Annotated in this window: 39 protein-coding genes, 1 tRNA gene, 1 pseudogene and 2 riboswitches (1 of these 43 running past the window's edge); of the genes and pseudogenes, 23 read left to right on the top strand and 18 right to left on the bottom strand. The window is 72.8% G+C overall.

The genetic code is table 11. From position 1 onward, the window contains the following. Positions 1-130 carry the 5' end (the start) of an AAA family ATPase gene (locus BL253_RS26745; RefSeq protein ID WP_076820097.1) on the bottom strand. It extends 836 nt beyond the left edge of the window, so 130 of the gene's 966 nt are visible here — the first part of the coding sequence; the start codon lies at positions 128-130; its stop codon lies beyond the left edge, outside the window. A gap of 703 nt (positions 131-833) precedes the next feature. On the opposite strand from BL253_RS26745, the gene BL253_RS26740 reads away from it, so the two are divergent. Both BL253_RS26740 and BL253_RS26735 read left to right on the top strand, forming a co-directional pair. Continuing rightward, a complete protein-coding gene (locus tag BL253_RS26740; protein ID WP_076820071.1) occupies positions 834-3,680 on the top strand; it encodes a hypothetical protein in 2,847 nt (948 codons plus the stop codon). 194 nt (positions 3,681-3,874) lie between these two features. Continuing rightward, positions 3,875-4,486, top strand: coding sequence for an AMIN-like domain-containing (lipo)protein (locus BL253_RS26735; protein ID WP_241835173.1), 612 nt, complete (start codon positions 3,875-3,877; stop codon positions 4,484-4,486). A gap of 11 nt (positions 4,487-4,497) precedes the next feature. Here BL253_RS26735 and BL253_RS26730 read toward each other — a convergent pair whose 3' ends face one another. Next, complete coding sequence (locus tag BL253_RS26730) at positions 4,498-5,226, bottom strand: enoyl-CoA hydratase/isomerase family protein (protein WP_076820069.1); 729 nt, start codon at positions 5,224-5,226, stop codon at positions 4,498-4,500. A gap of 147 nt (positions 5,227-5,373) precedes the next feature. On the opposite strand from BL253_RS26730, the gene BL253_RS26725 reads away from it, so the two are divergent. The 4 genes from BL253_RS26725 to BL253_RS26710 all read left to right on the top strand — a co-directional run bounded on the left by BL253_RS26725 (position 5,374) and on the right by BL253_RS26710 (position 10,839). Then, the gene (locus BL253_RS26725) at positions 5,374-5,616 is read left to right on the top strand and encodes a hypothetical protein (protein WP_076820068.1); all 243 of its coding nucleotides are present in this window, start codon (positions 5,374-5,376) and stop codon (positions 5,614-5,616) included. A 238-nt stretch (positions 5,617-5,854) separates the two neighbouring features. Continuing rightward, positions 5,855-6,406, top strand: coding sequence for a ChaB family protein (locus BL253_RS26720; protein WP_338013752.1), 552 nt, complete (start codon positions 5,855-5,857; stop codon positions 6,404-6,406). Between the two features lie 389 nt (positions 6,407-6,795). Beyond that, positions 6,796-6,891, top strand: a riboswitch (glycine riboswitch). Beyond that, positions 6,892-6,988, top strand: a riboswitch (glycine riboswitch). Between the two features lie 129 nt (positions 6,989-7,117). Next, a complete protein-coding gene (gene gcvP, locus BL253_RS26715) occupies positions 7,118-10,240 on the top strand; it encodes an aminomethyl-transferring glycine dehydrogenase (RefSeq protein ID WP_081438720.1) in 3,123 nt (1,040 codons plus the stop codon). 143 nt (positions 10,241-10,383) lie between these two features. Then, positions 10,384-10,839: a MaoC family dehydratase gene (locus BL253_RS26710; RefSeq protein ID WP_076820066.1), complete on the top strand. Its 456-nt coding sequence runs from the start codon at positions 10,384-10,386 to the stop codon at positions 10,837-10,839. An 87-nt stretch (positions 10,840-10,926) separates the two neighbouring features. Here BL253_RS26710 and BL253_RS26705 read toward each other — a convergent pair whose 3' ends face one another. Continuing rightward, positions 10,927-13,206 (bottom strand): MMPL family transporter, encoded by a 2,280-nt coding sequence (locus tag BL253_RS26705; protein ID WP_076820096.1) that lies wholly within the window; start codon positions 13,204-13,206, stop codon positions 10,927-10,929. Between the two features lie 569 nt (positions 13,207-13,775). Between BL253_RS26705 and BL253_RS26700 the strand changes: the two genes are divergently transcribed. Both BL253_RS26700 and BL253_RS26695 read left to right on the top strand, forming a co-directional pair. After that, positions 13,776-15,506, top strand: coding sequence for a GGDEF domain-containing protein (locus BL253_RS26700; RefSeq protein WP_076820065.1), 1,731 nt, complete (start codon positions 13,776-13,778; stop codon positions 15,504-15,506). Positions 15,507-16,272: 766 nt separating this feature from the next. Further along, on the top strand, positions 16,273-17,343 hold the full coding sequence (locus BL253_RS26695; protein ID WP_076820064.1) for a glycosyltransferase family protein: 1,071 nt from the start codon (positions 16,273-16,275) through the stop codon (positions 17,341-17,343). Positions 17,344-17,402: 59 nt separating this feature from the next. Here BL253_RS26695 and BL253_RS26690 read toward each other — a convergent pair whose 3' ends face one another. Continuing rightward, on the bottom strand, positions 17,403-18,203 hold the full coding sequence (locus BL253_RS26690) for a TetR/AcrR family transcriptional regulator (protein ID WP_076820063.1): 801 nt from the start codon (positions 18,201-18,203) through the stop codon (positions 17,403-17,405). Between the two features lie 182 nt (positions 18,204-18,385). On the opposite strand from BL253_RS26690, the gene BL253_RS26685 reads away from it, so the two are divergent. Then, positions 18,386-20,707, top strand: coding sequence for an MMPL family transporter (locus tag BL253_RS26685; protein ID WP_076820062.1), 2,322 nt, complete (start codon positions 18,386-18,388; stop codon positions 20,705-20,707). Between the two features lie 83 nt (positions 20,708-20,790). On the opposite strand, the gene BL253_RS26680 is transcribed toward BL253_RS26685, so the two are convergent. Both BL253_RS26680 and BL253_RS26675 read right to left on the bottom strand, forming a co-directional pair. Then, positions 20,791-21,366 carry an ATP-binding protein gene (locus BL253_RS26680; RefSeq protein WP_241835171.1) on the bottom strand — a complete coding sequence of 192 codons (576 nt, stop codon included), beginning with the start codon at positions 21,364-21,366 and terminating at the stop codon, positions 20,791-20,793. Positions 21,367-21,874: 508 nt separating this feature from the next. Next, on the bottom strand, positions 21,875-24,220 hold the full coding sequence (locus BL253_RS26675) for a SpoIIE family protein phosphatase (RefSeq protein ID WP_076820061.1): 2,346 nt from the start codon (positions 24,218-24,220) through the stop codon (positions 21,875-21,877). Positions 24,221-24,334: 114 nt separating this feature from the next. On the opposite strand from BL253_RS26675, the gene BL253_RS26670 reads away from it, so the two are divergent. The 3 genes from BL253_RS26670 (at position 24,335) to BL253_RS26660 (ending at position 32,847) form a co-directional block, all read left to right on the top strand. Continuing rightward, positions 24,335-28,642, top strand: a complete 4,308-nt coding sequence (locus BL253_RS26670; RefSeq protein WP_076820060.1) for a HAMP domain-containing protein — start codon at positions 24,335-24,337, stop codon at positions 28,640-28,642. Positions 28,643-28,847: 205 nt separating this feature from the next. Then, positions 28,848-29,489: a response regulator gene (locus BL253_RS26665; protein WP_071054284.1), complete on the top strand. Its 642-nt coding sequence runs from the start codon at positions 28,848-28,850 to the stop codon at positions 29,487-29,489. Positions 29,490-29,841: 352 nt separating this feature from the next. Continuing rightward, entirely contained in the window at positions 29,842-32,847 is a 3,006-nt protein-coding gene (locus BL253_RS26660) for a serine/threonine-protein kinase (RefSeq protein WP_076820059.1), read from the top strand. Between the two features lie 20 nt (positions 32,848-32,867). Here the strand turns inward: BL253_RS26660 and BL253_RS44870 are convergent, their stop codons facing one another. The 8 genes from BL253_RS44870 to BL253_RS26620 form a co-directional block, all read right to left on the bottom strand. Beyond that, a complete protein-coding gene (locus BL253_RS44870) occupies positions 32,868-33,245 on the bottom strand; it encodes a metal-sensitive transcriptional regulator (protein ID WP_076820094.1) in 378 nt (125 codons plus the stop codon). A 167-nt stretch (positions 33,246-33,412) separates the two neighbouring features. After that, positions 33,413-34,993 carry an allophanate hydrolase gene (atzF, locus tag BL253_RS26650; RefSeq protein ID WP_076820058.1) on the bottom strand — a complete coding sequence of 527 codons (1,581 nt, stop codon included), beginning with the start codon at positions 34,991-34,993 and terminating at the stop codon, positions 33,413-33,415. A gap of 6 nt (positions 34,994-34,999) precedes the next feature. Further along, a complete protein-coding gene (gene biuH, locus BL253_RS26645) occupies positions 35,000-35,713 on the bottom strand; it encodes a biuret amidohydrolase (protein WP_076820057.1) in 714 nt (237 codons plus the stop codon). A 106-nt stretch (positions 35,714-35,819) separates the two neighbouring features. Further along, positions 35,820-36,992 (bottom strand): BMP family ABC transporter substrate-binding protein, encoded by a 1,173-nt coding sequence (locus BL253_RS26640; protein WP_076820056.1) that lies wholly within the window; start codon positions 36,990-36,992, stop codon positions 35,820-35,822. Positions 36,993-37,250: 258 nt separating this feature from the next. Beyond that, positions 37,251-38,168, bottom strand: coding sequence for an ABC transporter permease (locus BL253_RS26635; protein ID WP_076820055.1), 918 nt, complete (start codon positions 38,166-38,168; stop codon positions 37,251-37,253). Next, the gene (locus tag BL253_RS26630; RefSeq protein ID WP_076820054.1) at positions 38,165-39,349 is read right to left on the bottom strand and encodes an ABC transporter permease; all 1,185 of its coding nucleotides are present in this window, start codon (positions 39,347-39,349) and stop codon (positions 38,165-38,167) included. Before BL253_RS26630 ends, BL253_RS26635 begins: the two co-directional genes overlap by 4 nt. Then, positions 39,346-40,980 (bottom strand): ABC transporter ATP-binding protein, encoded by a 1,635-nt coding sequence (locus tag BL253_RS26625; protein WP_076820053.1) that lies wholly within the window; start codon positions 40,978-40,980, stop codon positions 39,346-39,348. The genes BL253_RS26630 and BL253_RS26625 overlap by 4 nt, the downstream gene beginning before the upstream one ends. A gap of 224 nt (positions 40,981-41,204) precedes the next feature. After that, a complete protein-coding gene (locus tag BL253_RS26620; RefSeq protein WP_274535250.1) occupies positions 41,205-42,014 on the bottom strand; it encodes a GntR family transcriptional regulator in 810 nt (269 codons plus the stop codon). A gap of 322 nt (positions 42,015-42,336) precedes the next feature. Between BL253_RS26620 and BL253_RS26615 the strand changes: the two genes are divergently transcribed. Next, the gene (locus tag BL253_RS26615) at positions 42,337-43,068 is read left to right on the top strand and encodes an alpha/beta fold hydrolase (RefSeq protein WP_076820051.1); all 732 of its coding nucleotides are present in this window, start codon (positions 42,337-42,339) and stop codon (positions 43,066-43,068) included. Between the two features lie 3 nt (positions 43,069-43,071). On the opposite strand, the gene BL253_RS41390 is transcribed toward BL253_RS26615, so the two are convergent. Then, entirely contained in the window at positions 43,072-43,338 is a 267-nt protein-coding gene (locus tag BL253_RS41390) for a hypothetical protein (protein ID WP_241835169.1), read from the bottom strand. A 158-nt stretch (positions 43,339-43,496) separates the two neighbouring features. Here BL253_RS41390 and BL253_RS26610 point away from each other — a divergent pair, with 158 nt between their 5' ends. After that, complete coding sequence (locus tag BL253_RS26610; RefSeq protein ID WP_198946409.1) at positions 43,497-43,727, top strand: hypothetical protein; 231 nt, start codon at positions 43,497-43,499, stop codon at positions 43,725-43,727. A 273-nt stretch (positions 43,728-44,000) separates the two neighbouring features. Here BL253_RS26610 and BL253_RS26605 read toward each other — a convergent pair whose 3' ends face one another. Continuing rightward, on the bottom strand, positions 44,001-44,372 hold the full coding sequence (locus BL253_RS26605; protein WP_076820049.1) for an FmdB family zinc ribbon protein: 372 nt from the start codon (positions 44,370-44,372) through the stop codon (positions 44,001-44,003). 104 nt (positions 44,373-44,476) lie between these two features. Beyond that, complete coding sequence (locus tag BL253_RS26600; protein WP_241835168.1) at positions 44,477-45,151, bottom strand: 5-formyltetrahydrofolate cyclo-ligase; 675 nt, start codon at positions 45,149-45,151, stop codon at positions 44,477-44,479. Positions 45,152-45,239: 88 nt separating this feature from the next. Between BL253_RS26600 and BL253_RS26595 the strand changes: the two genes are divergently transcribed. From BL253_RS26595 to BL253_RS26555, 9 genes and pseudogenes are all read left to right on the top strand, one after another. Then, on the top strand, positions 45,240-46,160 hold the full coding sequence (locus BL253_RS26595; RefSeq protein ID WP_076820048.1) for a UTP--glucose-1-phosphate uridylyltransferase: 921 nt from the start codon (positions 45,240-45,242) through the stop codon (positions 46,158-46,160). A gap of 576 nt (positions 46,161-46,736) precedes the next feature. Next, complete coding sequence (gene glp, locus BL253_RS26590) at positions 46,737-48,008, top strand: molybdotransferase-like divisome protein Glp (protein WP_076820047.1); 1,272 nt, start codon at positions 46,737-46,739, stop codon at positions 48,006-48,008. After that, positions 48,009-48,617, top strand: a complete 609-nt coding sequence (gene moaC, locus BL253_RS26585) for a cyclic pyranopterin monophosphate synthase MoaC (protein WP_076820046.1) — start codon at positions 48,009-48,011, stop codon at positions 48,615-48,617. After that, positions 48,614-49,126, top strand: a pseudogene (locus BL253_RS26580) (MogA/MoaB family molybdenum cofactor biosynthesis protein); the annotation flags it as partial. The gene moaC and the pseudogene BL253_RS26580, both read left to right, overlap by 4 nt. 236 nt (positions 49,127-49,362) lie before the next feature. Continuing rightward, the gene (locus BL253_RS26575; protein WP_076820045.1) at positions 49,363-49,995 is read left to right on the top strand and encodes a GNAT family N-acetyltransferase; all 633 of its coding nucleotides are present in this window, start codon (positions 49,363-49,365) and stop codon (positions 49,993-49,995) included. 301 nt (positions 49,996-50,296) lie between these two features. Beyond that, positions 50,297-51,997 (top strand): gephyrin-like molybdotransferase receptor GlpR, encoded by a 1,701-nt coding sequence (locus BL253_RS26570; protein ID WP_076820044.1) that lies wholly within the window; start codon positions 50,297-50,299, stop codon positions 51,995-51,997. A gap of 1,048 nt (positions 51,998-53,045) precedes the next feature. Further along, the gene (locus BL253_RS26565) at positions 53,046-53,627 is read left to right on the top strand and encodes a hypothetical protein (RefSeq protein WP_076820043.1); all 582 of its coding nucleotides are present in this window, start codon (positions 53,046-53,048) and stop codon (positions 53,625-53,627) included. A gap of 197 nt (positions 53,628-53,824) precedes the next feature. Beyond that, positions 53,825-53,898: transfer RNA gene (locus BL253_RS26560), tRNA-Ala, on the top strand. Positions 53,899-54,721: 823 nt separating this feature from the next. After that, positions 54,722-56,833 (top strand): MMPL family transporter, encoded by a 2,112-nt coding sequence (locus BL253_RS26555; RefSeq protein WP_198946408.1) that lies wholly within the window; start codon positions 54,722-54,724, stop codon positions 56,831-56,833. Positions 56,834-57,199: 366 nt separating this feature from the next. Here the strand turns inward: BL253_RS26555 and BL253_RS41380 are convergent. Continuing rightward, positions 57,200-57,671, bottom strand: a 472-nt coding sequence (locus BL253_RS41380; protein ID WP_131831577.1) for an HNH endonuclease signature motif containing protein, incomplete at its 5' end; no start/stop codon positions are given.

Genomic DNA, 57,671 nt, shown 5'->3' with positions numbered 1-57,671 from the left:
GCAGGTGGCCCTCCGCGAACAGGCTGATCACCGCGAGCTCGATCGCCTCCCGCTTGCCACGGATCACCCGCTCGACGTTCGTGACCACGTCGGCGAACGCGGCGGCGAACGTGTCCAGCTCCTCGCTCACCACCCCTCACCCCCTTGCCTCACATGGCCAGAGGACCCCTTGGGGCCGGCGACGGTCACAGCCACTCCTTCCTGACGGGCACCGAGTTTCTGGATGGGCATGAAGTCGCTGGCGGTGACTGGCATGACGTTCCTGGCGGTCATGGACCTGCCGGGTGCGCGGGTCGGCCGGCGCGCGGGCGACGGCCCTCGTGGCCCGCCTGACCGGCCGGACCCCGCGAGCTGACCCGGTGTTCCGCGGGCTGATGGAGCTTCTGGACCTGTGGGGACCCGGCACGGCGCGAGACAGCGCGGTGAGCCGTGGTGGGGGCGGGCCGCGCCGTCCGAGGGGGACGATGCGGCGCGGCCCGCCCGCGGGCGGCGGGGGGAGCCACCCGGAACCAGTCCGGTGTGCGCGTCCGTGTCCCCACGGCCCGAACCGGTTCGCTCACATACGACGGCGAGCCCTTCGGATTCGTTGCGCCAGCTCGCCCAGAAATTGTGGATCTAGTGGTTTCGGGTGATTTACGGGCGAAGTAGAAGTAACCCCTCGCATCCGGAGAAGATCGGGGCGCAACCCGTCGGGGCATCCACACGTCACACCTGCCGTGACGCGCACAGGCCCTCACGGAACGCCGCCCCGGCCGAATCCGGCCGGGCCGGCCAGTCCGGACGCGCCGGCTGAGCTGGCCGAGCCGGCCGGTCCGGATGCGCCACGGCGTCCCGTGCCGAGGCCGAGGCGCGGCCGCCGGGCCACCTCGGTCGTCGCGGCGCTCGCGCTGGCCGGCGTCGCGGCGACCACCATGCTCGGGCGCGGCTCCCACCCGGTGACGCTCGACCTGAGCGACGGCGGTGGCTGGCTGGTGAGCGAGCGTTTCGGCCTGCTGTTTCACGTCAACGGCCCGTCCGGGGTGGCGGACGCGGCCGTCGCCCTTCCCGGCGCGGCCGGGCACCAACTGGCCGTGCTCACCGACTTCGCCACCCCGGCACCCACTCGTCCCGCCCAGGCGTCCCGTGCCGCCGCGACCGCGCCCGCGGCGGGCCCGGAAGGGGCGGTGAGCTCGGCGGCCCCCGGCGCCGCGGGGCCAGGCCTGCCCGGCCCGGCCGGCGGTTCGGATCGCTCGGATGACGTTGCTGGCTCGGATGACGCGGCCGGGGGCCTGGCGACCGCGCCGTCAGACGAGGCGGTGATCGTCGTCGACGCGGTGGCTGGCACCGTGCTGCGGATCGACCCGGCGCTGCTGGAGGTCGTCGCCACCGTGGCCTACCCACAGGGCACGGTGGTCAGTGCCGCGGGCGGCGACGCCTATGCCGTCGACGCGGCGAGCGGCCTCGTGACCCGGCTCGACTCCCGCACGCTGGCCGAGCTGGGCTCGCCGATCACCTTCCCGCGTGGCCTCGGCGCGGTCGCCCAGACCGGGGACGGGACGCTCTGGGTGCCGGTGCCCGGCGCCGGCACGGTCGTGCCGGTCCGATCGGGAGCGCCGGGAACGCCGGTCCCCGTCGCGCCGCTCGGCGACCGCATCGACGCGGCGGTGGTCGGCGGGTCGCCGGTCATCGTCGACCGCACGGCGGGCACGGTCTCCCGGCTGACGGCGGACGGCGCAGAGGCCGCCCTTCGGCTGCCGGCCGGCGGCGGCGACGCCGGCGGGGCCGCCGCCGACGGTGGCCGCCAGCTGCTGGTCCCGGCGCGGACCGAAGGCCAGGTGCTCGCGCTGGCCGAGCCGTCCACCGGACGGCTGCTGCTGGCCGACCTGGACTCCGGCCGGGTGAGCGCGACGAACCTGCCGACCATCGGCTTTGGCGGGGCGGCCAGCGGGACGGCCGCCGAACCGCGTCGGCTGGGTCCGCCGGTCTGGCACGACGGCCATGTCTACGTGCCGGACTCGGACGCGGGCGTGGTCTGGGCCTACGACCCCACGGCCGGGCGCTTCGCCACGCCGGTGCAGGTCGCGCCGGCGGGCGGTCAGGCCCGGATCACCGCGGACGTCCAGAACGGCCAGCTCTGGATCAACGACGAGGCCGGCCCGAACGTCGTCCTCGTCGACGGCACCACGCCGCGAACCATCGCGAAGTTCGGCGCCGCGTTGCCCGGCGGCGAGCACACCAGCACCCCGAAGCCCCTGCCGCCCGGGCAGACACCGGGCGGCCAGACCTCCCAACCGGCCAGCGGCACGGGGACCGGCGACGTCCGGGGGCAGATCTGGCCGGGCCAGGGCCGCCCCGGCGGCGACGGCCGGGGAGACAACCCCGGCGGCGACGGCCGCGGCGGGAACGGCGACGGCGGCGGGAACGGCAATGGCGGAAACGGCCGGGGCGGTGGCCAGCCCGGCGGCCCCGGTGGCGGCCGGCCGGGCACCACGAGCGGACCGGAACCCGGTCAGCGGCCGCCGCCGTCGCAGCGGCCAACGGACCCGCGCCCGACGCCGAGCCACACCGCCGCGCCGCCCCAGCCGGAGCCCACCGCGACCCAACCGCCGGAGCAGACCACCGGCCCCGGCCAGCCGGGCACCGGCGACACCGCGCAGGCGGACGACCACCGGACCGACCAGGGCGACTCCGGCCAGGGAGGCTCCGGCCAGGGAGGCTCCGGCCAGGGAGGCTCCCGCCCCGCCACCGGCGCGCAGCCGTCCCGGCCGAATGGCCGCGGTGACGGCGGGACCGGGGCCCCGGCGGCCGGCCCGCCGACGGCCCGTCCCTCCACCGCGCCGGCGCCCACGCGGACCACGACCGCGCCGACGCCGGCCGGCTCGCCCGGGCGGACCACCACACCCGCGCGGCCGACCACGGCCCCTGGGCACGCCCCGACCCCGCCGCCGGGTGCCGGTTCCCCGCTGCCGCCGGGTTTCTGGCTGTTGACCGACGCCGGATCGGTGATCGCTCGTGGCACGGCCGGGGCGGTGAGCGCGGATGGCGCCGACCCGGCGGCCGTCGCGATCGTGCCGACCGCCACCGGCCGTGGCTACTGGCTGGTCGGGGCGTCGGGCGCCGGCCACCCGGCGGGGGACGCGGCGGCGCTGGCGGGAAGCGCGGGCGGTGGCGCGGTGGTCGCCGCGGCCGCCGGGCCGACCGGGGGCGGGTACTGGACCGTCACCGCCGCCGGTGCCGTCGCGGCGCACGGCACCCTTGCCGCGTACGGGTCGCTCCTGTCCGCGCCGGCCGCGCCGGTCGTCGGCATCGCCGCCACCCCGACCGGCGGCGGGTACTGGCTGGTGGACGCGGCCGGCGGGGTCTACCCGTTCGGCGACGCCGAGGGCATCGCCGCCGGCGCCGCGCCCGTCACCGCCGCGACCGGGTCCGCGCGCACCGTCGGCATCGCCGCGAGCCCGACCGGCTCGGGTTACTGGACCGTCACGGCGGCCGGCGCGGTGGTGGCCCACGGCGCGGCCGGCCGCTACGGCTCCCCCACCTCACCGTCGGCCGCGGTCGCCGGTCTCGCGGCGACCCCCGGCGGCCGCGGGTACTGGGTGGTGGACGCCGACGGTGGGGTCTATGCCTTCGGCGACGCGGTGGCGCTGTCCGCGTCGGTCCCGGCGGGCACGCGGGTGCTCGCCGTGGCGGCGGTCCCGTGATGAGGCCAGCCCTCCGGGTTTCTGGTGCCCAGTTCGTCGGTAGGAGGACATTTCCCACTCGGGCGCCGCGCTCCCGGCGTACCGTCGTCGCTCCCGGTCGTCGTCGGACGAGCCAGGGAACCAGATCGGAGGCCGTCATGTCGCGGTTCAGGTCGCCGTTTTGGTCTTGGCGGGGGCATGGCGCACGCACCGTCGTGCCCGCGCTGGTACTGCTGGTCGGCGCACTCTCCGCCTGCTCGGGCGACGGTGGCTCGCCGTCGCCGGAACCGGCCACGACGTCCGCCGCGGCCACGTCCACTCCAGCGGGTGAAGGCACGACCGTGGCTCCCAGCGCGGGCGCCGGCGCCTCGCCAACCGGGGCCGCGCCGACGTGGCCGAGCGGCCCGACCTCGCTCACCCGCTCGACGAGCCCCTCGCCGCGGCTGGTCGAGGCGCGCGCGGCGCACAACGTCGCGGGCGGGCTGAGCTTCGACCGGATCGTCCTGGAGTTCACCGGCGGCCTGCCCGGCTACACGGCCCGCTACGTCGACGACGTGGTCAGGCCGGGCGAGGGCTCACCGCTCGCGCTGACCGGTCAGGCGCGGTTCGAGATCGTGCTGCACCCGGCCGACGCCCACGACGACTCGGGCCAGTCGACGCTGCGCTCGCCCGTCAGCGGCGGCGGCCTGCCGGCGGTGCGCCAGATCGTCCTGGCCGGTGACTTCGAGGGCTACGTCCATCTGGGCGTCGGCCTCGACGACGTCGTCGGCTACCGGGTCAGCGAGCTGACCGGCCCCGACCGCCTGATCTTCGACTTCGCCGCGTAGCGGGCCTCAGGTCAGCCGACCGGTGGGAACGGGGCGAGGCCGGCGTTCTCGTCGGCCAGCAGGGCATGGACGGTGTCGGCGTACAGGCCGGACTTGATCCTGCCGAGCACCGGCGAGGCCTTGGTCGCGCGCGGGCGCGCGAGGCCGAGGGCCGCCACGAGCACGGCGCGCTGCGCGGCGGCCAGGTCCGCGGCGTCCGCGAGACTCTCCCCGGCGACGGCGTCGACGATCCCGGCCTCGAACGCGTCGACGCCGCCGTAGCGGCGGCCGGTGACCATCGCCTCGGCGGCCGTCCTGGCGGGCAGGCGCGCGGCGAGCAGCCGCGTCATCCCCGCGGTGAACGGCATGCGCAGATCGACCTCGGGGAGGCACCAGTAGCCGCGGTCGGCGCGCATCACCTGCTGGTCGTGCGCGAGCGCGAGCATGGCGCCCGCCCCGAAGGCGTGTCCCTGCACCGCGGCGACGGTGACGAACGGCAGCGTCAGCACCCGGGCGAGCAGGGCCTGCACGACGTGCAGGTAGGCGTCCAGTTCGCTCGGGTAGGCCAGAATTCTGTCCAGGTCGAGCCCGTTCGACCAGATCTTCCCCCGCGCGGTGGTGACCAGGGCCTTCTGCCCCTCGGCCTCCTCGACCTCGGACAGCAGCGCGTTCACCGCCATCAGCCAGTCGGTCGTGAACCRGTTCTCGCCGTCGCCGAGATCCAGCACGTACACGTCCCCGTCGTGCGCCAGGTGCGGCATCGCTCGGCTCCCTCGGTCATCGGTCTGGCCATCGTCGTACCTGAGGTCACCACCCCGCCAGGCCATTCCCCTGGCGGCGGGTTCCGCCCCGGCCGTCCGGGTACTTGCGCGACGGGACGAGTACGGCGAGGCGAACGGGGAGGGACGATGACGACACGATCCGGCGGGCGAGCCGCCAAGAGAACGGACACCCGTTCGGGGCGGGCGACCGACCCGGCGCGGGGCAGGACCGCTGAGGCTGGCGCGGGCGCCAGCGATGAGGAGATGGCCCGGCAGGTCGCCCGCCAGACCGCGTCCGACCGGGCGGTCGAACCCTTTTTCGAGCGGGAGCGGGGCGGAGCCGCCACCGACGTCGAGGCGGCGAAGGCGCGCGCTGACCAGGTGAAATAACGGACCCGTCGAAGTAGGCGGAAACCGCCGCTGGTCAAACGGGCACAACCAGCGTTGATACGTCGCGCGCCCCTGCGGACCGAGCAATCGTCGTCGAAGGTGGGGTGGGGGGCGCGGTTTGCGCTGCGCCCGCCGGGAACTCACCGACAGACACCGAGCCGAACGCGCGCCCCCGACCGTGGTCGAGGCTGCTCGCCCTCGTCGCGGACGACGAGGCTTTCCAGCGGAGGTGATGCAGATGCCTACCAGGACGACGACCCGTTCCAGTCCTACCAGGACGACGACCCGTTCCAGCCCTGCCAAGACGGCGGTCCGTTCCAGTCCCGCCAAGACGACGACCCGTTCCAGTAAGGCGGAGCAGGCCGACCAGAAGTGTGCCGGAGTGCCGTCGACGATCGAGCGGTCGGACAACAAGGCCGTCCGCACGTGGAAGAAGGCGCACGACTCGGCGGTGGGTAGCTACGGCGAGGGCCAGCGCGCGCACCGCGCCGCGTTCGCCGCGCTGAAGAACACCCACGAGCGGATCGGCGACCGCTGGCGGCCGAAGCCGTCCCCGGGCCCGTCGGACGCGCGGGCGGAGCAGAGCGCGCCGGCGAACGCGCGCCGGCCGCGGCCGACCGCCGAGGGCGTGAACGCGAACGCGCCGCTGACCCGGCTGCGCGAGATGGCCCGCGAGCTGGAGATCCCCGGCCGCACCCGGATGACGAAGGACGAGCTGGTATCCGAGATCAAGAAGGCCAACCGGCGCGTCACCGCCGCCGCCCGCAGGAAGTCCGGCGCCTCGCGATGACGTCGAGGCGGCGCACTGGGTAGCCAGGGCAGCTGAAGGCCGTCGGCGGCGCGACGATTCGCCCATGCCGCGGGCAGGCGTCCCCAACGGTCCGCGTCGGCGGATCGTTGGGGACGCCCTTCGGCCCGCGATGTGATGCTGGCGACGCGGCGGGACGTGACCGGCGCCGCGCGGCGGGGCGCGGCCCGTTGACCGGGTGGGAAGTCCCGGGCGCGGCCGCGCCGGGCGACGTTGCGGGGTGGTTTCGTGGCCGTGGTCGCGGTCGCGCCGTCTGCGTGCCACCGATAGTCTCGGTGCAGACCTGTTCACCTGGTGGAAAGCCGTCCGGTGGTCGGGTCGGCGCCGGTTCGCGGTCCGTGGACCGGGCCACAACCGCATATTGTGCCGCTCACACCCGTGCGGGAGAGTCCCGGGCAAGCCAGCCCGTGGCGCCGAAGGAGCAAGATCTCCCCACAAACTCTCAGGCCCCCAACCGCCGGGTCAGGCAACTCTGGAAAGCGGACGCCGCTGGGCGTCCCGCCGACGGTGAAAACCGGGCACGACGCCGCCCGGTGAAGCTCTCAGGCCCATGACAGAGGGGGAGGCCCAGGCGAGCGACCCCCGCGTGCTGTCCCGTGGGCGAACACTCGCCGTGCCTGCCGGGGGATCATCTCCCGGACCCCGAAGCGGGGCCGGTGTCAGGCCGGTGCCGCCTGACCTTCGGAGCGACACGTGCCCGCCACCACCCCGACCACGGCCACTCCGGCGCTCCCGACCGCCACCCGCCCGACCGCGGCGCTTCCGGCCCCCGCCTATCGGGCGTTCGTCGCCCGGCACATCGGGCCGGACACCGACGCCCAGGCGATCATGCTCGCCGCGCTCGGCTACCCGTCCCTCGACGCGCTGACCGAGGCGGCCGTGCCGGCGGGCATCCGTTCGACCGAGCTGGAGCTGCCGGCGCCGATCCCGGAGAGCGCCGCGCTCGACGAGCTGCGCGCGCTGGCTCGCCGCAACCGGCGGGTGACCTCGATGATCGGCCTCGGTTTCCACCCGACCGTGCTGCCTGGCGTGATCCAGCGCAACGTGCTCGAGAACCCGGCCTGGTACACCGCCTACACGCCGTACCAGCCGGAGATCTCGCAGGGCCGCCTCGAGGCGCTGCTGAACTTCCAGACCATGGTCACCGACCTCACCGGCCTCGCGACCGCGGGCGCGTCGCTGCTCGACGAGTCGACGGCGGCGGCCGAGGCGATGCAGCTCGCCCACCGCGTCGACAAGAAGAAGCGCTCGACCTTCCTCATCGACGCCGACACGCTGCCGCAGACGATCGCCGTCGTGCGGACCCGGGCCGAGGCGCTGGGCCTGGCGGTCCACGTCGCCGACCTGCGCGAGGGCGTCGTCGCCCGCCCGGTGCCGGCCCCGGGCGAGGGGGCCGCCGAGCCGCTGCCCGCCGAGCCGGGCGAGCAGCCCGCCGAGGCGTCGGGCGAGCTCCCGGCCGACGTGCTGGCCGACACGTTCGGCGTGCTGCTGTCCTACCCCGGCGCGAACGGCGAGGTCCGTGACCTGCGCGGCGTCATCGCCCAGGCGCGCGACCACGGCGTGACGGTGACCGTCGCCGCGGACCTGCTCGCGCTCACGCTGCTCGCCTCGCCCGGTGAGCTCGGCGCCGACATCGCCGTCGGCACCACCCAGCGGTTCGGGCTGCCGGTGATGTTCGGGGGCCCGCACGCCGGCTACATGGCGGTACGCGGGGGCCTGGAGCGGATGCTTCCCGGCCGGCTCGTCGGCGTCTCGGTCGACGCCGCTGGCAAGCCGGCCTACCGGCTCACGCTGCAGACCCGCGAGCAGCACATCCGCCGGGAGAAGGCCACCAGCAACATCTGCACCGCCCAGGTGCTGCCGGCTGTGATCGCCTCGATGTACGCCGTCTACCACGGGCCCGGCGGGCTCGCCGGGATCGCGACGACGGTCCATGCCCACGCCGCCCGCCTCGCCGCGGTGCTGCGCGCCGGCGGGGTCGAGGTCGTCCACAGCCACTTCTTCGACACGGTGCTCGCCCGGGTGCCGGGGCGGGCGGCCGGGGTGGTCGCGGCGGCGTTGGAGCACGGGGTGAACCTGCGCCTCGTCGACGACGACCATGTCGGGATCTCCTGCAACGAGGCGACTCTGGACGCCGACCTGCACGCGGCCTGGGCCGCCTTCGGCGTTCCGGCCCCTGTCGACGCGCCGCCGGCCGTCCCGGCGGCCGAGGTGGCGGCCGTCGCGCTGCCGGCGGCGCTCGTCCGTACGTCCGGCTACCTGGAGCACCCGGTCTTCCACGCCCACCGCTCGGAGACGGCGATGCTGCGGTACCTGCGCCGCCTCGCCGACGTCGACTTCGCGCTCGACCGCGGGATGATCCCGCTCGGCTCCTGCACGATGAAGCTGAACGCCACCGCCGAGATGGCCGCCGTCACCTGGCCGGAGTTCGCCGAGATCCACCCGTTCGCGCCGCTGGGCCAGGCCGCCGGCTACCTGGAGATGATCACCGACCTGGAGCGCTGGCTCGTCGAGATCACCGGCTACGCCGGGGTGTCGCTGCAGCCGAACGCCGGCAGCCAGGGCGAGCTCGCCGGGCTGCTGGCCATCCGGGCGTACCACCGCGACCGTGCCCAGGCGGGGGAGGCGGTCCGCGACGTCTGCCTGATCCCGTCGTCGGCGCACGGCACGAACGCCGCGAGCGCGGCGATGGCCGGGATGAAGGTCGTCGTCGTCGCCTGCGACGACGACGGCAACGTCGACCTCGGTGACCTCGCCGCGAAGGCGGCCCAGCACGCCACCCGGCTGGCCGCGCTGATGGTCACCTACCCGTCGACGCACGGCGTCTACGAGGAGGGCATCGGCGAGGCGTGCGCGATCGTGCACGACGCCGGCGGCCTGGTCTACGTCGACGGCGCGAACCTGAACGCGCTCGTCGGCCTCGCCCGCCCCGGCCGGTTCGGCGCTGACGTCAGCCACCTCAACCTGCACAAGACGTTCTGCATCCCGCACGGCGGCGGTGGCCCCGGCGTCGGCCCGGTCGCGGTGGGCGAGAAGCTGCTGCCGTACCTGCCGAACCACCCGCTGTGCCCCGAGGCGGGCCCGGCCACCGGTGTCGGCCCGATCTCCGAGGCGCCATGGGGCTCGGCCGGAATCCTCATGATCCCGTGGGTGTACCTGCGGCTGATGGGAGCCGAGGGCGTGCGCGCGGCGACGTCGGTCGCGGTGCTGAACGCGAACTACATCGCCAGCAGGCTGCGCCACCACTACCCGGTGCTCTACACCGGCCGGGGCGGGCTGGTCGCGCACGAGTGCATCCTCGACCTGCGCCAGCTCACCAAGGAGACGGGCGTGACCGTCGACGACGTCGCCAAGCGGCTCGTCGACTACGGCTTCCACGCGCCGACGATGTCGTTCCCGGTCGCCGGCACGCTGATGGTCGAGCCGACCGAGAGCGAGGACCTCGCCGAGATCGACCGGTTCTGCGACGCGATGATCGCGATCCGGGCCGAGGCGGACAAGGTGGGCGACGGCACCTGGCCGGCGGACGACAACCCGCTGCGCAACGCCCCGCACACCGCCGAGATGGTCACCGGCGACGACTGGGACCACCCGTACCCCCGGTCGGTGGCCGCCTACCCGGTGGTGTCGCTGCGGACGGCGAAGTACTGGTCCCCGGTCCGGCGGATCGACGGCGCGTACGGCGACCGCAACCTGGTCTGCACCTGCCCGCCCCCGGAGGCCTTCGCCGACGACCTGACGGACGGGGACACCGCCACCACCGTTCCGGACGCCCGCTCGGCCGTCTCCCTCACCCCGGTCGGCGCCGCCGGCTAGCGCCGCCCGCTCTGGGCCAGTCCGGGCGGGAACCGCGCATCTGGGTAGTGGGGTTGGGATACTGCTCGCCGCGGCGCGTACGGCGCCGGGTGCGCGGGTGACGCCGGCCGGGCCGGGCGCTCGGTGGAGCTTGGAGGAGTCCGATGGTCACGACGGTCGAGGGGATCGAGGGCGCCAGGGCGCTGGCCGGGCAGGACTGGGGCAGCAGCGGCTGGGTCGAGGTCACCCAGGAGCAGGTCAACACGTTCGCCGACGCCACCGGGGACCACCAGTGGATCCACGTCGACGTCGAGAGGGCGAAGGCCGGGCCGTTCGGCGGGCCGATCGCGCACGGCTTCCTCACGCTGTCGCTGATCCCGACGCTGTTCCACGACAYGGCCCACGTGACCGGCATCTCCATGGCGGTGAACTACGGCCTGAACAAAGTGCGGTTCCCCGCGCCGGTGCCGGTCGGCTCCAAGCTGCGCGCGCACGTAAGGAACCTGACGGTCGAGGACGTGCCGGGCGGTGTCCAGGTCGTCAACCAGATCACCATCGAGCTCGAGGGCCAGACCAAGCCGGTCTGCGTAGCGGAGTTCATCTCCCGCTACTTCGCCTGAACCGCCTTCGCCTGGACCACCAGCGGGCCCGCGACCGGGACAAGGTCGCGGGCCCGCCTGATGCCGTCCGCCGGCCGGGCGTCGTGGTCAGCTGACGGTCGCGGCCTCCTCGTCGGACGCCTCGGCGCGCGGCGCGGGCAGGGCGACGGCCGGTGCCGCGGCCTCCTCGCCGTGCAGGTCGATGTGGGGGAGGACGCGGTCGAGCCAGCCGGGCAGCCACCAGTTGGCGCGGCCGAGCAGGGCCATGGTCGCCGGCACCAGCACCAGCCGGATGACGGTCATGTCGACCAGGACGGCGACCGCCATGCCGACGCCGATCATCTTGACCGTCACGTCCGGGTCCAGCGCGAAGCCGGCGAACACGGCGATCATGATGAGGCCCGCGCTGGTGATGACCCGGCCGGTCCTCGCGAGCCCCCGCACCACGCTGCCGCGCGCGTCGCCGGTGGCCAGCCAGTCCTCCCGGATCCGGGAGAGCAGGAAGACCTCGTAGTCCATGCTGAGCCCGAAGAGCACCGCGAACATCAACAGCGGCAGCCAGCTCGACATCGGCACCGCGTGCGGCAGGCCCAGCGCCTCGACCCCCCAGCCCCACTGGAAGAGGGCGACGATGACGCCGTAGGCGGCGGCGATCGACAGCATGTTCATCACCGCGGCCTTCAGCGCGACCACCGGTGAGCGGAACACCAGCAGCAGGAGCAGCAGCGAGACGCCGACGACGAAGCTGACGACCTCCCACAGCTGGTCGGAAAGCAGCCCGGAGATGTCGGTGAACGAGGCGGTCCAGCCGGTGATCTCGGCGCCGTCGGGCAGCACGTCGGCCCGCAGGTGGCGGACGAGCGCGGAGGCCCTCGGGTCGCTCGGGCCGACCGTCGGCTCGACGACGAGAAGCGCGGTCGACCCGTCCGCCGAGACGATCGGCTCCGCGACGTCGGCGACGTCCGGCGCCCGGCGGATCTTCTCGGTCAGCGGGTCGAGCTCCGTCCTCGGCACCGCGCGCAGATCCGTGGCGATCAGCAGCGGGCCGTTGGTGCCAGGGCCGTACTCGGCCGCGATCAGGTCGTAGGCGCGCCGCTGCGTGAGCGACGTCGACTGGCTGCCGGCGTCCTGCGGCCAGGTGCGCATGTCGAACACCGGGGCCGCCAGGGCGAGCAGCAGCCCGAGCGCGCCCAGCGCCCACGGCAGCGGCCTGCGACCGACCCGGGCGGCCCAGCGCGCGGTGAGCGGCTGCCTGGCGGGCCGACCCGCCGCCGCGGCGGCACCAGCCGCACCGATTCCGACGGCCGCACCGATTCCGACGGCCGCACCGGTTCCGACGGCCGCACCGGCGTCGGCGGCCTCGGAGGGCGCGCGGGTCCCGGCGGCCAGGGCCCGGCGCGCCTTCCGGCCGAGCAGCCGGTGACCGGCCAGGCCGCACAGCGCCGGCACCAGCGTGAGCGAGGTGGCGACGACGGCGACGACGACCAGGGCCGTGGTGAAACCGGTCGTGGAGTAGGTCTGGAGCCTGACGAGGCGCAGGCCCATCAGCGCCAGCACCACGGTGGCGCCGGCGAACAACACCGAGGTCCCGGACGTCGCCGTGGCCCTGGCCGCCGCCTCCCGCACGGGCAGGCCGGCGCGCAGGCCCTCGATGTGCCGGGTCACGAGCAGCAGGGCGTAGTCGATGCCCACGCCGAGCCCCACCATCGTGCCAAGGGTCGGGGCGATGGTGCTGACATCGGTGGCCGCCGCGATCAGCGTGACCCCGGAGGAGCCGATCCCGAGGCCGATCAGCGCGACGGCCAGCGGCACGCCCGCGGCGACGAGCGACCCGAAGGCGAACAGCAGGATGACCAGGGCGGCGGCGATGCCGATCGCCTCGGCCGCGCCGTTGACCTTCTGGATGTTCTCGGACACCTGCCCGCCGATCTCGGCGGTCACGCCCGCGGCCCGGGTCGGGCCGGCCACGGCGCCGATCAGCGTGTCGAGCGCCTTCTCGCCGCCGACCTGGGTGACCGGCCGGTCGTAGTAGATGGTGATCAGCGCCGTGTCGCCGTCGTCCGACAGCCGGGGCGGGGTGACCAGGTCGACGTGCTCGACGCCCGCGAGGTTCTTGGAGACGGCGGCGATGACGGCGTCGTCGAGCCGGCTGTCGCGGTCGTGCAGCACGATGCGCGCGTCGGCACCCGCGACTTCGGGGAATCCGCCGCGCAGGAGGTCGGTCGCCACCTGTGAGGGAAGGCCCGGGGTGTCGTAGTTGTCCTGCGGTGTGCCGCCGAACGCGCTCGCCAGACCAAACGTCAGGACCAGCGCGGCGACCCAGGCGCCGATCACCCGCCAGGGATGGGCGGCGCAGGCCCCGCCCACTCGGTGCAAGAACCCGGACATCGTCTTCCTCGTTCCCTTCGGGGCCGCGGTCCCCGACATGACGAGCCGGGCCTGGGAACTGTGACATCCGTTGTCCTCCGCGGGCAGTCGCGCGCACGACCGGCGAACCGGCGGACATCAGACGAACCGGAGAGCATCTGGCAGGCCGGCGGCGGTATGTGACCAAAGGCTCGTGTTTGACGCTATTAGATCGATCTATCGCGTGGATATGTGCTCTTTACGTGGTTTCTGGGCCTTTGGTAGGGCGGTTGCGCCCCGCAACCGAGAGGAACAAATTCTGGACAAGTAAGGCACATGTTCCATGGCGTGATCTATACGAAGAGCGACGGCTCGATACTGTTGCGTTGGAAGTCACGGTAGGTCGGCTCCCAGCGGCAAACAGGTCCTACCGGTATGTATGCGAAGCGCGTGCTGGTGCCGTCGCGGGTGCCGGTACGGCCAAGATCGCGGGCGCGATCCGTCTCCCTCGCCGTGGACGTCCTCGCGGTGGCGCCCGCGGCCCGTGTCCCGACGTGAGGCGCCGCCCCGACGCGCGGCGCGTCTCCGCGTCCTCTGGCGAAAGGCTGCGCATGGCATCGGCTAACGATCTTTGCCGGGCCGGCTCGCTGTCGACGTCGCCGGCCCGCCTGTCCGCGCGGGAATCCGGCGTGCCCGGCGACTCGCCGCCGAGCCCGGTGGGCCGACCGGGCTCGGCGGGGCCGGCCCGGCTGGCGTCCGCGGGCCGGGTCGCGGTGCGCCTCGCCCGCTCGCCTGCCCCGGCCGCGGAGCGGGCGACCGCTCGCTCGTACCCGCGGGAGGGCCGGCTCTGGCGGGGCTACGTGGCTGTCGGCGCGGCCGCGGTCGCGGGTTGTTACATCGCCGGGTACTGGACGGGCTCCGAGTCCCACGGCTGGCTGGTCGCGCGGCTCGCCGTCTACAGCGCCACCAGCGCGTCGGCCGCCGGCGCGGTGTTCTTCGGGCTCCTGCGGTTTCGCCCCGAGCCCCGGTCGCCCTGGCTGCTCATCGGGATCTCGCAGCTGGTCTACGCCGGCGCGGGCGTCGCCTTCTGCGTCGATCATTACCTGTACGCCTCGACGCCGTTCCTGGCCGTCAGGGATGTGCTCTACCTGGCCCACTACCCGGTGCTGGTCGCGGGCCTGCTGCCGCTCGTCCGCCTGCGCGCGCCGGGCGGGGACCTCCCGGGCCTGCTCGACGGGCTGCTGGCCGCCACCGGCGCGGCGACGCTGTACTACCTGAACCTGATCAGGCCGAGACTCGACGGCGAACAGTCCACGGCGATCGCCGCCATGTGGGTCGCCTACCCGATCGCCGACCTCGTCCTGTTCGCGATCGGTGTCCGGCTGGTGCTGGGCACGGGCAGGCGCCCGCCGGCGTTCAGCCTGCTGGCCGCGAGCCTGTTCCTGAACCTCGCGGCGGATGTCGGTTACGCGCTGCGGCAGCTCGGCGACGGCTATACGGTGGGCGGCGGGCTGGACGGGGTCTGGCTCGCCGGAAGTCTGGCTCTCGGCGCCGCCGCCCTGCACCCCACGATGGCCGGTATCGCCGAGCCGGCGCACCATGCCCCGGGGCTCGGCCGCCTCCGGCTCTGGGTGCTCTATCTCGCCGGCCTGGTCGGGCCCCTCACCCTGGTCCTGCGGCGCGGGCGGGCTGACGCGTACACCGAGCTGGTCAGCGCGCTGGCCATGGCCGTGGCGACCGGGCTGATCATGATCCGGATGCGGTACGCCGAGGTCCAACAGCGCCGGCTGGCCAACACCGACGTGCTGACCGGCCTGTGTACCCGGCGTTTCCTGGAGACCCGGCTGGCGCTGGCGACGGCTAGGGCCGCATCACCTGGCTGGGCGCTCGCGCTGTTCCTGGTCGACATCGATCACTTCAAGTCGATCAACGATCGATACGGCCACCCCGCCGGGGACCGCGCGCTGGCCGAGGTGGCGCTCCGGCTGCGGGCCGTGGCCCAGTCCCGGGACGTCGTGGCTCGCTACGGCGGCGAGGAGTTCGCGCTGCTAGCCACCGGAGTCGGCCAGGACGACCTGCGCGCCCTCGGCGAGCTGCTGCGTGCGACGGTCGCGGCGACACCGGTGATCGTCGCGGACGGAGTCCAGCTGACGGTGACCGTGTCGGTCRGCGCGGCCGCGGTCGCCACGGCGCCGGCGAGCCCGGCGGAGCTGGTCGACCGCGCGGACCGGGCCCTCTACGCCGCGAAGGCCGCCGGCCGCGACCGGGTCGCCGTCGCCGACTGCGCCGAGTGCGAACGCATTCGCGCCCACACCCGGTTGCGAGCGTTTGGCTCGTATTGATGCCATAGGGCAATTTTTGGCTCTATGTGCCGGGCACGGTGGTTCAAAGACCTATGGCGCGTGGCCGCGCCCGAATCCATGGCGCCACCGTCGGGCATGGGAGACAGTTTGGGTGACGCCAAGTGTCGGGAAGACGTCAGGTGGCAAGTAAGTGTCGAGCCGGCGTCACGCGCGTCGAACCGACTGACTGCGGGTAGTCCCTACCGGACGCTGAAAACTCGGGTACGCCCTGTTCATTGTCATGGGGCCCGAGAGGCGTCAGGGTGACGATGTCGCCACCGACCATCACCGCCACCCGGGGTTCCGGTGTGAGGGAGCTAACGCCCCGCCCCGCGCCCGGGTGGGAGGAATGGTCTGAAGCGGATACTTTGGCCAGGAGGACCTTTCCGATATCGCCCGCCCCGTGCGGGCCGCCGCCGGTCTGCCCTCGCCGCGGCGAGGATGGACCTGACGGACCAGTTGTCAGGCAGATTGGCGGGTTGCTGTTCGGTGCCGGTGCCGCCGCCGCGCGGCCCCGGGAGAGCGACCGTACGGATAGAGAGGAAGTTTCCGGCCGACGGGCGGAGCCGGGCCGGGCGCGGATGCCCGGGCGAGCTCCCTCRCTGTCGCGACGCGCGAGCCGGGGCGGGGTGGTGCGGGTTCGGCGCGACTCGCACGCGGTGGCCGTACCCCGAACCGACGACGTCCCAGGCGACGGGCGTGACAAAACCCATGGCCGGGTGGAGGGGATGTCCACACCAGACAAGGTCACCCGAGAGGGGCGTCCGTGCAAACGCTCGATCCCACCACCCTCGACCTCGACGCGATCGAGGAAGACAGGCTCACGCGGGGAATCACGCTGAGCCTGCTGATTCCGGCCAGAGGGCCGGAGTCCGCGAAAACTCTGGGAAACATGATCGCGCAGCTCCGGGATCGATGGATGCGGGACCGGCATGTCCTCGACGAGATAGGTGTGATCGTCGATCCGACCTCGGACGGCGACGAGCACGGCCTGGTGGAGATCGCCGAGGAGGCTGGCGCCAGTTGGGCCGTGCGCGGCGAGAACGTGCTCGCGGCGCACGCGGGGTCGGAGGCCCCGGCGCTGGGCGGCAAGGCCGGAGCCATGCGCAGCCTGGCATACCTGGCCTTCGGCAGTCGCCTGATCTTCCATGACTCCGATCTGGAGAACTACGACACGACCACGGTCGGCCGGCTGGCGGCGGCGGTCACCGCCGACGAGGGCCTGATGTTCGTCAACGGCAGCTCACCCCGGCTCACCGGCAGCGGCCAGCCGGGTGGGCGTACCACGGAGATGTTGCGGTCGCTCTACTCGAAGCAGCTCTCGGGCTACGTCCCGGCGATCACCCGGACGTACCAGCCCCTGATCGGCGAGTTCGTCCTCGACGCGGATGTCTTTGCCGCGCTGGCGTTCTCCCGGGGCTACGGCGTCGAGACGTCGGTGAAGGTCCTGGCCATGGACCTGCTGGCCCCTGAGGAATGCGCCCAGGTGGAACTGCCGATCAAATACCAGGTCGGCCAGCACTATCACGACCTGGTCAAGCAGTTCCATGAGATCAGTTTCACTGTCGACGTGCTGGAGGCGTATTTCCAACGCCGCCAGGTCGATCCGCGGGTGACGGTCTGCGAGATCGCGGACGACTACGACCTGCTGTTCCCGGGCCGGAAGTACCCGCTGCACCGGCCACCGGGCTACGACCAGGTCGACTTCGTCCCGCGCCTCGGTTTCTACCCGCCGCTGGCGAGTTCGCCCGCCTACCAGGCGCGGATGCCCGAGATCATGGCCGCACGGCACGCGGCGCTGGACGCGCTCGGCCACAAGATGCGTACTTCCGCCTGACGGCCCGGCCCGCCGGGCCCCTGACGGCCCCTTCCGCCCTCGCCCCTCCCGCGATCGGGTTACCGAGCGGGATGGGTGCTGGGCACGCCGGCGGGTGCCGGGCTCCCGGCGAGCCAGTCCGCTGGCGAGGGGGCGGCGGTGGTCGCGATGTCGATCGGGTGCTGATAGCCGATGCGGACGATGACGTCCAGCATCTGCTGGTCGAACAGGTCGTCGAAGCGGCCGAGCGTCGGCGGCAGGTGACCGAACAGCTCCAGCGACAAGAACCCGTGCAGCTGCGTCCAGACGATCAGGCAGCCCGCCAGGCCCGCCGGCGAGATCGGGGCGTCCTCCTCGACTCCCCAGTCGATCAGCCGTGACCGCAGATCCGGCTCGAGCTGCCCGTCGAGGTGAGAAGGGTCGACGGCGCCGCTGGCCATCTGTTCGATCATGCATCGGAACAGCACCGCGGTGCCGCGGTGCATCTCGTCGCCGCAGCGCCCGGACTTGTCCAGCTCCAGCGTGCTCGGCCCGAACAGCAGCGCGTACTCCGGCTCGTTGTCGTGCGCCCAGCGGCGGTACGCCCTGGCAAGCAGCAGCCAGCGCCTGGCCTGGTCCGGTTCGCCGACGCCCGCCTCGAAGGACGCCTCGAGCGTGTCCGCGAGCGAGCCGAACGCGTCCGCGCGCAGTTCGGTGATCAGCACGTCGTGACTGTCGAAGTACCGGTACAGCGCGGACGGGGTCATTCCCATCGCCCTGGCCACCCCGCGCAGTGAGATCGCCGCGACCCCGCCCCGCGCGACCTGATCGCGGGCGGCCTGCTTGATCTCCGCGATCGTCGCCGCGCGCAGCCGCTCGCGACGTGGTRCCAGTGGGGTCATCCGAGCCATCTTTCCAGCCGAGATCCGATGCCGCGACCGGTCGTGCCTGGCCGGCGAGTCACATGCCGGTCAGTGCCAGCGGCCCTCGGGGTCCGGGGGGCGGAGCGCGGCAGTCGCTCTTGACAGCATTCTCTTTAGAGAACAGTGTTCTCTCTTGAGACTGTAGCTCTCAGGAGGCAACGGTGTTCACACGTCTCGCCGGGACAATAACCGGCCGGCCCCGCCTGGTCCTGATCGTCACATTGATCTTCGTCGTCGGGGCGGGCGTGCTCGGCGTCGGTGCCTTCGGCAAGCTGCTGACGGGCGGCTTCGACGACCCGAGGTCCGACTCGTCCCGCGCCGCCGACATCGTCGACACCCAGTTCGGCGGCGCGCCCAACCTGGTCCTGCTGGTCACCGCGCGATCCGGCACCGTCGACGACCCGGCCGTCGCCGCGGCCGGCCGGTCGCTGACCGCGGAGCTCGGCCAGGAGCCGGGCGTGCGCGGCGCCACCTCCTACTGGACGGGCGCCGGTCCGTCGCTGCGCTCGGATGACTCCCGCGAGGCGCTGGTCGTCGCGACGGTGGACGACGACCACGCGGATGACCTCGTCACGAAGTACGAGGACGCGGCCGACGCGTCCGGTCCGGTCACGGTGCGACCGGGCGGGCAGGCGGGCGTGAACAGGGACATCGGCGACAGCGTGAGCACAGACCTCGCCACCGCCGAGTCGTTCGCCATCCCGATCACGCTCGTCCTGCTGGTCATCGCGTTCGCCGGTGTGGTCGCCGCGCTGCTCCCGCTGGGCGTCGGCCTGATCGGGATCCTCGGTGGGTTCGCCGCGCTGTCCGTGATCGCCGAGGCGACCGACGTCTCGATCTTCGCGGTCAACCTGGCGACGTCGCTGGGGCTCGGCCTCGGCATCGACTACGCGCTGCTCACCGTGAGCCGCTTCCGAGAGGAGCTCGCCACCGGCAAGGACAAACGCGCCGCCACGGTCGCGACCGTGCGCACCGCCGGGCGCACCATCCTGTTCAGCGGCGCCACCGTCATCGTCGCGCTCGCCGTGATGCTCGTCTTCCCACCGTTCTTCCTGAAGTCGATGGCGTACGCCGGCATCGCCGTCACCCTGGTCACGATGCTCACCGCCGTGGTGGTGCTGCCGGCCGTCCTGTTGCTGCTCGGCGAGCGGGTCAACGCGCTGCGCGTGGGTGGCCTGGCCGGCCTGATCCGGCGTCGCCGCGTCGCCCGGGAGAGCGCGGCGCCCGCGGCGGCCGGCGCCACGCCGCGGGAGGCCACCGAGTCGCCGTTCTGGCGCGCCGTCGCGACCCAGGTGATGCGCCGGCCGCTGCTCACCGGCCTGCCGGTGGTCGCGCTGCTCCTGCTGCTCGCCGCTCCGCTCCTGCACGTCAGCTTCGGCACGCCGGACGACCGGGTGCTGAGCGGCGGCACTCCGAGCCGAGTCGTCGGCGACGTCCTCCGGGACGACTTCGGCTCCAACGTCAGCGGCGCGCTCGACGTCGTCGTCAACGGCCCCACCACGACCGGCGCTCTCGCCGGCTACGCCACCGAGCTGTCCAGGCTGCCGGGCGTCGGCCGGGTCGACAGCGCCGCGGGCGAGTTCCGCGGCGGCGCGCGGACCGAGCCACCCGGCCCCGCCTCCGCCCGCTTCACCGCGGACGCCGGGACCTACCTCAGGGTCATCCCGTCGATCGATCCGATGTCCACCGCCGGCCAGGATCTTGTCCGTGAGGCCCGCGCGCTGCCGGTGCCGGCGGGCACCGAGGTCCTCGTCGGTGGCCAGTCGGCCTACCTCACCGACGGCAAGCACGCGATCAGCGCGAAGCTCCCGCTCGCCATCGGTCTGATCGCGCTCGCGACGTTCGTGCTCCTGTTCCTGTTCACCGGAAGCCTGGTTCTCCCGCTCAAGGCCATCGTGCTCAACGGGCTGGTGCTCGGCGCCGTCCTGGGCGTCTCGGTCTGGATCTTCCAGGATGGGCACCTCGCCGGCCTGTTCGGCTTCACACCGGGCCCGTTGGACACGTCGATGCCGGTGCTGCTGTTCTGCATCGCGTTTGGCCTGTCGATGGACTACGAGGTCTTCCTGCTCTCCCGTATCAAGGAGCAGCACGATGCCGGCGTCCCCAACACGGAGGCCGTCGCCACCGGCCTCGCCCGCACCGGCCGGATCGTCACGACCGCCGCGGTGCTGCTCGCCGTCACCTTCGCCGCGTTCGCGACCGGGTCGGTGCGGTTCATGCAGATGTTCGGCCTGGGGACGGCGCTGGCGATCCTGATCGACGCGAGCCTGGTCCGCGGCGTCCTCGTCCCGGCCTTCATGCGGGTCGCCGGCAACGCCAACTGGTGGGCTCCGGCGCCGCTGCGCTGGCTCCATGCCCGCGTCGGCCTCAGCGAGGCCAGTCCGCCCGTCGCTCCGGCAGCCTCGGCCGCGATCGCCATCCCGCACCCGGGCGGCGAACCAGACGGCCGGACTTCGTCAACGACGTCCGCCACCGTTTCCTGACCCGGCCACCGTTTCCTGACCCGGCCATCGCCCCCTGACCCGGCCACCGCGCGAGTGAGGTCGAGGCGCGACGACCGGCCGGGTCAGGCGGCCGGGGCCGGGCGTGGGGCGGCGGCGTGGTCGTCAGGCGCGTGACCGTCCGGCGTACAGCCATCCGGGGTGTGGCCGTCCGGGGTGTGGGCGGGGGTGACGGCGAGGTCGAACCAGAGGTACTTGCCGGAGTCGACGGTGACAGCTCCCCAGCTGCCGGCGAGCGCGTCGAGGACGAGCAGGCCACGGCCGCCCTCGGAGTCGTCGTCGACGGCGCGACGTTCGGGAAGCGCGGTGGAGGTGTCGGAGACCGAGGCGTGGACCAGCCCTGGGCGCAGCTCCACCAGCAGCCATACCGGCGGCTGGCCGTACTTCACCGCATTGGTCACCAGCTCGCTGACGAGAAGCTCCGCGACCGAGGTGGCGTCCTCGTCCAGGCCGGCGCCGCGCAGTGACTCACGCAGCACGTGGCGGGCGTGCGGCACGGCCGAAGGCAGGTAGGGCAGCTCGGCGAGGATGTGAGTGGCGGGTGGGGTGGCCGACGACGCCCGGCGCACCACGTTCACCGGCACCGTCTCCCCCTTCGGTTCCGCGAGCGGCATCGAAGGGGACCCCTGCATCGCGCTCATCGACCACCAAATCGGAACGAGGACATCCAACACCTACTACCCAGCCGGAGCGGTCCGGAAGCCTCGTTTAGACACCGATTTTTCCGGTCGCCTCGCCGTCCGGAGCCCGCGCGGCCGATCCGCCCGTGCGTCCGGTGGCCCGGGAACGCGGGAGTACCGGTCTGGTGCCGGCGAGCCCTGGTCACGCTCCGGGTCGRCTCACCCCGAAATGACGTTCGGTCATTGCCGGGGAGCTGCCGCCAGCCTCCTACCCCACTACCCGTTGTCGCAACCACCTGTTGTTTTTGACCACGGAGAGTCGCCATTCGTTCCCGAGACTGAACGGCAAACCGGGGCAGACGGGATACATGTGGCGCCGAATGGGCCTGGATACGCCGTCCATCTCCCGAAACCGCGCTGACCCGTGGCGAGATAGCGGTATCACTCTGAGTGATGTCACTCCAGGTCGCGCGCGGAGCCACCATCCGGAGGACCGGCCGGCGAACGACGGACATGACTGCTGGCGCCATCACGGCTGGCTGRGCACACGGAGGACGACGATGGCGATGTCGTCGCGCAGGTTGCCGCCGGCGAACCGGTCGGCCGCGGCACGTACCCGGTCGGCGACGCCCTGCGCGGACATTCCCGCACAGCCGCCGACCGCCTCCAGGAGCCGCTGCTCGCCGAGCAGCTCCCGGCCCGCCCGGGCCTCCACCACCCCATCCGTGTAGAGCACCAGGGCGTCACCGGGGTGCAGCTCCACCTCCGTGGACGGGAACGCGACCTCGTCGTCGTCGAGCACGCCCAGCAGCGTCCCGGGCACGCCCACATAGGCCGCGCCGCCGTCCCCGGCCAGCAGCACCGGCTGCGGGTGGCCGGCCAGGTGCAGCGTGAGCTGGAGACCCTTCTCCGACGGCTCGGCGAGGCTCGCCGTCGCCATGGTGCAGAACCTCGGCTGGCCGTGCGGATAGGCCGTCGCGGTGTCGCGCAGCGTCCTGTTCAGGTCGATGAGGATCTTTCCCACCGGGGTGGCCTGGCCGGTGAGCAGTCGCAGGACGGCCCGTGCGACGCCGGTGACGGTGGCCGCCTCGGCGCCCTTGCCGCAGACGTCGCCGATCGCGACCGTCCAGCCGTCAGGCCCGGGCATCAGGTCGAAGAAGTCGCCACCGACGTCCAGCCCGGCGGATCGGGCGGCGCCGTAGGCCGCGCCGAGGTCGAGCCCGGGGATCTCGGGCAGCACGGGCGGGCGCAGCCCCGCCTGCAGGCCGTCGGCGAGCTCCACCTGCCGGCTGTAGAGCTTGGCGTTGTCCACCGCGAACGCGGCCCGGCGGGCGAGGTCGGCCAGCAGGTCCGCCTCGTCGGCCGCGAACGTGCCACCGGGGTCCCGCCCGATGGCGACCACGCCGAGCACCCGGCGCCGGGCGCGCAGCACGGCCACGAGGACCGGGCCGTCCGGGGTGGTCACCTGGCGCACCGGTGTCGTGCCGGCACCGCGCACGGCCGCCAGCAGGGGGCCGGCGGGGTCGGTGGCCGCCGCGGCGAGCTCGGGCTCCGCGGCCTCCTCCGCGTGCGCGACCGCCGCGAGGATCGGGTTTCCGTCGTCGCGGCGCAGGTAGACGGCGCACCACCGGCCGATTCGCGGCACCGGCAGGTGCGCCAGCATGGACAGCGTGTGCTCCAGCTCGAGGCTGCCGGCGAGCAGGTCGGAGGCCTCGGCGAGGAACGACAGCATCCCGATCCGGCGTTCCTCGGCCTGGCGCATGTCGCCGCCGCCCAGGGCGAGCGCCATCCAGCGCGCGACGAGCCGGACCCGCTCGGCGTCGACGGCCGCGGGCTGGCCGTCGTGGCCCGGATGGGCGGGGTCGGGCCAGAGCAGCACCTCGCCGAGGCTGTCCTGGGTCGGGTCGAGCGGGAACGACAGCGCGTCGGTCGGCTCGCCGGTGTTGCCGAGGGCGGCGACGATCTCCGGCTCCGGGTCGTCCGGCGACGGCCGGTGGACCAGCCCGCCGGTCACGGGCTGGGCGTCGACGAGCTGGGCGAGCAGCTCGGCGACCTCGCCCTCGGCCGTGAGGGCACGCGCGGTCGACCGGGAGATGATCCGAGGGGACCGCGGGTAGGGCTCCAGCGCCGCTCCGGGGGCGGCCGACGGCACCGCCTCGTGCGCGGCGGCCGCCAGCCAGGCGCCGTTGTCGCTGCCGTGCCGGGGGAGAAAGCCGTCGGCGGGCGGCGGGTCGACGGGTATCGCGGTCGGCTGCGTCGGTCCGGCCAGCGGGCCGTCGAGGGGCCGTTCCTGCGCCGGTGGCACGGTGCCGGGAATGGACGACGACCGTGCCGCGGGCGTGGATGTGAGGGAAATCACATCATCTGCCGGCTCGGAAGGGGTGGCGACCGGCTCGCCGGGCGATGATTCCGCCTGGGTGGTGGCGATGAGACGGAACCAGACGGTCTTGCCCCCGGCGCCGTGCTCCGTGCCCCAGCTGCTGGCCAGCGCGTCGACGAGGGCGAGACCTCGGCCGTCCTCGCGCAGGCCGCCCAGGCCGGACTCGCCGAAGCCGCCTTCCTGGCCGCCGGGCTGCCCGTCGCCGGCGCCACGCCGGGAGGAGCCGATGAGTACCGGATGCAGATCGTGCACCCGGACCGTCAGCTCCCCAGGCGAGATGGCCGTGACGTCGACCGTCGCCGGCGTGCCCGCATGGACCACCACGTTGGTGACAAGTTCCGTGACCAGCAACAACGCCGAGTCGAGGGTGTCCTCGTCGATCGTTCCGCGCAGAGTGGACAGCAGGAATCTGCGGGCGGAGCGCGGTGACTCCGCAGCGGGTGGCAGTGTGATGGTGTGGTGAGGTAGCCRTCCATCCAGCCCTACGGCGCTCATGTCGGTCAGTCTCTCCTGTGATGTCCGCGGTGAGGCGGATACTGGCGCCGGGTGTGACCTGCCGAGGGACGAATAGCAACGACCGGTGTGCTGCCGTAGACCCCGAGGAGACAGATGAGCCTCGATCGTGACCACGAAGCGCCGGACGCGCGCCAAGATGATGGTGCCCTGCCCGGTTCGTCGGCTAGCACGAAGGCCCGATCGGCATCGGCGGACCACGGGGGGGCCACGGAGGGTGCTGGAGCGTCGAGCCAGAACGGCGGCGGTCATGGGACGGCGACCGCCGTCCTGGAGGGTGCTCCGCCCGACGGGCTAGGAGGGGGCCACGACCTCGCCTCGGCCGCCGTGGACGACCTGCTGGCGGATCTGCTCGCCGGCCTGTCCGGACTCTGTGACGGCGACTTCAGCGTCCGTCTCGGCGTCCGGGACGGGCTGTCCGGCGAGGTCGCCCGCCGGTTCGACGAGCTGGCCGCCACCCAGGAGAGGCATGCCCGCGAGCTGGAGCGGGTGAGCAATGTCATCCGCCGCGAGGGCCGGCTGACGCAGCGCATGGATGACCTCGGCGGCCGGGACGGCTGGCGCAGCCTCACCCGGTCGGTGAACTCGCTGATCGACGACCTCGCCCGCCCGACGCACGAGGTCGGCCGGGTCATCGCGGCGGTGGCCGAGGGCGACCTCTCCCAGCACATGCCGCTGGAGATCGCGGGCCAGCCGGTACGGGGTGAGTTCCTGCACATCGGCACGACCGTGAACACTATGGTCGACCAGCTGTCCTCGTTCGCCGATGAGGTGACCCGGGTCGCCCGCGAGGTGGGCACCGAGGGCAAGCTGGCCGGCCAGGCGCAGGTCAAGGGCGTCTCCGGCGTGTGGCGGGACCTGACCGAGTCGGTGAACTCGATGGCGGGCAACCTGACCGCCCAGGTCCGCGGCATCGCCCACGTCACCACCGCGGTGGCGAACGGCGACCTGTCTCAGAAGATCACCGTTGACGCGCAGGGCGAGATCGCCGAGCTCAAGCACACCGTCAACACGATGGTCGACCAGCTCTCCGCCTTCGCCGACGAGGTCACCCGGGTCGCCAAGGAGGTCGGCACCGAGGGCAAGCTCGGCGGCCAGGCGACGGTCAAGGGTGTCTCCGGTGTCTGGCGCGACCTGACCGACTCGGTCAACGTCATGGCGGCCAACCTGACCACCCAGGTCCGCGGCATCGCCGAGATGGCGGCGGCGGTCCAGCGCGGCGACCTGACCCGCCAGATCCAGGTCGACGCCCGCGGCGAGGTGGCCGCGCTCGCGCACACGCTCAACACGATGGTCGACCAGCTGTCGTCGTTCGCCGATGAGGTGACCAGGGTCGCCTGGGAGGTGGGCACCGAGGGCAACCTGGCCGGCCAGGCGCACGTGCGCGGGGTCTCCGGGGTGTGGCGGGACCTGACCGAGTCGGTGAACTCGATGGCGGGCAACCTGACCGCCCAGGTCCGCAACATCGCGTTGGTGGCGAAGGCCGTCGCCAACGGCGACCTCTCGCAGAAGATCACCGTCACCGCTCAGGGTGAGATCGCGGACCTCAAGGAAACCCTGAACACGATGGTCGACCAGCTCTCGGCGTTCGCCGACGAGGTCACCCGGGTCGCCAAGGAGGTCGGCACCGAGGGCAACCTGGGCGAGCAGGCGCACGTGCGCGGGGTCTCCGGGGTGTGGCGGGACCTGACCGACTCGGTCAACGTCATGGCGGCCAACCTGACCACCCAGGTCCGCGGCATCGCCCTGGTCACGACGGCGGTCGCCAAGGGCGACCTGTCCCAGAAGATCACCGTCAACGCGCAGGGCGAGATCGCCGAGCTCAAGGACACCGTCAACATCATGGTTGACCAGCTGTCCTCGTTCGCGGCCGAGGTCACCCGGGTGGCCCGCGAGGTCGGCGTCGAGGGCGAGCTCGGCGGGCAGGCGACGGTCGCGGGCGTCGCCGGCGTGTGGCGCGACCTGACCGACAGCGTCAACCAGCTCGCCTCGACGCTCACGATCCAGCTGCGCGCGATCGGTGACGTGTCGACGGCGGTGACCCTCGGCGACCTGACCAGGACCATCTCGGTCGAGGCCGAGGGTGAGGTGGYGGAGCTCAAGGACAACATCAACCAGATGATCACCCGGCTGCGCGAGACGACCGAGGTGAACGCGCAGCAGGACTGGCTGAAGTCGAACCTGGCCAGGATCGGCAGCAAGATGCAGGGCCAGCGCGACCTGTACGCCGTCTGTCAGATGATCATATCCGAGATGACGCCGGCGGTGAACGCCCAGCAGGGCACCGTCTACCTGCTCGACTTCATCGAGGGCGACAAGCTGCGCTACGTCGCCGGCTACGGCTCGGTGCCGCGGCGCCGCTCGGACGGCACGTTCCTGTTCGGCGAGGGCCTGATCGGCCAGGCCGCCGTGGAGAAGAACCGGATCAGGGTGGAGAAGGTGCCGGCCGGCTACCTGACCATCCGCAGCGGCCTGGGCAGCGCGCCGCCGTGCGACCTGGTAGTGGTGCCGGTGCTGTTCGAGAACCAGGTGCTCGGCGTGATCGAGCTGGCCAGCTTCACGCCGTTCTCGGAGCTGCACCTGAACCTGGTCGAGCAGCTCGTCGACACGATCGGCGTCGTGCTCAACACGATCATGGCGAACGCCAGGACCGAGGAGCTGCTGGCGCAGTCCCAGCGGCTCACGCAGGAGCTGCGTTCCCAGTCCGTCGAGCTGCAGCGCACGAACGCCGAGCTGGAGGAGAAGGCGCAGCTCCTCGAGGTGAAGAACCGCGAGATCGAGCTCGCCAGGATCGGCCTGGAGGAGAAGGCCGAGCAGCTCGCGCTGTCGTCGCAGTACAAGACCGAGTTCCTCGCCAACATGAGCCACGAGCTGCGCACCCCGCTGAACAGCCTGCTCATCCTGGCGAAGCTGCTGGCCGACAACCAGGACGACAACCTCACGTTCCAGCAGATCGAGTTCGCCAAGACGATTCACTCCTCCGGCTCCGAGCTGCTCATGCTGATCAACGACATCCTCGACCTGTCGAAGGTCGAGGCCGGGAAGATGGACGTCGAGGCGGCGACCGTGCGCACGGACGCGCTGTGCGACGGCATCGGGCAGGCGGTCAGGCCGCTGGCCGAGCAGAAGGGGCTCACCTTCGCGGTGACGGTCGCCCCGGACGTGCCGGCCGAGTTCGTCACCGACGAGCAGCGCATCCAGCAGGTGCTGCGCAACCTGCTGTCGAACGCGGTGAAGTTCACCGACGCCGGCGTGGTCCGCCTCGACGTCACGGTCGCGTCCTCCGACGGGCCGTTCATCGTGCCGAGCCTGCGCTCGGCGCCGACCGTCCTGTCGTTCGCCGTGTCCGACACCGGCATCGGGATCGCCGGCGACAAGCTCCGCATGATCTTCGAGGCGTTCCAGCAGGCGGACGGGACGACGTCGCGGCGTTACGGCGGCACGGGGCTCGGCCTGTCGATCAGCAAGGAGATCGCGCGGCTGCTCGGCGGCTCGATCGCGGTGTCCAGCGCGTTCGGGCAGGGCAGCACCTTCACGCTCTACGTCCCGTCGGTGATGCCCACGGATCACGTGCCCTACGGGCTCACGCCCGGCGAGCCGGACGACGTCCTGATCATCATCGGGGACGAGGGCGCGCAGGGCGGGGGCCAGCCCGGCCTCGACGGCCACGGCGCGTTCACCCCGTCCGGCCAGCAGGGTCCCGGCTATCCGGCCGTCGGCCCCGTCGGCCCCGTCAGCCCCGTCAGCCCCGTCGGCGCCTGGGCCCCCGACGCCTCCGCGACGCGTCTCGCGCCCTCCCAGCCGGCGCTTCCCACCGGCGAGCCGGACGCGACCGCCCTACCGGCCATGCGGTGGCTCCCGGCCGGCGAGCCGGCGGCCGGCGAGCCGGCGGCCGGCGTGGGCGGCGGCGCGGGCGCGGGCGTCGCCACCCGGCGCGGGGAGCTGGGCACACCGGAGCCGGGCGGGACGCCGTTCCTCACCGAGACCTCGCGGCCGCGCCGCGAGGTCGACCCGGACGAGTCCGACCCGCTGCAGGGCACCACGGTGCTGGTCGTCGACGATGACGTTCGTAACGTCTTCGCGCTGACGAGCGCGCTGGAGATGTTCGGCATGCGGGTGCGGTACGCGGACAACGGGCGTGACGCAATCAAGCTGCTGCAGCAGGAGAGCAACGAGGCCGTCAGGCTGGTGCTGATGGACGTGATGCTGCCCGGCATGGACGGCAACGAGGCGACCGCCRTGATCCGGGCGATGCCGGCGTTCGTCGACCTGCCTATCCTGGTGCTGACCGCGAAGGCGATGCCAGGTGACCGTGAGAAGAGCATCTCGGCCGGCGCGAGCGACTACATCACGAAGCCGGTCGACCTCGACCACCTCCTCTCCGTCATGCGCTCTCATCTCTAGCGGGCGCTGGGTGGCCCTCCCTACGCGGTTCCGGCCGAGGTAGGCGGGGTGGCTCACAGGCGATTGTTCGGGGGGCGGTGGTGACCGCTTGGGGGCTATCAGCGATGGTTGGTATGCCGAAACACGTATCGAGGACGAGCCTGGTGCCCCATGACCCGCGGGACCGGCGCGACCGAGGCGCATGACGACAGGAGGAGGAAGGCGGGTGACCGAGCGGACCGGCGGTCCTGTCGACCCAGGAGACGGGCCGAGCGCGGAACGGCCACGGAGCAAGATCCTGTTGGTCGACGACCGGCCCGACAACCTCATGGCGCTGGAGGCGATCCTCGCCTCTCTGGACCAGGAGCTCGTCACCGCATCCTCTGGCGAGGAGGCGCTCAAGCGGCTGCTCGTCGATGACTTCGCGGTGATCCTGCTGGACGTGCAGATGCCCGGCATGGACGGGTTCGAGACCGCCCACCGGATCAAGCAGCGCGGGCGGACCAGGGACACACCGATCATCTTCCTGACCGCCATTGACCGTGAGCCGCATCACGCTTTCCGGGGATACGCCGTCGGCGCCGTCGACTACATCGCCAAGCCTTTCGACCCGTGGCTGTTGCGGGCCAAGGTCAGCGTCTTTGTCGAGCTGTTCGAGAAGAACGAGCGGCTCAGCGAGCTGGCCCATCAGCGGGTTCGCGACTTCGATCTGATGACCGAGGTCGCGGAGCGGTTGACCGCGCTCGATGTGCTGCTGGAAGGCGCGCGCGACGCCTCGCCCGAAGAGATCATCGCGGCGGCGGGCGCGGAGGTGCGCGGGCTGGTGGCACGACTGCGGCCGTTCGCCCGGTCAACGCCCGCCGGCTGATGTCGCCTGGGCGATCGGCGGTCGTTGGCGGCCGGCCTTTTGTTGTCGATGGTCGGGGCGGCGGCGTGCCGCGGTCGGAGAACGTGGACGAAACGCGCCTGTGTCCACATCCGCGCGGTCCGGGCATTCTGGCTCGTCATCGGGCCGTCGTGGGACGCGGATAGCATCCGACCTGGACAGACGTACCGAACGGCAAACTCGATGACACCTCCGCGTCAGGCTTTGATGGATGGCCGGGTCGTCGGGGTCGCCGGCGGGCCAGCGGTATCCGCTGGGGTGACCAGGCGGCTGGATGTCGTTCGGAGAGACCGCGTCGTCCGGTGGCTGGTCGGCTTTTCCTGGAGGTCGGTGCGTGGCCGTGGCCGGTGAGCGCCCGACATCCGCGCGCGAGGGCCGCGGCGGCCGCGCGGGACATCCAGCGCGGATCGGCCCGTACCTCGTCGAGCGGGTCCTGGTGACCAGCAGCACCGGGGTGGTGCACCTCTGCCGCGCGGGCGACGGCGGCCGCGTGGCCGTGAAGATCATCGCATCCGACCTGGCCTTCGACCGGGCCTTCCTGGGACAGCTGCGCGCCGAGGCGCTGCGCGCGCGGGACACGGCGCCGGCCTGCCTGGCCGAGGTCCTGGACGTCGACGTGGACGGGCCGACGCCGTACGTCGTGACGGAGTTCCTCGACGCTCCGACTCTCGGCGCGATGGTCGACTCCGGTGGTCCGTTGTCCGCGGCCGCGGTCGGGCGGCTGGGCGCGGCGATGGCCACCGGGCTCGCGGAGCTGCATCACGAGGACCTGGTGCTTGGCGACCTCAAGCCGGCGCGGGTCGCGCTCGCCGACGGCGGCCCCAGGTTCATCGACTTCGGCGTCGCCCGGGCCGCCGGCCGCCTCGGCGAGGGCACCCGCCGAGGCCCGGCGGTGGCGACCTTCGGCGCGCCCGCGTTCATGGCACCGGAGCTGGCGCTGGGCCATCCACTCACCGCCGCCGCCGACGTGTTCGCCTGCGCCGCGATGATCATCTACGCGGCCACCGGCCGGCCGCCGTTCGGTGTGGGCTCGCCGCGCGCGCTGTTGCAGCGGGTCGTCTACGCCCAGCCCGACCTCACGGGCGTGCCGGCGCCGCTCGCGGCGCTGCTGGCTGACGGGATGCGCAAGGATCCGGCCCGCCGGATCAACGCGCGCGACCTGGCCGACCACCTGCTCGAGCTGGCCAACCTGCCCACACCGACCGCCGCGCCCGCCCCCGCGCCCCCGGCCCCTCCGGCCCGTTCCAAGGCCGGCCAGCGCGCGGTGGCCGCCGGCCTGGAGGACCTCTTCGAGGACCTCGCGCGCCGCCCCGGACACGACGACCCCAGGCCGATGGACGAGCCGACGGCGGTGGACGTGCCGACGGCGGTCGACGTGCCGACGGCGGTAGACGTGCCGGCCGCGGTCGACGTGCCGACGGCGGTCGACGTGCCGACGGCGGTAGACGAGCCGACCGCGGTCGACGAGCCAGCCGCGCCGGACGAGCCGACGCCGGCAGATGCCACATCCGCGACGGCAGAGCCGCCGACGGCAGAGCCCGCGACGGCAGAGCCGCCGACGGCAGAGCCAGCGACGGCAGAGCCAGCCTCGCCCGAGGCGTCAGCCGAGCCCGTCGCGACGGCTGAGAGCGACGTCACGGCGATCGTGGCGACGGCCAAGGTCCTGGGCCCGGTCGACGTTCCGGAGGCCTCTGAAACGGTTCCGGACGCCCCGGCGGCGCCGGACGGCGAGGCGCCCGACGGAGACGGCCCACCAGCCCCCGACGAGGAGGCCGGCCCATCCACGCCAGCCGCGTCGCTCCCAAAGGCCGACACGGCGCCGGCAGAGGACACAGCGCCGGCAGGGGACACAGCTGACGCTTCCGGCGAGTCCGCCGTCGTCCCGTTGCCCTCCGTCCCGTTGCCCTCCGCCGTCCACGGCGTCGACGACGAGTCGGTCTCGCCGCCAGCGCCGGACACCGAGCCAGTGCGGCGGGTGGCCGGCCGCCGCTGGTTCCGGGCGTCCGCCCGCCGACTGCGGGAGCTGGTGACGCCGGCGAGCGCGCTGGCGGGCGTCGTCGTGGTCGCCGTGGTGGTCGTCGGCGTGATCGGGGTCCTTGGCCGGGTGCACGCGGCCCGGGACGCGGCCACGTCGCGGCGGCTCGCGGCCGAGGCGAGCCAGCTACTGCCCGCGCGCCCGGATTTCGCCGGCCAGCTCGCCGTGGCGGCATACCGGATCTCCGAGACCCCGCAGGCCGCGAAGGTGCTGGTCGACGCCGCGGTGCGCGAGACCGGGCAGTCCGGCGGCGCCGTGCATGACGTCGCGCTCAGCGCCGACGGCGCCACCCTCCTGCAGGCGAGCGACACCGGTGTGGGCGTCTGGGACCTGCGCGACCCGAGCACGGTTCACCGCGGTGCCACGCTCCTCGCGAAGACGGGCGCGGTCATGGCGGTCACCGCCGCGCCGGCGGGAGGCGACAACCGACGGGTGATGGCCACCGGCGGGGCCGACCGGCAGGTCAGGCTGTGGGACCTCACCAACCCGGCCCGGCCCGTCCAGCTGGCCGTGCTGCGCGGCGCCGCGGCGGCGGTCAACGACATCGCCTTCTCCGCCGACGGCCGCACGCTGGCCACCGCCGAGGCGGATGGCGCCGCGCGCCTCTGGGACGTGGCCGACCATGCCCACCCCCGCCAGCTCGCCGCCGTCAGGGTCGCGGGCCCGGCGCTGTCGGTCGCGCTCGCGCCGGATGGCCGGACCCTCGCGGTCGGGGCCGTCGGCTTTCTGCGGATCTGGGATCTCCCGGAGCCGGCCAGTCCTCGCCCGTATGCCGAGTTCTACGTCTGGGCCAAGGCGAGCCAGGTCCGGTTCAGCCCGGATGACTCCCTGCTCGCCGTGGCCACCACCCCGCTCGACCGGCGCTCCGCCGGCGCCGCCGCGTCCACGGCGTCGGAGGGCGGCGGCGTCCAGCTCTACCAGCTCTCGGGCGGCCGGCGGCCACGGCCGGTGGCCTCGTTCGGCGCCCGCCCCGCTGGCGTCGCCGGACTGGTCTTCAGCCTGGACGGGCGGACGCTTCTCACCGGCGGTGCCGACGGTGAGATCGCCGTCTGGGACATGACGTCGCCGACGCGCCCGAAGGTCGGCGGGACCCTGCGTGTGGACGGGACGCCGGGTGCGCTGGCCCTCAGCTCGTCCGGCCGCGGCTGGGCGCTGGCCGCCGCCGGCGCCGGCTCGGCGCGGGTGTGGGAGCTCGACCCGGCGGTCGCCGCGGAACAGGTCTGTTCCCGCGTCGGCACTCGCCTCACCCAGGCCGAATGGCTGCACGCCGCCCCTGGCCGCGCCTACGAGGCCCCCTGCCCGTAGCCCGCTGCCCCATAGCAGGGTCAGGAGCGGACGAGGCGGGCGATGGCGGCGCTCGCCTCGCGCAGCTTCTCGTCGGCGACCGGGCCGCCGGTGGCGACGGCGTCCGCGACGCAGTGGCCGAGATGGTCCTCCAGCAGGCCGATCGCGACGGACTGCAGGGCGCGGGTGGCGGCGGAGACCTGCGTCAGGATGTCGATGCAGTACTTGTCCTCGTCGACCATGCGCTGCAGCCCACGGACCTGGCCCTCGATCCGGCGCAGACGCGCGAGGTACTCGTCGCGGTGCGCACTGTAGCCGTGTTGGCCGTGCTGACCATGTTCGCCGTGCTGGCCGTCTTGGCCGTCGGCCGGCGCCGCCTCGGCGACCGGGCTGTGGGCGCCGTCCTCGCCGCCACTCATGTCGGACCCCTCCGACCCCTCGCCCGCGTCTGCCCGCGGCTTCGTCGACATGGCCGCCACGCCCCGTCCCTAGCCCGCCAGGTACTCCCCGAGGGTACCCACCCGTCTCACCGCGCGGGACGGGCCGCGGCCGCCACACGGCCGCGGCCCGGGCTCGGCGGGCCTCGTCAGGCGGGCGGGCCGGTGGTCGCCATCCCGGACACCGTCCCGGATGCCGTGGCGAGCGGGAAGGCGCCGAGCCCTGGCGCGAGGCCGGAGCTCGCGTGCAGCGCGGCGCCGACGGCGGCGAGCTGGGCGTCCGCGCCGGCAGGGCCGATGACGCTCACCCCGTAGGGCAGGCCGCCGCCGAAGCCGACCGGGACCGCGACCGCGGCGAGGTCGAGCAGGTTCGCGAACGTCGTGTACCGGCCGAGGCGGGCGTTGCGCCGGATCGGGTCGGCCAGCATGTCCGCGACGGAGAACGTCCGGGGCACGGTGGGCAGCACCAGCGCGTCGACCGCCCGCCACGTCGCCTCGGTCTGGCGGCGCAGCGTCCGCAGCCGGTCGACACCGGCGAAGACGTCCACGCCGCTGATCCGGGCGCCGGGCGCGAGCAGCTCGGCGACGACCGGGTGGACGGCCTCCGGATGCTCCTCCAGGAAGTCGCCGACGGCGGCGTAGCGCTCGGCGAGCCAGGGGCCCTCGTAGAGCATGGTCCCGGCCTCGAAGAACGGCGCGAGGTCGATCTCGACCAGCTCCGCGCCCGTGGCGGTGAGCAGGTCGAGCGCGCGCCCGAACACCGCCTGGACCGCGTCGTCGCAGTCGGCGGCGACCGTCGCCGCGGCCGGGATCCCCAGCCGGAGGGGAGGCGCGCCCAGCCCCCCGCGACTGGGCGCGCCTCCCTCGCCGGTCCAGGGGACCCGGCTGGGCGCCGGCGCGGGGAACTGACGCGACCAGGGGTCGTGCTCGTCGAACCCGCTGATGACGTCCAGCACGAGCGCGCCGTCGGCGATCGACAGCGCCGCCACGGAAGGGCAGTCCAGCGACCGGCAGGCCGGCACGACGCCGCGGGAGCTGACCAGCCCGCGCGACGGCTTGATGCCGACGGTGTTCGTCAGCGCGGCCGGCACCCGGCCGGAGCCGGCGGTGTCGGTGCCGATGGCGAACGTGACCAGGCCCGCCGCCACCGCCACCGCCGACCCGGAGCTGGACCCGCCGGCGATCATCGCCGGGTCGAACGGCGAGGTCGGGATGCCGTAGGGGCTGCGGACCCCGGACAGGCCGGTGGCGAACTGGTCGAGGTTGGTCTTGCCGACGCAGAGGGCGCCGGCGGCGAGCAGCGCGTCGACCAGGGGCGCGCCGACGGTGGCCCGGTAGCCGAAGCCCGGGCAGGCGGCCGTCGTCGGCATCCCGGCGACGTCGATGTTGTCCTTGACCCCGAACGGCAGGCCGAACAGCGGCGGGAGGTCGTCACCGGGAGCCGCCGCCGCGGCCGCGAGCGCGTCGAGCTCGGCCGCCCTGGCGAGCAGGTCGGCGCGGTCGGCGACATGGATCCAGACGCCGTCGTCGCCGCGGGCGGCGATCGCCGCGAGCACCGCGTCGACGACGTCGGCCACGCGCAGCCGCCCCGAGAGGTAGGCGGCGCGCAGGACGGCGGCCTGCAGGTCGAGCGGCACCGGCGGGAGTGCCGGTGCGGCCGGGGGCGCCGGGGCCGGGGCGTGGGCTTCGGGCTGTGCCAGGGCTTCGGGTTCGGGCAGGGTGCTGACCATCGCCGGTCAGCCGGCGACCGGGGCGGCCACGGTGGTCAGCAGCGCGGCCGAGGTGGCGACGGAGCCGAAGACGCCGCCCTGCATCTTGACCATGTTGAGGGCGGCCTCGTAGTTGCCGTAGTCGGTCGCGCCGGTGCAGTCGGACAGCAGCAGGCACTCGTAGCCGCGGTCGTTGGCGTCGCGCATCGTGGTGTGCACGCAGACGTCGGTGGTGATGCCGGTCAGGATGATGTGGGTGATGCCCGCGCGCGCCAGGATCAGGTTCAGGTCGGTGGCGTAGAACGAGCCCTTGCCGGGCTTGTCGATGACCACCTCGCCGGGCAGTGGCGCGACCTCGGGGACGATCTCCCAGCCGGGCTCGCCACGGGTCAGGATGCGGCCCTGTGGGCCCTCGTCGCCGATGCCKGCGCCGATCCGCTTCGAGCGCCACAGCTTGTTCGGTGGGCAGTCGGACAGGTCCGGGCGGTGGCCCTCGCGAGTGTGCACGATGAGGAACCCGAGTGGCCGCAGCGCCTCGAGCAGCCGAGCCGTCGGTGCGAGCCCCGCCCTGGTGAGCTCCAGGTCGTAGCCCATGGTGTCGACGTAGCCGCCCTTGCCGCAGAAGTCGACCTGCCAGTCGATGTTGATCACGGCGGTGGTGGCCGGGGAGAACGATCCGTTGTACGGCCAGTTGTATGGGTCCGCCTCAACGGTGGCGAAGGTGACGTCGTTGGCGGTCATCGTGGTCCTTTCGGTTTCCCCGAGCTGCTGGCGTGGTGCGGTGTACCTGACCGCGGCGGGGACGGCGGCGCCCCCGGCCGCGGTCAGGTCATGATCCGAGCCGTTCTCAGGACTTGGGAAGCTCCCCGACGACGCCGTCGACGAAGTAGTCGATGGTGTCGAGGGTGGCGTAGTCCGGGACCGTGCCGGCCGGGATGCGGACCTTGCCCTCCTGGTCGGTGATCGGGCCCTTGAACGGCGAGCCGTCCGTCGCCGAGATGTCCGTCTTGGCCTTCGTGATGGCGTCCTTCGTCTCCTGGGTCACGGCCGGCCCGAACTTCGACTGGACGAAGGGGTTCTCACCGTTCTTGTATCCGACCCGGTAGTTCGCGTTGTACTTGCTGCCGGTGAAGGTCCCGTCCAGAGCGGTCTTCACGATGTCGGTGTAGAGCGGGCCCCAGGCCCATTCGGAGCCGGTGAGCCAGCCCTTAGGAGCGAGCGCCGAGGCGTCCGCGTGGTAGCCCACGGTGAAGGCGCCGCCGGCCTCGGTCGCCTTGATGACGGTGCCGGTGCAGTCCTGGTGCTGGGTGATGACGTCGACACCCTGGGACAGCAGGCTCTGCGTGGCCTGCGCCTGCTTGGCGGGGTCACACCAGTTGGAGGTGTTGACGGTGTAGGTCTTCGCGTCCGGGTTGACGGACTTCGCGCCGAGCTCGAAGGCGTCGATGTTCGCGATGGTCTGCGGGATCGGGAACGCGTACACGTAGCCGAGCTTGTTGGACTTCGTCGCCTTCCCGGCGGCGATACCGGCCAGGTAGACCGGCTCGTACACCGTGCCGAAGTAGGTACCGGTGTTCRGCGTGATCTTCCCGTCGGCGATCACGTTGCCCTGCTGGACGACGGCGACGTCGGGATGCGCGGCGGCGACCTTGAGCGCGGCGTCCAGGTGGCCGTAGCTGGTCGCGAAGATAATCTTCGCGCCCTTCTGGATCATGCTTTCCATGACCCGGGCCGCGTTGTCGTCCTCGGGGACGTTCTCGGCGGTGAGGACCTCAAGGTCCGGGAAGGCCTTCTTGATCTCCTGGCTGCCCTGGTAGGCGGCCTGGTTGTAGCCGTAGTCGTCCTTCGGGCCGACGAAGATGAAACCGACGGCCTTGCTGTCCTTGCCCGGCGCCGAGGAGCCGGACGCGGAAGCGGTGGAGTCGTGGGACGCCGCGCTGCTGCAGCCGGCGGCCGCGATCGCGAGCGCGGAGGCGACGGCGGTGAACGCCACGCCGAGGCGCCGTGAACGGAATCGCATGGTGAGGAGGTCCTTCCCGGTGGAAATGAGCCGAGGTTCTCGCGGAGCAGGTCTTCAGAGCAGGGAGGAATGGCGCCGTGGGGTCAGTGCGGCGCGCGCATGGGCAGGGGGAGATGGCCGGACGGCCAAAGGGGGCAGGGGAGGATCCCGGCCGTCCGGCCGATCGGTCAGAAACCGATGCGGGGGTTTGTGGCGCCAGGCGGCGCGGGTCTCGCGCCAGGCGGCGCGGGTCTCGCGCCAGGTGGCGGGGGTCTCGCGCTAGGCGGCGCGGGTCTCGAAGACGCGGCGCAGCTCGTCGGGCGCGGCGAGCAGCGTGCGCCTGCCCAGCACGGCGAGTACCAGGATCGTCACGACGAACGGGATCGCGTCCAGGGCGAACTGGTTGATCCCGTAGCCGCGGGCCTGCAGCGCCGGGGAGAGCGCGAGCGCCGCGCCGAACAGGTAGGAGCCGGCCATGACCCGCAGCGGGTTCCAGGTCGCGAAGATCACCAGCGCCACCGCGATGAAGCCGCGGCCGACCGTCATGTTCTCGAACCAGGCGTTCGAGTAGGCGATCGACAGCTGCGCCCCGCCGAGCCCGCACAGCCCGCCGCCGGCGATGACGGACACATAGCGCACGGCGCTCGTCGAGTAGCCATGGACGAGCAGCACCTCGGAGTGCTCGCCCGCGGTGCGGATCAGCAGGCCGACCCGGCTCTTGTAGAGCAGCCACCACACCAGCGGGGCGACCGCGAACGAGAGGTAGGTCAGCGGGTCGTGGTCGAACAGGATCGGGCCGACCCAGGGGATGGCCGACAGGCCCGGCACCTTCCACGGGTTGAGCGCGTGGATCTGCCGCCCGACGTAGGCGGCGCCGAACAGCGACGTGAGGCCCAGCGCGAAGAACATCACCGTCAGGCCCGACGCGAACTGGTTGGCCTTGCGGGCCACCACCAGCACGGCGTGCACGGCGGCCAGAGCCGCGCCAGCGCCCATGCCGGCGAGCACGCCCACCCATGGGCTGCCCGACGTCGCGGTCGCCGCGTAGGCCGCCAGCGCCCCGCCGAGCATGCTGCCCTCGGTGCCCAGGTTGATCACGCCCGCGCGCTCGGAGATGGTCTCGCCGAGCCCGGCGTACATGATCGCCGTGCCGCCGCCGACGGCGCCGGCCAGGACGTCTACCACCAGGTTGCTCATCGCGTCTTCCCCCCGCTCTTCGTGCGCGTCGTCCAGCCGAGGACGGCGATGAGCACCAGGCCCATCAGGATGTTCACCGTGRCCGCCGGTAGCGCCGAGTCGAGCTGCAGGCTGTCGCCGGCGACCGTGATGGCCGCGAGCGCGAGCGCCGCGAGCACGACGCTCACCGGGTTGTGCCGGGCGAGCCAGCTCGCGAGGAACGCGATGTAGCCGAAGTTGGTGGTGATGCCGGTGCGCAGCTTGTACTCGACGCCGGCGTAGTGGACCATGCCGCCGAGCCCGGCGAGGGCCCCGCCGACGAGCATCGCCGAGAGCAGCAGCAGGGCGACCGGGAGCCCCGCGCGGCGCGCCGCCTCCGGGTTGCCGCCGATCACCCGCAGCCGGAAGCCCCAGGTCGTGTAGCGCAGCAGCAGCCAGACGACCGCCGTCGCGATCAGTGCGAACACGATCCCGACGTGGACCGCGGTGGTGCCGAGGTAGGGCAGCTTCGCCGTGTCCGCGAGCGGCGCGGTCGTCGGCTGGCCGGTGCCGTGCGGGTCCTTCCACGGCGAGTAGATCAGGTAGAGCAGCAGGTCGAGGGCGATGTAGTTCATCAGCAGCGTGCTGACCGCCTCGTTGATGCCGACCGTCAGGCGCAGCACCGCCGCGAGTCCCGCCCAGGCCGCCCCGGCCGCCATCGACGCGACGACCATGAGGATCATGACCAGCCCGCCGCCGAGCCGGTCGCCGAGCGAGATCCCGATCCCGCCGGCGGCGACCGCGCCGATCACGATCTGCCCCTCGCCACCGACGTTGACGAGCCCGGCCCTGGCCGGCACGACGACGGCGAGCGCGCCGAGCAGCAGCGGCGCCGCCTTGACGAAGATCTGCTCGATCGACGGCTGGTTGGTGAACGTCGAGGTCCACACGTCGGCGTAGACGCTCGCCGGGTTCGCGCCCTTGACCAGCAGGAGCACGGTGAAGATCGCGATCGCGCCGGCGAGCGCGAGCGCCCACCGGCCGACCCCACGCCCGATCCCGGTCAGCCGGCTCTCGGCGGCCGGCATGGCGGCCGCGGCGGAGCCACCCGGAGCGCCGGGCGCCGCCGGTGCCTCGGGAGCGAGGGTCGCCGTGGCGACCGCTCCTGGGCCGCCCGCCGCGTCCTCCGGCTGGAACTGCGCCGGAATGATCGTGTCGCTCATGTCCCCTCGCCCCCCTCAGGCATCGGGCCTTCCGCCGCGGGCGCCGCGGGCGCCACCGCTGCCACCGCCGGCTCGGCCGGGGCCGGCGCGCCGGTCATGAGGGCGCCGAGCTCCTGGCGGTTCGTGGTCGCCGCCGGCACGACGCCGGTGAGCCGGCCGGCGCAGAACACCGCGATCCGGTCCGCGACCGACATCAGCTCGTCGAGGTCCTCGGAGACCACCAGCAGCCCGGCGCCGTCGGCGCGGCGGGCCAGCAGCAGCTCCTGGGTGCGCCGGGTGGTCGCGATGTCCAGGCCCCTGCTCGGGTAGGCGGCGACGACGAGGCTCGCCTCCCGGCCGAGCGCCCGCGAGAGCATGACGCGCTGGATGTTGCCGCCGGACAGGTCGGCGACCCGGCGGTGCGCCGGCGCCATCCGCAGCCTGACCCGGTCGTTGATCTCCGCCGTGTGCCTGCCGATCCGGCGCCAGTCCACGCCGATCCGGCGCAGGAAGGCCCGCAGGTTGCTCAGCGCCATGTGCTCGAGCACGGTCAGCGTCGGGACGACCGCGTCGTTGACCGGGTCCTCCGGCACGTCGACGGCACCGGCGGCGATCCCCGCGGTCGGGCCGCCGCGGCCGAGCTCCTGGCCGCTCACCCGGACGGTGCCGGCCGACGCCTGGCGGGCGCCGACGGCGACCTCGCACAGCTCCCGCTGCCCGCTGCCGGCCACGCCGGCCACACCGACGATCTCGCCCGGCTCGACGGTGAGGGTGACGTCGTGCAGCGCGGTGACGCCGCGGTCCCCGAGCGCGCTCACCCCGACCAGCTCCAGCGCCGGCGGCGCCTCCGAGACGACCGCCGGCCGCTCCGCCGGCAGGGGTGCCACCGTCTGACCGACCATCGCCTCGACCAGCTCGGCGTCCGTCATCGGCTTCGGGTCCACGCCCCCCAGCACGACCCGCCCGCCGCGCAGCACCGTCACCCGGTCGGCGATGGCCCGGACCTCGGCCAGTTTGTGGGTGACGATCACGACGCCGAAGCCCTGCGCCTTCAGGCCGTTCACCATCGCGAACAGCGCGTCGACCTCGGACGGCGCGAGCACGCTGGTCGGCTCGTCGAGGATGACGATGCGGGCGCCCGTCATCAGCACCTTGAGGATCTCGGTGCGCTGGCGCTCGCCGATCGACAGATGGCGCACCAGCGCCGTCGGGTCGACGGCCAGCCCATAGGACTCGCTGGCGTCGGCGATCCGCCTGCGCAGTTCGCCGTGCCGCAGCGTGAGCCCGGTTCTGGCGAGCGCCAGCGCGTAGTTCTCGGTGACTGTGAAGGCGGGCACCAGCCGCAGGTCCTGGAAGACCATGCCGATACCGAGGGCGCGGGCCTGCGTCGGCGATCCGACGGCGACCCGCTCGCCGGCCACCCGCATCTCGCCGGAGTCCGGCCGGTAGATGCCGTAGACCAGTTTGAGCAGGGTGGACTTTCCAGCGCCGTTCTCGCCGATGAGCGCGTGTACCTCACCGGGCCGGACGTCGAAGCTCACGTCCGAATTGGCGAGTACCTCGCCGAATCGCTTGGTGAAACCGGTGACGGCGAGCAGCGGCTCGGCGGTGGTGGTCGCCCCGCCGGGCGCTTCGACGGTCACCGTGGACATGGCACGGACAGTTCTGGCATCGCGGCCTTCCGGTTCCTCGGCCCAGGAGGAGATGTCCTCGCTGGGCCCGTCGGGCGGTGCTGGACACGTGCCTTCGCACGCATTCCTTCGGCAGCACCCGACCGTCCGGCCGCGTGGGCCCGCCGCGCGCGGCACCGGCGAGCGTGGTCAGCGGGAGGTCTGTCTCCCGCGGGCCGACGACGGCGGCGAGCGGCGTGGCGGTGTCACGGGCCTTGGYGCGGTGAGCGGCCTCGGCGGAGCACCATCTGGGTGATTGCGCGGGCGGCCCGCTTCTCCACGACCTCCATCGACTCGCCGACATGGCTGCGCAGCCTGCGCACCGCCTCGGTCAGGTCGCCGGCGAGCACCGTCTCGACGATGTCGAGATGCTGGTCGATGGTGAGGTGGATGCGGTCCTCGGTAAGGAAGTCGTGCATGCGGACGGGCCGGATCCTGGCGTTTATGGCGTCGAGCAGGTTGGCCAGCTCGAGGTTGCCGGACGCGCGGGACAGCGTGAGATGGAATTCCTCGTCAAGGGCGACGAAGGAGGGGTCAGGGTCGGGAGGCGCGACGCGCAGCGCCCGCCAGTAGTCGCGCAGCGGCTCCAGCAGGGCGGCCTCGTGCGGGACGCCGGACTCCAGCGCCCGTTCCATGCCCCGCAGCTCCAGCACGACCCGGATCTCGTAGAGGTCGCGCAGGCCGGTGAGATCCGGCTCCGCCGGGTAGTAGCCCCCGTCCTGCCGTTTCTCGACCAGGCCGTCTCCCGCCAGCCGGGTGAGCGCCTCGCGCACCGGTGTTCGCGAGACCCCGAGCAGCGCGGCGAGCCGCTCCTCGGTCAGCCGGTCGCGGAAGGAGAACTCGCCCTCCATGAGCCGCTGCCGCAGCGCCACATAGGCGTGCTCGCGCAGGTTCCCGACCGCCGCGGGCCGCGCCGACGACCGTCGCTGCACCGCGCGCGGCTGCGCGCCCGAGACCTGCGCGCCCGGCGGCCGTGCTGCTGGCGGCTGCGCTGTCGGCGGTTGCGTCGGTGTCATGCAGCCGAGCATCCGTCATGGACCACCGCCGCGTCGCAGGCCCCCACCAGCCGCGGCGGCGGGCGGGCCGCGCGAGACATGTCGTGACCCCCTTCCCCTTCTGAATACGGGTCTGTATACAGGCCCGTGTACATGCAGGTGACGGTAGAGATTCGCGTGTTTCGGATCAACGCGCTGCTTGTTACGTTCCCGCGTCGCGACAGGCGCCCGCGGAGGCCTCCGGGCGCGGTGGACCGATGATGTCGGCCGGGGCCGCCGGCGACCGCCCACGGCGCCTGACGGCGCGGCGGCCGCCCTCACGAATGGAGGGGTGACCCCGAGGATGAGTACGGCTGAGTCGGCGTCCGCGCCGTCGTTCCTGTTGCTGCATGGGGCGGCGACGACCGGCGCCATCTGGGCGGGCGTGCGTCGGGAACTGGGGGATCGCCCGGTGCTGGCCCCCGACCGACCGTCCACCGGCGATCTCGCGCGGGAGCTGGCCGCGCTGCGCGCCGCCGTCGACGAGACCGGACGGCTCGGCGTCGCGATGCCCGCCCCGGTGGTGTTCGGTGGAGTCAGCGGCGGGGCGACCCTGGGCCTGGCGGCGCTGGCCGCCGGGGTGCCGCTGGCGGCCGCGGTGCTGCACGAGCCGGCCGTGGGGTCCCTACTGCCGGGCCTGCTGGCCCCGGTTGCGGCCGCGTTCGAGTCGGGCGGGGTGGCGGGCTTCGGGCGGACCCTCTACGGGGAGCGCTGGCGACCGTCGGACGCGCCCGCCGACCAGGGCGCGGTCGCGCGCGACCTGGCGATGTTCCTGCGCTTCGAGCCGGCCGCGCCGGGGCCGACGCCCGGCCCGGTGATCGTCACGGTCGGCGAGCGCTCCCCTGACGTCCGCCACCGCGCCGCCGAGCTGCTGCGTCGCGAGCTGGGCGTCACGGTCCGGGTGCTCGCGGGCTGCGGGCACGCGGCCCACCTGGAGGCCCCGGCCGAGTTCGCCGCCCGGCTGCTCGATGCCGCCGGGAGCCTGGACCTGAAGGACCTGAAGGACCTGACCGACCGGACTGATGGACTTCGCTAGCCCTCAGCCCTCGTTTGGCCAATCGATAGCGGAGGCCCGGTCGACGTGGTGCGGGGGCACGTCCGCGAGCAGGCGGGCGAGATCGTCGCCCCCGCCGTTTCCGCCGCGCAGCGAATCCTCGGGGTCGACGTCGTGCGTGGGCTCGCGCTCCCAGTCAAGGTCACGCTGACGTCGCGGCACTCGCGGCACCGGAGTGCCGGAAGCATGAGGACGGTCGGCCGGAATCCTGTCCTCCGTTCGGCCTTCCTTGGGCCGGCTTTCGCTTGTCATGGTTCGATCGTGCTCCCTACAGCTGTGTACGGGCTCGATGCGTCGTGCCGATCGCCTCTGGTTCGCTCGGGCGATGAGACGCCAGATTCATCCGCAACTTATCGCTAGAAAGCAAATCGGCCCTAGTGTCTATCTTGCACGAGAGCAAAGTGGCTACGATGTCCGCCGTGGACGACGGTGAGCAGTTGGTCGGCATCGGGGACATCGCGTTCCAGCTCAAGATCACGCGTCAGGCGGTGGACTACTGGACTCGTAAGGACCCTAAGTTCCCTGAACCCTTGCAGGTCATCAACGCACCCACGGGCAGCGGGGCCAAAGGAACTCGGGTCTGGCGCAAGCGTGAGGTAGATGCGTGGATCATCGATCACTACCGAAGGCGCAAGGCGTAGCGGCGCGAGCGGTCAAACGCGGGGGGCGCTTCACCCGTTGGTGGCCTCCGGGTTGTCGTCCGCGCGCGCTTTGATGGCACTGGGTGCCTTATTGCCGCCGGTTAAACGGAACGTTCGCTGCCAAATGGGCTACAGGGAACGGGCCTATACGGAAGGGCCGGCTCGCGCGCCGGCCGGCCAGGTGGCAGATCGCGGGCTCCCCCCACGATCCGCGGACGCGGATCGTGGGGCCTGGCCCGCGATCGTCACGGGCCTCTTGTGGCCGGGCTGGGGTCAGGCGGCGTTGGCCGCGTTGCCCCCGCCGCCGGACGAGGACGAGGAGGAGGCACTCGCGGCCGTCGGCGTCGCGGTGGACTTCGCCGCGTCCGAGCTCGTGTCCTTGCCGCCACCCCCGGCCGCGGTCTCCTTGCCGCCGCTGTCGGCCGCGGCCTCCTTGGACCGCTGCGCCGGCGCGGTGGCGGACGAGCCCGAGCGGCTGTCGGTCTTGTAGAACCCACTGCCCTTGAACACCACGCCAACCGAGCTGAAGACCTTGCGCAGCCGGCCCGCGCAGACCGGGCACTCGGTCAGCRCAGGGTCGCTGAAGCTCTGCACGGCCTCGAGGTCATTGCCGCAGGCGGTGCAGCGGTACTGGTACGTCGGCACGGTCTCCTCCCCAGGAGTTGGCACTCGACAGTAGCGACTGCCAACTGTAACCGGTCAGCCGGCGCGACGTTCCCGCCGGAGCCCACGCACGGGTATCCGAACTGTCACACCGGCCCGCGGCGCACGACCTGGGTGGCTGTCACGATGACGGAGACGGACAGATCGTGCGCGTCGACGGGCACCCTGTCCACGATCGCGAGGTCGTCGACGACGGCGACCAGGGTCGCCCGGGGATGCACCCGGCGCAGCGCGCGGTCGTAGGAACCGCCCCCGCGGCCCAGGCGGCGGCCGAGCCGGTCGACGGCGACGGCGGGGACGAGCACGACGTCGGCCGCCGCGAGGTCGACGGCCGGCGCCGCCGGTGGTGGCTCCCGGGTGCCCAGCGCCCCTGGGACGAGAGTGCCGGTGAACTCGCGAAAGTCCAGATCCAGATCCTCCCGGACCGCCGGCAGCAGCACTCGCGTGCCCCGGGCGCGCAGGGCTTCCAGCAACGGTCGCGTGTCGGGCTCGCTTGGCAGCCCGACGAACGCGGCCACCCACACCGCGGTGGCCACCTCGGGCAGGGCGAGCACCCGGCGCGCGGTCTCGGCGCCGCCGGTCTCGGCGCCRCCGGTCCTGGCTGCCCGCGGCCCGGTGCCGCCCCGGCGCGTCGCCATCAGCCGGCGAAGGGCCGCCTTCGCGTCCGTCCTCTCGCCCGCCGTCGTGTCCGCCTCCGGGTCGTCCCCGACCGGCCCGGTGGTCGGTGAGTCGGGCCGGTCACCCGAACGTCTCTCCCGCACCGCTCCCTCCGATCCCTCGGTGTGGTGTTTACCGAGCCGTGCGGCCATGGCTGTGCCTCCGACAGTTGGGGCTACTAAGGTTTCGGCCATGGCAGTGACGAAGGCGGTTATTCCGGCCGCGGGCCTCGGGACCCGGTTCCTTCCGGCGACGAAGGCCGTGCCCAAGGAGATGCTGCCCGTCGTCGACCGTCCGGCCATCGAATATGTGGTCGAGGAGGCGTCGCGGGCCGGCCTGCGAGATGTCCTGCTCATCACGAGTGGGTCGAAGAAGGCCATCGAGGACCATTTTGACCGAGATGCCGGGCTGGAGCTCCTGCTCGAGCGCAAGGGCGACGCCACCCGGCTCGGACGAGTGCGCGCCTCGAGTGAGCTGGGCGAGGTGCATTCCGTCCGGCAGGGAGCGCCGCGCGGCCTTGGGCATGCCGTACTGTGCGGTGCCGCCCACGTGGGTGACGAGCCGTTCGCCGTGTTGCTCGGCGACGACCTGATCGATGAACGCGACCCACTCCTGCCGGAGATGGTCGCTGTGCAGGACCGGTACGGCGGCAGCGTCATCGCGCTGATGGAGGTCCCGGAGGAGATGGTCTCGCTGTACGGCGTGGCCACCGTGGACCCGGAGCCGGTGCGGGCCGATGGCCGTTACCAGACGGTGCGCATCCGCGATCTGGTCGAGAAGCCGCCGGTCGCCGAGGCGCCGAGCAATCTCGCCATCATCGGCCGCTACGTGCTCTCGCCGGCCGTCTTCGACGTGCTGCGGCGTACCGGGCCTGGCCGCGGCGGTGAGATCCAGCTGACCGACGCGCTGCGAGAGCTGGCGATAGCGGCGGACGAGGCTGGCGAGCCGGTGCACGGCGTGATCTTCACGGGCCGCCGCTACGACACCGGCGACCGGATCGACTACCTCAAGGCGGTCATCCGCCTGGCCTGCGAGCGGCCCGACATCGGTCCCGAGCTTTACCCCTGGCTCGAGGAGTACATCGCGGGTGGCGGCCCGAAGGCCGACATCTGACCTTGCTACCGGCGTCCGCGGCGCCGCCCCTGCCGACGGCCAGACCAGGCGGCCGGCACCCCCCCGAAAGGGTGAGAAGGGAAGGCGCTCGCGCCGTGACGACCGGCACAGGGTGCTCCTTTCCCACTGATCGCCCGCCACTCACTATCGCCGGAGGACAGGCGACAGCCGTGTGGCCCTGTGTGCCGGAGCCGCGCCAGCCGGAGCCTCTTCTGGGACTGRCGGCGACTCGGGGCGGCGCACAGCGGTAACCATGGGTGATTGCCTTGCCGATGCGTGTCGCGGTCCGGCCGCGCCCGGTGCCTCGATCCGGCGTGGCACGACGGTGCCTGTGCACAAACCGACGGCGATCGCTTGACGCCGGTGGTGTACCGCCGGAACGCTGCGGGGTCTGGGACGTGTGAACGCCAGGCCCGCCGGCCGGCGGTCGGCCGGCGGAGACGCTGGCCGCGGTCGGCCGAGATGCTCGGGCGTCCGGACGTCGGGCCAAGGCTCGTAACGGTTCGCGACCGGAGGACGCGGGTTGGCCGAGCCGTCCACGGAACGTGTTCCGTGGGTTATGGAGGTCAAGCGCCGGTGAAAACGGTCGACGAGTACATTTCGGACATTCTAAGCGCTGTCGCGGTGCTGCCGGCGAAACGTATGCCCTTGGCCGCGGCGCACGGGTGTGTGCTGGGGGCCGATGTGCGGGCGACCGTGGCGCTTCCCCGATTCGACAACTCCGCGATGGACGGCTACGCGGTGCGTTCGGCCGACATAGCGGCCGCCTCCGAGCATGCCCCGGTGCGCCTGCCGGTGGTCGGGGAGATCGCCGCTGGCGCCTCGATGCCGAGCGAGGTCGCGGTGGGTACCGCGGTGAGGATCATGACGGGCGCGCCGTTCCCGCCAGGCGCCGACACCGTCGTGCAGGTCGAGTGGACCGACGGCGGCACCGAGACGGTGTCCGTCTACCAGCCGGCCCGCCGGAACCTGCACATCCGCCGCGCCGGCGAGGACGTCGCCCCCGGCAACCTCGTGCTCGCCGCCGGGACCCCGCTCGGCGCCGTCCAGATCGGCCTGCTCGCCGCCATCAACACCGCCCGTCCGCCCGTCCACCCGCGCCCGCGCGTCGCGGTGCTGTCCACCGGCAGCGAGCTCGTCGACGCCGGCGAACGGGTCGGCCCGGGCCAGATCGTCGACTCGAACAGCCACGCGATCGCGGCGGCCGCCCGCGAGGCCGGGGCCGAGGTCCACCGGCTGATCGGCGTGCCGGACGACCCGGCGCGCTTCGAGGCCACGCTGCGCGCCGTGCTGCCCACCGTGGACGCGGTCGTCACCACCGGCGGGGTCAGCGTCGGCGCGCACGACGTCGTCAAGGAGGTGCTCGCCGCCACCGGCGAGGTCACCTTCGAGCGGATCGCGATGCAGCCGGGCAAGCCACAGGGGTTCGGCGTGATCGACGGCGTCCCGGTGTTCACGCTGCCGGGCAACCCGGTCAGCGCGCTGGTGTCGTTCGAGCTGTTCGTCCGGCCCGCGCTGCGCAGGATGCGCGGGCTGACCGGGTCCGGCCGCCCGCGGCTGGTCGTCACCGCCGCCGAGGGCCTGACCTCGCCCCCCGGAAAGCGCTCCTACCTAAGGGTCCGAGTCGGGCGAGGGGAAGATGGTGGGCTGGTGGCGTGGTCGGCCGGCGGCCAGGGCTCGCACCACCTGTCCGCCGCCGCGGGGGCGAACGCGCTGCTGGTCGTCCCCGAGGACGTGACCGAGGTGGAGCAGGGCAAGCCGCTGACCGCCATCCTGCTCACGGGCGACCCGGCGGACTCCCTGCTCRCCGCCGCGACCATCACCGAGACCCTGGAGACCGACGCCTAGATGGCCACCCCGCCGCCCACGCCCCGGCTGACCCACGTCGACGAGACCGGCGCCGCCCGGATGGTCGACGTGTCCGCCAAGGACGTCACCGTCCGCACCGCCACCGCCGGTGGCCGCCTGCTGGTGAGCCCGGCCGTGGTCGAGCTGCTGCGCGGCGAGGGCGTGCCGAAGGGAGACGCGCTGGGCACCGCCCGGATCGCCGGGATCATGGGCGCGAAGCGGACGTCCGAACTGGTGCCGCTGTGTCATCCGCTCTCCCTGTCCGGAGTGACGGTCGACCTCGCCGTGCGCGACGACGCCGTGGAGATCACCGCCACGGTGAAGACGACGGACCGGACCGGCGTCGAGATGGAGGCGCTCACGGCGGTCGCGGTCGCCGGCCTCACACTTCACGACATGGTCAAGGCGGTGGACCCGGCGGCGGAGCTCACGGGCGTCCGGCTGCTGGCGAAGTCAGGCGGCCGGCGCGGTGACTGGCTCCACCCGAAGTCGGCTGACGCGGTGAAGTCGGCTGACGCGGTGAAGTCGGCTGACGCCGTGAAGTCGGCCGAGACGGTGAAGGCGGCTGACGCGGCGCGGAGGGCCGGCGAGGAGCAAGATCAGTCGTGAGCGGAGTCGCTGGGTTGCCGGAGGACGCGCGGGCCAGCGTCGTCACCGTCTCTGACCGGGCGTTCCGCGGAAGCTACCCGGACCGCTCCGGCCCGGTGCTCGCGGAAGGGCTCGCGGCGCTGGGTTTCGTCGTCGACGGCCCGACGGTCGTGCCGGACGAGCGCGAGCGGATCACCGCGGCGCTGCGGGCGGCGATCGCCGCGGGGACCGACCTGGTCGTCACCACCGGCGGTACCGGGCTCGCGCCCCGCGACGTCACCCCGGAGGCGACGGCCGAGGTCATCGAACGGGCGGTACCCGGCCTCGCCGAGGCGCTGCGCGCGGCGGGCCAGGCCAAGGTGCCCACGGCGGTGCTTTCCCGTGGACTCACCGGCGTCGCCGGCCGTGCGCTCGTGGTGAACCTGCCCGGCTCGACCGGCGGAGTACGCGATGGTCTCGCGGTGCTCGGGCCCGTCATCGGCCACGCCATCCACCAGCTGCGCGGCGCCGGCGGCCACGAAGCCGGCAGCCACGAAGCCAGCGGCCACGAAGCCGGCAGCCATGAAGCCAGCGGTCACGAGGTGGTCGGCCACGAAGCCGGCAGCCATGAGGCCAGCGGTCACGAGGTGGTCGGCCACGAAGCCGGCAGCCACGAAGCCAGCGGTCACCGGGCGGCCGGCCACGAAGCCGGCGGTCATCGAGCCAGTGGGCGGGGCGGCGGTGGTTCCGAGGCCCACGGCATGGGCGCGGAACCGGTAGCGGGCCCGTGAACGCGCCAGGCTGGCCCGCGCGGCTGGCCGACGGCCCGGTCGAGGTACGCCCACTGCGGGTCCGCGACGGGCCGTCCTGGGTCGACGTGCGCCGGCGCAACGGCGACTGGCTCGCGCCCTGGGAGGCGACCCCGCCGGGTGTGACGTCCTTTCGGCTCAGCTGGGCGCAGCGCCAGACGCTCAGCATCTACAGCCAGATGCTGCGCCGGCTGCGCCAGCAGGCCAGGGTGGGCATCGCGCTACCGTTCGCGACCTTCTACGGCGGGACGCTGGTCGGGCAGGTCTCGGTGTCGACGATCGTGCGCGGCGCGTTCAACAGCGGTCACGTCGGCTACTGGGTGGATCGCGGGCACGCCGGGCGCGGCATCACRCCCACCGCGCTCGCGCTCGTCGTCGACCACTGTTTCGGACCGGTCGGCCTGCACCGGCTCGAAGCGAACGTGCGGCCGGAGAACGTGGCGAGTCGTCGCGTACTGGAGAAACTGGGATTCCGCGAGGAAGGTATGCATCGGCGCTACCTGGCCATCGACGGCTTCTACCGCGATCACATCGGCTACGCCCTCACCACGGAGGACGTGCCCGAGGGATTGCTGAGCCGATGGCACGCGCTGCGCTCCGCCAAGTCGTGACTGAGCCGGGCGCCGCCTGGAAGTGTTGCGGCCGCGGGGGTGTCGAGGCCGCGCGCTTGACGAGGGCCAGCCGTTGCGCGACACGCGGGCTTGTGGTCGGTGACCGGACGGATTTCCCTCACTAGCGTCAAGCAAGAAATCGGAAACCCACCGCCAAAGTCACACCACGCCAAGGAAGGTGTTACATGGCCGGCACTCCCGCGTTCCGTGCGCGTTCGGCGTCGCGCTGGCGCCGTCGCCACGGCTGGCGGGCGGTTCCGGCACATGGAGCCGCCGGCCACGTGAGACGGGTGGTCGCCGCATGAGCGCGTTGATCTGGCTCGCGATCGTAGGGGTATGGGGTTTTGTCCTCATCCCGATGTGGTTGCGCCATCATGACGGCGCGCTCGAGCAGCGTTCCGCCGACCGGTTCTCCAGCGCGATGCGTGTGCTGTCCCGCCGCGGCGGACGCGCTCAGCCGGCACCGGCCTACGCGACCGGAGCCGTCGACGCCGGCGGCGCGGACCCCGCCGGCCGTCACGAGGCCGAGAACCTCGACGAGGCCGAGGACGAGGCGACAGACGCGGCGGCGGCCGCGGTGACAGAAGCCGCGGCGGACGCGGACGACCAGATGGTGAGTAAGGCGTCCGATGGTGTGACCGCACCGGCCGCGCGCGGAGGGCCCCGGGCATCGAGGGATGGGCGGGTCGTCGATGCGCCCTTCTTCGCTCGGCTCGGTGAGGCCGCCGACGGTGCGCCGGTGTCCCGGTTGGCCCAGCCGGGCACTGACTCCGGCTGGGCCGGCCCAGCACGCCCGGGTCGCCCAGCACGCCCGGGTCGCCTGGCCCGCCCGGCGGCGGACGGCGAGACGCCGTCAGGCAGACGGCCCGGCCAGCGCCGCGGCCCGGGCGGGCAGGTAGCGCCATCGCGTGTGGACATGCCCGTGGCGGACGACTTTGGCCACGGTGAGCCGGACGAGACCGCGCACACGGTGGCCGTGGGGCCCACCCGGCCCGTGCCGCCGGCGCGGACGGCGGACCCACGGCGCCGGGCGCTGCTGCGGCTGCGTCGTCAGCGGCTCGGGGTACTGGTCGCGGCCGTGCCGGTCACGGTCGGGCTCGCCGCCGGTCTGGCCGGGATGTGGATCGTCGTGCAGGTGCTCGTCGACGTCGGACTCGTGATCTACGTCGCTCATCTGCGCCGCTCGACGCGGGCCGAACGTCACCTCGCGGCCTCCCGCGCCGCCCGCGACCGCCGCATCGCGGCGGAGCGCGCCGCGCGCCGCGCGAGCCGGTCGGCGCCGCCGGTACCGATGCCGGAGGCGGTGCCACCTGGCAGGCCCGCGGCCCCACGCGGCTCGGCCGGCCTCGCCGACAGGCGGGCGGCGGGCGAGGCATCCTCCGCGCGGATGACCTCACCGGCCTCGACCGGGAGGACGCCGCCGGCGTCGCGCCCGGCGGCGGCCCACGGCGCCGAGTTCTCCGGCGGCGACCCGGCCGGCAGCGACGTCGCCGGGCCGCCACACGCGCCCAGCGACCAGGCCGGCCGGGGCCGGCTGGCCTCACCCGAGTACGCCCCCGTCCGGCTTTCCGGTGGCGACGAGCGACCGCTCACCGAGGAGGAACTGGCCGCCGCGCACGCCCAGACCGTCGACCTCGGCGGCTACGTCGCGGCCGCGTCAGCCGTGACGCCTGGCGGGGCGGAGGGGAGCCCGCCGGACGCGGGCCAGGACGAGGGATACACCAACAACGTGCGGGTGACGGGTACGCGGCCGGCCGGCCGGCCGAACGCCCGCCCGCCGACGTCGCGCCCGGGGCGCGTGCAGGTGAATCCACCGGGGACCCACGGCGGCCTGACCGCTCCACCAGCCGTGGCCAGCGGGGTCGCCTCGCCCGCGGGCGCCGCCTCCGCGGGCGTGGCCAGCCCGGGTCCCACCGGTGCGCCCGTCGAGGGCCAGCCATCGGGCGGCCAGGAGGAGGACGGCGCCGCCGTCCGGGTCCTGCGCCCCGCCGTCGGCAGCTGATCGGCAGCTGACACGACGGAACGTGGCCCTCACCGCGCACAACGGCGTGCACGGTGAGGGCTGCACCGCGACGGTGTGAGTCGTGAGAGCGCGTACCGCGACGGCGTTCGCCGCGGCGCTCTGGCGCGTGTTCGGGTGGTGCGCGTGGCGTGCGTGCGCGTGGCGTGCGTGCGCGTGGCGTGCGTGCGGATGATGCGCGTGTGTGTGGGGGCGTGTCCAGGCGGCTGTGCCCAGATGACTGTCTCGTCGACCTGGAGGTCGTCAGGACGAGGTGTCATGCCGGGCGTCCGGTGACCTGACAGCGGGCCCGCGGGACAGCGGTGAGACGTCGGAATGGTCCTGTTCGCGCTGGTCGCGGCAAGGTTCCGGTTCGGCTATGGCCTCCGGCGCGGGCACGTCGCGAGGGCGGAGCGCCGGACCGAGGCCGTGCATAATGGGCCCGTGACCCACCGTGTGCGGCCGAGCCTCGCGCCTCTTGGCGCGGCGGCTGGTGCGCGCTGTCCGCGGTGTTGTCGTTGTCGCCGCCCTCGCGTCCGCTGACGCCCGCGTTCGTTCATCCCGCGGCGACGTCATAGCGCCGCTGGCCAGCCCCGGAAGGCTGGCGGCATGGGACGCGAGGGGCTCCGAGCTGGCTGATCCTGGCGCTTCGCCGATGGCCGCGACCGTGTCCTGGCAACACTCCGATGTCGAGCCCGACTCGACCGGCGTGGCCAAAGGCTGATCGTCCGCCAACGCGATCGTCCGCCGAGGGCGATCGTCCGCCGAGGCGATCAGCTGCCAAGGTGATCGTCCGCCAAAGGCCGATCAGCCTGCCAACGCGATCGTCCGTCAACGCGATCGCGTGGCCACAGACAGGGCCACGTCCTACTCGTCAGCCCGCTGTCCATCCGCGCGTGGTGCCCGCGTATTCGCTGTGAACGGCCGTCCTGTCGTCCTCCTGTCCTGTTGTCCGGGTCGTGGACCGAGGAGCGGCGCCTACGGCGGCGGAGGCGCTTGAGGGCAGCCGGGCTGGACGGACACCGACCACCATCATCGAAAGGCAGCCGCCGTGACGTTCGAGGCCTGGCTCGCCCGGCTCCGGAACGACGGATACCTGCTCTGCCCGGCCAGTACGGCCGTGCCCGTGGAGCTGCGCGCCGTGCGCCCCGACGGCTGGGGCCTGCACCTGTGCTGCCGCGGCGTCCGCGTCCAGCTCGGCCTTTACCGACCAGGCCGGCCGGCCTGGCAGGTGCCGCTGTGGGATCGCGACGTCCTGCCCGAGGATGCTCTGGAACTGTGGGAGCACCGTCCGCTGCCCCCCGCTGGGATGGATATGCGCGAAGGCACCCGCATCGTCTTCTCCGGTGCCCACCAGACGCCCGACTACTTGGTCGTCTTCGACGGTGGGCGCGAGCGCGGTTGGCGGAGCTACGAGGCCGGCCTGCTGCGCCCGGGCGACGCCGCCGAGATCTTCGCCGCCCTGTTGGCCGACGTGGAGCCCGAGCTCGCCGGCTGGCGCCTGGCCAGTCCTGAACGCCGTACCCCGACGGGTGCCGTCGTCTCCGCGAACCCGTTTCCCGGCAATCTGGTGCCGTCGGCGCGGACCGCGGCGGTCCGAGACGCCCGCTCCACGGTCGCGACATCGCACTGACCCGCAGGCCGCTGGCCGCTGGTCGCCGGCCCTGGGCCTGGTCGCCGGCCCTGGCCGCCGGGCCTGACCGCGTCCGACCTCATGGCCGCGCCGGCAGTCTCGGTCGCGACGGCCGCGGTCGGATTTGCCCTGGAAGATCCCGATCGGGCCCAGAGCCCACACCCGCACGTCCGTCCTGTAAGCTGCGAAGTGCTTCCGGGGGTGTAGCTCAGCCTGGTAGAGCGCCTCCCTCGCACGGAGGAGGCCAGGGGTTCGAGTCCCCTCACCTCCACCCGGAACAACAGGTCAGGGCCTTAATCAAGTTAACTTGATTAAGGCCCTGATTGTTTGTCCGTCATTTGTCCGTGGGAATCGCCGTCAGCTCTGGACAGACGACATCACAAGACGGCTGTGATGGGCGTCATGCCGATTGCGGGTGGCGGCTCTACCCTGCCCRTCGATCCGGTCGGCATGGGGCGCGCTGCCAGCGCCCCGCTCGGACCGCGTACAGCTGCGAGCGCAGTGGCGCCGCTTCGTCGGAAGATCCGAGCCAGGATCAGAACTACAGCCTCGTCCTTGTACTCCTGGGTGAACTTCCTCCGTGTTGTTCCCATTCCGGATCTCCCTGGTAGGCAGTGGCCATCACGTCGACTGCCCACGTGACCGGGATCGCTTCAGCTCTTCGGTCACCGCCGGGTGCGTTTGCCATCCCGGCTGGGCGGGCTTGTGCCCGCGCGCTGCACGGCCGTGGGCAAGGCCAGAAGCCGCCGAGGATGAGGGGTACTCGTCGCGGAACGGCGGAGAACCGGCGGCRCCGCCGCTCGTGTGCCGAGGGCATACCAGTCCGACGGTAGCCCAGATCGCTGAACTCCAGGCCAGGTCCCGCCCCGGCACAAGTCGACCTGGTGCGTAGGCACCAGGACACGTGAGTGGCTGGTCCGGGTGCACCAGGGGAAGACGGTGGCGGGGGACGATGCCCGGCGGGGCGCCGGAGGGAAGGGTTGGAGGCGCGCGAATCTCGCGCATTCCCCTTGCCTAGCAGTGTCTGGAGTGATCAGCAGGTGGCGACATTTCTTTACCGGATCGGACGGTGGTCCTTTCGGCGGCGCCGGCTTGTGCTTCGTCTGTGGTTGGGTGTCCTGCTGCTGGCCGTCGCCGCAGCCGTCATGGCGCCGGCCGGGGAGGAAGAGGACCTCTCCATGCCCGGCACCGAGTCGCAGAAGGCGTTCGACCTGCTGGACGAGCGCTTCCCGGCGAGCAATTCCCAGGGGGCCGAGGCCCGCCTGGTGTTCCAGGCCCCGGACGGGCAGCGGGTGACCGCCAGGGAGAACAAGACGGCTGTCGAGRATGCGATCGGCTCRCTGGACGGGGGCGCTCAGGTCGCGTCGATTGYCGACCCCTACGAGACCGGCGCTGTCAGCGAGGACGGCACCATCGCCTACTCCACGATCACCTACACCGCGGAAGCCGTCGACCTGACCGAGCCAACGAAGAGCGCCCTCGAGGATGCGGCGAGCCAGGCCCGGGACGCGGGGCTGACCGTGGAGATCGGCGGCTCGGCCCTGGATTCCGAGGAGGAACTGGGCGGTACGACGGAGATCATCGGCGTTGGGGTGGCGGCGGTGGTGCTGGTCGTCGCCCTCGGGTCGCTGGTCGCGGCCGGATTGTCGCTGCTAACCGCCCTCCTGGGCGTGGCCATCGCCTTCGGCCTGGTCTCCGCGCTGGCGGTTCCGCTGGGCCTGACATCCACCGTCGCCATCCTGGCGCTGATGCTGGGGCTGGCGGTGGGCATCGACTACGCGCTCTTCATCACCTCCCGCTTCCGCGACGAGCGGGCCCAGGGCAGCGAGCCGGAGGAGGCTGCCGGCCGGGCGGTCGGCACAGCCGGATCCGCCGTCGTCTTCGCCGGGGCGACCGTCTGCATCGCCCTGGGCGGGCTGGGGGTCGTCGGAATCCCCGAACTCACCAAGATGGGCCTGGGCGGTGCGGGCGCCGTGGCCCTTGCCGTACTCGTCGCACTGACCCTGGTCCCCGCGCTGTTCGGCTTCTTCGGCCGGCGGGTACTGTCCCGCCGTGTCCGCAAGGCCACCCGGCCGGGAAGCGAGCGCCCGCACCGGACGCCCGCCGCGGCCGACCGCCGGCCTGGGCTCGGCACTCRCTGGGCGCGGTTCGTGCTGCGCCGGCCGGTGCCCGTGCTGGTGATCGCCGTACTCGGTCTCGGCGCTGTCGCCCTACCGGCGCTGAGCCTCGAACTCGGGCTGCCCGGAGACGAGTCCAAGTCGATGGAGACTACCCAGCGCCGCGCCTACGACCTGCTGTCAGCAGGCTTCGGCCCCGGCTTCAACGGCCCGTTGACGGTGGTCGTGGACCTGTCGGAGTCCGCGGACAGCCAGGCCACCACGGACCTGGTCGTCAAGACCGTACGGGGAGTGGACGGGGTCGCGTCGGTCGATGACCCGGTTCTCAACCGGACCAAGGACACGGCCGTCCTCACCGCCGTCCCGCGGACCGCGCCGAACAGCCGGGAGACCAAGGACCTGGTGCACATGATCCGGGACGCGGTCTCCGGCGTCGAGGCCGACACGGGCGCCGGCATCCTGGTGACCGGTACCACCGCGATGAACATCGACATCTCCGAAGCCATGCCCGACGCTCTCATCCCCTATCTGACCGTGGTCATCGGCCTGGCGATGCTCCTGCTGCTGGTGGTCTTCCGCTCGGTCCTGGTCCCGGTCAAGGCCGCACTCGGCTTCCTGCYGTCGGTGGGTGCCGCCTTCGGCGTCCTCGTCACCGTCTTTCAGTGGGGCTGGGTCGCAGACCTGCTCGGCATCGAGCAGACCGGACCGGTCATGTCGCTGATGCCGATTCTCATCATCGGAATAGTGTTCGGCCTCGCCATGGACTACGAGGTCTTCCTCCTCACCCGGATGCGGGAGGCCTACGTCCATGGCGCTTCCCCCGACGAGGCAATCGTCAACGGTTTCCAGCACAGCGGACGTGTGGTGGCCGCGGCGGCGATCATCATGATCAGCGTGTTCGAGGTTGGCGATGGTCTCTTCCGCCGAGCGGTTTGGTCGGCGCCGTGCGTGGTGCGGGGTTGGGTGCTGGCGAGCAGACCTCTGCCGGGGATGCTCGCCGCGCCACGGTATATCTGGTCGGCGAGCAGACAGGCCGCAGCGGTGACGACCTGCTCGCAGGCTTCCCGCAAGCCCGGTTCTGTCCTGTGAGGCGAGGTCGCAGGTCTCAAGCGCGCCGCTTAGCGCGCCAGACTCAGCCGACCTCATGTCAAGTGGAGGATCGAATGCGGTGAGGGCCTACTGGATCTTCCCGTACGGTACGACGTTACGCATTCGGGTGAGCGGGTGAGCGGGTGAGTGAGAGTGCTGGTTCGTTGGGGCTGATCGGTACGGGGCTGGGGTGAAATCGGCCCGAAGCGCGGTGCTGGGCTCGCGCCCAACCCGTCTCCTCGGGCGCCTCGCTTCTCTGGGGCGTAGTCGCTTGAATCTCATGCCGCTGTGGATTCGGCCGCACGCAGCCGTCCTTCTGCGTCCCTATCTCTACCTTGGCCCCCATCCGAAATCCGGCCTCAGATTTTAGAACGGGCAGCGGGCGCCGGCCGCGAGCCGGCTATCCGGTGTACCTGGCGGGTTCTGGGTGGTGGTCTGGGTGCCAGGTGTGGTGTTGGCTGGGTTGGTGGTCCAGGTGTGGGGGTCTTCCTGCGGGAGGTGGCCTTCTTCGTCGTTGGAATTGGTGTTGACGTGGTGGGTGTGGCCGGTGGGGGTGGTCCAGGTGAAGATGCCTGGTTGGGGTTGGTGGAGTTGCCATCCGGGGCTGTGTTTCATGACGTGGTGGCGGCGGCAGAGTAGGCCCAAATTGTCGAGTGCGGTGTGTCCGCCGTGGGTGTGGGCGGTGGTGTGGTCGAGGTCGCAGGCGGTGGCGGGGGTGGCGCAGCCGGGGTAGACGCAGCGGCTGTCGCGGTGGCGGACGAGGCGTGCCAGGGCTGGGGTTGGGACGCGGCGATGTCCCAGGTCCAGGACGGTGCCGGTCTGTGGGTCGGTCAACACC

This window comes from Pseudofrankia asymbiotica (assembly GCF_001983105.1).
GTDB lineage: Bacteria > Actinomycetota > Actinomycetes > Frankiales > Frankiaceae > Pseudofrankia > Pseudofrankia asymbiotica.
Note: the sequence above shows the minus strand (reverse complement) of the source record. Positions and strands in the feature narration are given on the sequence as shown.

Coding starts and splice junctions, on each gene's coding strand:
- BL253_RS26680 (WP_241835171.1), bottom strand. CDS start 21,366: ATGAGCGCGATGCAGGGGTCCCCTTCGATGCCGCTCGCGGAACCGAAG.
- BL253_RS44870 (WP_076820094.1), bottom strand. CDS start 33,245: ATGAGTGGCGGCGAGGACGGCGCCCACAGCCCGGTCGCCGAGGCGGCG.
- BL253_RS26635 (WP_076820055.1), bottom strand. CDS start 38,168: ATGAGCAACCTGGTGGTAGACGTCCTGGCCGGCGCCGTCGGCGGCGGC.
- BL253_RS26570 (WP_076820044.1), top strand. CDS start 50,297: ATGAGCGCGTTGATCTGGCTCGCGATCGTAGGGGTATGGGGTTTTGTC.
- BL253_RS26705 (WP_076820096.1), bottom strand. CDS start 13,206: ATGTCCGGGTTCTTGCACCGAGTGGGCGGGGCCTGCGCCGCCCATCCC.
- BL253_RS26725 (WP_076820068.1), top strand. CDS start 5,374: ATGACGACACGATCCGGCGGGCGAGCCGCCAAGAGAACGGACACCCGT.
- BL253_RS26610 (WP_198946409.1), top strand. CDS start 43,497: ATGTCCGCCGTGGACGACGGTGAGCAGTTGGTCGGCATCGGGGACATC.
- BL253_RS26595 (WP_076820048.1), top strand. CDS start 45,240: ATGGCAGTGACGAAGGCGGTTATTCCGGCCGCGGGCCTCGGGACCCGG.
- atzF (WP_076820058.1), bottom strand. CDS start 34,993: ATGGTCAGCACCCTGCCCGAACCCGAAGCCCTGGCACAGCCCGAAGCC.
- BL253_RS26625 (WP_076820053.1), bottom strand. CDS start 40,980: ATGTCCACGGTGACCGTCGAAGCGCCCGGCGGGGCGACCACCACCGCC.
- BL253_RS26720 (WP_338013752.1), top strand. CDS start 5,855: ATGCCTACCAGGACGACGACCCGTTCCAGTCCTACCAGGACGACGACC.
- BL253_RS26615 (WP_076820051.1), top strand. CDS start 42,337: ATGAGTACGGCTGAGTCGGCGTCCGCGCCGTCGTTCCTGTTGCTGCAT.
- moaC (WP_076820046.1), top strand. CDS start 48,009: ATGGCCACCCCGCCGCCCACGCCCCGGCTGACCCACGTCGACGAGACC.
- BL253_RS41390 (WP_241835169.1), bottom strand. CDS start 43,338: ATGACAAGCGAAAGCCGGCCCAAGGAAGGCCGAACGGAGGACAGGATT.